The organism is Shewanella sp. K8, from assembly GCF_028823715.1.
Classification (GTDB): Bacteria; Pseudomonadota; Gammaproteobacteria; order Enterobacterales; family Shewanellaceae; genus Shewanella; species Shewanella algae.
On sequence record NZ_JAPEHY010000002.1, the window covers coordinates 115,344 to 173,014 of the forward strand.

The 57,671-nt window shown below is 54.3% G+C and carries 47 protein-coding genes (2 of these 47 cut by a window edge); 13 read left to right on the forward strand and 34 right to left on the reverse strand.

Going from position 1 to position 57,671, the window contains the following annotated elements; genetic code table 11:
• Both ON072_RS01965 and agaR read right to left on the reverse strand, forming a co-directional pair.
• On the reverse strand, nucleotides 1-1,071 hold the 5' portion of the coding sequence (locus tag ON072_RS01965) for a Gfo/Idh/MocA family protein (RefSeq protein ID WP_028780309.1). 300 nt of this gene lie to the left of the window's left edge; only the first 1,071 of its 1,371 coding nucleotides appear in the window; it begins with the start codon at nucleotides 1,069-1,071; the stop codon falls past the left edge of the window.
• A 14-nt stretch (nucleotides 1,072-1,085) separates the two neighbouring features.
• Nucleotides 1,086-1,868 (reverse strand): transcriptional repressor AgaR, encoded by a 783-nt coding sequence (gene agaR, locus ON072_RS01970; protein ID WP_025009833.1) that lies wholly within the window; start codon nucleotides 1,866-1,868, stop codon nucleotides 1,086-1,088.
• Nucleotides 1,869-2,205: 337 nt separating this feature from the next.
• Here agaR and ON072_RS01975 point away from each other — a divergent pair, with 337 nt between their 5' ends.
• The 4 genes from ON072_RS01975 to ON072_RS01990 all read left to right on the forward strand — a co-directional run bounded on the left by ON072_RS01975 (nucleotide 2,206) and on the right by ON072_RS01990 (nucleotide 6,741).
• Nucleotides 2,206-5,049 (forward strand): TonB-dependent receptor, encoded by a 2,844-nt coding sequence (locus ON072_RS01975; protein WP_261752742.1) that lies wholly within the window; start codon nucleotides 2,206-2,208, stop codon nucleotides 5,047-5,049.
• Nucleotides 5,050-5,373: 324 nt separating this feature from the next.
• A complete protein-coding gene (locus ON072_RS01980) occupies nucleotides 5,374-5,679 on the forward strand; it encodes an NIPSNAP family protein (RefSeq protein ID WP_025009831.1) in 306 nt (101 codons plus the stop codon).
• A gap of 11 nt (nucleotides 5,680-5,690) precedes the next feature.
• Nucleotides 5,691-6,236, forward strand: coding sequence for a GNAT family N-acetyltransferase (locus tag ON072_RS01985; RefSeq protein WP_107353350.1), 546 nt, complete (start codon nucleotides 5,691-5,693; stop codon nucleotides 6,234-6,236).
• On the forward strand, nucleotides 6,187-6,741 hold the full coding sequence (locus ON072_RS01990) for a hypothetical protein (protein ID WP_208169506.1): 555 nt from the start codon (nucleotides 6,187-6,189) through the stop codon (nucleotides 6,739-6,741). The genes ON072_RS01985 and ON072_RS01990 overlap by 50 nt, the downstream gene beginning before the upstream one ends.
• Nucleotides 6,742-6,812: 71 nt before the next feature.
• Here ON072_RS01990 and ON072_RS01995 read toward each other — a convergent pair whose 3' ends face one another.
• The 12 genes from ON072_RS01995 to ON072_RS02050 form a co-directional block, all read right to left on the reverse strand.
• Nucleotides 6,813-7,520, reverse strand: coding sequence for a helix-turn-helix transcriptional regulator (locus ON072_RS01995; RefSeq protein ID WP_028780314.1), 708 nt, complete (start codon nucleotides 7,518-7,520; stop codon nucleotides 6,813-6,815).
• Nucleotides 7,521-7,749: 229 nt separating this feature from the next.
• Nucleotides 7,750-8,133: a VOC family protein gene (locus ON072_RS02000; RefSeq protein ID WP_025009828.1), complete on the reverse strand. Its 384-nt coding sequence runs from the start codon at nucleotides 8,131-8,133 to the stop codon at nucleotides 7,750-7,752.
• A 493-nt stretch (nucleotides 8,134-8,626) separates the two neighbouring features.
• Nucleotides 8,627-10,348, reverse strand: a complete 1,722-nt coding sequence (locus ON072_RS02005) for a phospho-sugar mutase (RefSeq protein WP_274625935.1) — start codon at nucleotides 10,346-10,348, stop codon at nucleotides 8,627-8,629.
• Between the two features lie 257 nt (nucleotides 10,349-10,605).
• A complete protein-coding gene (locus ON072_RS02010; RefSeq protein WP_025009827.1) occupies nucleotides 10,606-10,911 on the reverse strand; it encodes a hypothetical protein in 306 nt (101 codons plus the stop codon).
• Nucleotides 10,912-11,190: 279 nt separating this feature from the next.
• Complete coding sequence (locus tag ON072_RS02015) at nucleotides 11,191-14,748, reverse strand: ABC transporter permease/M1 family aminopeptidase (RefSeq protein WP_208186017.1); 3,558 nt, start codon at nucleotides 14,746-14,748, stop codon at nucleotides 11,191-11,193.
• Between the two features lie 10 nt (nucleotides 14,749-14,758).
• Nucleotides 14,759-15,649, reverse strand: a complete 891-nt coding sequence (locus ON072_RS02020; protein ID WP_107004578.1) for an ABC transporter ATP-binding protein — start codon at nucleotides 15,647-15,649, stop codon at nucleotides 14,759-14,761.
• Nucleotides 15,650-15,860: 211 nt separating this feature from the next.
• The gene (locus ON072_RS02025) at nucleotides 15,861-16,376 is read right to left on the reverse strand and encodes a rod shape-determining protein (protein ID WP_025886653.1); all 516 of its coding nucleotides are present in this window, start codon (nucleotides 16,374-16,376) and stop codon (nucleotides 15,861-15,863) included.
• A 25-nt stretch (nucleotides 16,377-16,401) separates the two neighbouring features.
• Nucleotides 16,402-17,466 (reverse strand): 2-alkyl-3-oxoalkanoate reductase, encoded by a 1,065-nt coding sequence (gene oleD, locus ON072_RS02030; protein WP_391564778.1) that lies wholly within the window; start codon nucleotides 17,464-17,466, stop codon nucleotides 16,402-16,404.
• Between the two features lie 112 nt (nucleotides 17,467-17,578).
• Nucleotides 17,579-19,435, reverse strand: coding sequence for a fatty acid CoA ligase family protein (locus ON072_RS02035; RefSeq protein ID WP_261752744.1), 1,857 nt, complete (start codon nucleotides 19,433-19,435; stop codon nucleotides 17,579-17,581).
• A 1-nt stretch (nucleotide 19,436) separates the two neighbouring features.
• Nucleotides 19,437-20,423, reverse strand: a complete 987-nt coding sequence (locus ON072_RS02040; protein WP_261752745.1) for an alpha/beta fold hydrolase — start codon at nucleotides 20,421-20,423, stop codon at nucleotides 19,437-19,439.
• A 102-nt stretch (nucleotides 20,424-20,525) separates the two neighbouring features.
• On the reverse strand, nucleotides 20,526-21,575 hold the full coding sequence (locus ON072_RS02045; RefSeq protein ID WP_096141333.1) for a 3-oxoacyl-ACP synthase III: 1,050 nt from the start codon (nucleotides 21,573-21,575) through the stop codon (nucleotides 20,526-20,528).
• A gap of 201 nt (nucleotides 21,576-21,776) precedes the next feature.
• The gene (locus ON072_RS02050) at nucleotides 21,777-23,120 is read right to left on the reverse strand and encodes a class I SAM-dependent methyltransferase (protein ID WP_261752746.1); all 1,344 of its coding nucleotides are present in this window, start codon (nucleotides 23,118-23,120) and stop codon (nucleotides 21,777-21,779) included.
• Nucleotides 23,121-23,613: 493 nt separating this feature from the next.
• Between ON072_RS02050 and ON072_RS02055 the strand changes: the two genes are divergently transcribed.
• The gene (locus tag ON072_RS02055) at nucleotides 23,614-23,871 is read left to right on the forward strand and encodes a DUF1289 domain-containing protein (RefSeq protein WP_025009817.1); all 258 of its coding nucleotides are present in this window, start codon (nucleotides 23,614-23,616) and stop codon (nucleotides 23,869-23,871) included.
• Nucleotides 23,872-23,961: 90 nt separating this feature from the next.
• Here ON072_RS02055 and ON072_RS02060 read toward each other — a convergent pair whose 3' ends face one another.
• The 4 genes from ON072_RS02060 to ON072_RS02075 all read right to left on the reverse strand — a co-directional run bounded on the left by ON072_RS02060 (nucleotide 23,962) and on the right by ON072_RS02075 (nucleotide 29,182).
• On the reverse strand, nucleotides 23,962-25,509 hold the full coding sequence (locus ON072_RS02060; protein ID WP_028780324.1) for a peptide MFS transporter: 1,548 nt from the start codon (nucleotides 25,507-25,509) through the stop codon (nucleotides 23,962-23,964).
• 357 nt (nucleotides 25,510-25,866) lie between these two features.
• A complete protein-coding gene (locus tag ON072_RS02065) occupies nucleotides 25,867-26,226 on the reverse strand; it encodes a YajD family HNH nuclease (protein WP_025009816.1) in 360 nt (119 codons plus the stop codon).
• A 24-nt stretch (nucleotides 26,227-26,250) separates the two neighbouring features.
• Nucleotides 26,251-28,236: a BCCT family transporter gene (locus tag ON072_RS02070; RefSeq protein ID WP_208125738.1), complete on the reverse strand. Its 1,986-nt coding sequence runs from the start codon at nucleotides 28,234-28,236 to the stop codon at nucleotides 26,251-26,253.
• A gap of 355 nt (nucleotides 28,237-28,591) precedes the next feature.
• Nucleotides 28,592-29,182 carry a DUF502 domain-containing protein gene (locus ON072_RS02075; RefSeq protein WP_028780326.1) on the reverse strand — a complete coding sequence of 197 codons (591 nt, stop codon included), beginning with the start codon at nucleotides 29,180-29,182 and terminating at the stop codon, nucleotides 28,592-28,594.
• A 189-nt stretch (nucleotides 29,183-29,371) separates the two neighbouring features.
• Here ON072_RS02075 and ON072_RS02080 point away from each other — a divergent pair, with 189 nt between their 5' ends.
• Nucleotides 29,372-29,755 (forward strand): VOC family protein, encoded by a 384-nt coding sequence (locus ON072_RS02080; protein ID WP_208125737.1) that lies wholly within the window; start codon nucleotides 29,372-29,374, stop codon nucleotides 29,753-29,755.
• 201 nt (nucleotides 29,756-29,956) lie between these two features.
• Here ON072_RS02080 and phoU read toward each other — a convergent pair whose 3' ends face one another.
• The 4 genes from phoU to ON072_RS02100 form a co-directional block, all read right to left on the reverse strand.
• Nucleotides 29,957-30,661 carry a phosphate signaling complex protein PhoU gene (phoU, locus tag ON072_RS02085; RefSeq protein WP_025886617.1) on the reverse strand — a complete coding sequence of 235 codons (705 nt, stop codon included), beginning with the start codon at nucleotides 30,659-30,661 and terminating at the stop codon, nucleotides 29,957-29,959.
• Nucleotides 30,662-30,691: 30 nt separating this feature from the next.
• A complete protein-coding gene (pstB, locus tag ON072_RS02090; RefSeq protein ID WP_025009812.1) occupies nucleotides 30,692-31,510 on the reverse strand; it encodes a phosphate ABC transporter ATP-binding protein PstB in 819 nt (272 codons plus the stop codon).
• Between the two features lie 32 nt (nucleotides 31,511-31,542).
• A complete protein-coding gene (pstA, locus tag ON072_RS02095) occupies nucleotides 31,543-33,198 on the reverse strand; it encodes a phosphate ABC transporter permease PstA (protein ID WP_109248653.1) in 1,656 nt (551 codons plus the stop codon).
• Between the two features lie 62 nt (nucleotides 33,199-33,260).
• Entirely contained in the window at nucleotides 33,261-35,519 is a 2,259-nt protein-coding gene (locus ON072_RS02100) for an ABC transporter permease subunit (RefSeq protein ID WP_101096666.1), read from the reverse strand.
• A gap of 175 nt (nucleotides 35,520-35,694) precedes the next feature.
• Here ON072_RS02100 and ON072_RS02105 point away from each other — a divergent pair, with 175 nt between their 5' ends.
• The 3 genes from ON072_RS02105 to ON072_RS02115 all read left to right on the forward strand — a co-directional run bounded on the left by ON072_RS02105 (nucleotide 35,695) and on the right by ON072_RS02115 (nucleotide 37,857).
• Nucleotides 35,695-36,198, forward strand: a complete 504-nt coding sequence (locus ON072_RS02105; protein ID WP_107111016.1) for a glycine cleavage system protein R — start codon at nucleotides 35,695-35,697, stop codon at nucleotides 36,196-36,198.
• A 130-nt stretch (nucleotides 36,199-36,328) separates the two neighbouring features.
• Nucleotides 36,329-37,147, forward strand: coding sequence for a DUF2797 domain-containing protein (locus ON072_RS02110; RefSeq protein WP_261752749.1), 819 nt, complete (start codon nucleotides 36,329-36,331; stop codon nucleotides 37,145-37,147).
• Nucleotides 37,148-37,287: 140 nt separating this feature from the next.
• Complete coding sequence (locus ON072_RS02115) at nucleotides 37,288-37,857, forward strand: DUF1415 domain-containing protein (RefSeq protein ID WP_093982697.1); 570 nt, start codon at nucleotides 37,288-37,290, stop codon at nucleotides 37,855-37,857.
• A 60-nt stretch (nucleotides 37,858-37,917) separates the two neighbouring features.
• On the opposite strand, the gene ON072_RS02120 is transcribed toward ON072_RS02115, so the two are convergent.
• The 9 genes from ON072_RS02120 to ON072_RS02160 all read right to left on the reverse strand — a co-directional run bounded on the left by ON072_RS02120 (nucleotide 37,918) and on the right by ON072_RS02160 (nucleotide 48,160).
• A complete protein-coding gene (locus ON072_RS02120; RefSeq protein WP_261752750.1) occupies nucleotides 37,918-39,495 on the reverse strand; it encodes a methyl-accepting chemotaxis protein in 1,578 nt (525 codons plus the stop codon).
• A 42-nt stretch (nucleotides 39,496-39,537) separates the two neighbouring features.
• The gene (locus tag ON072_RS02125; protein ID WP_208140158.1) at nucleotides 39,538-40,152 is read right to left on the reverse strand and encodes a PDC sensor domain-containing protein; all 615 of its coding nucleotides are present in this window, start codon (nucleotides 40,150-40,152) and stop codon (nucleotides 39,538-39,540) included.
• A gap of 151 nt (nucleotides 40,153-40,303) precedes the next feature.
• Nucleotides 40,304-41,023: a TorF family putative porin gene (locus ON072_RS02130; protein ID WP_371873724.1), complete on the reverse strand. Its 720-nt coding sequence runs from the start codon at nucleotides 41,021-41,023 to the stop codon at nucleotides 40,304-40,306.
• 38 nt (nucleotides 41,024-41,061) lie between these two features.
• Entirely contained in the window at nucleotides 41,062-42,279 is a 1,218-nt protein-coding gene (locus tag ON072_RS02135; protein WP_144166237.1) for a BCCT family transporter, read from the reverse strand.
• Between the two features lie 161 nt (nucleotides 42,280-42,440).
• Entirely contained in the window at nucleotides 42,441-44,126 is a 1,686-nt protein-coding gene (betA, locus tag ON072_RS02140) for a choline dehydrogenase (protein WP_261752751.1), read from the reverse strand.
• 9 nt (nucleotides 44,127-44,135) lie between these two features.
• A complete protein-coding gene (gene betB / locus ON072_RS02145) occupies nucleotides 44,136-45,596 on the reverse strand; it encodes a betaine-aldehyde dehydrogenase (RefSeq protein WP_144190921.1) in 1,461 nt (486 codons plus the stop codon).
• Nucleotides 45,596-46,192, reverse strand: a complete 597-nt coding sequence (gene betI, locus ON072_RS02150) for a transcriptional regulator BetI (RefSeq protein ID WP_025886595.1) — start codon at nucleotides 46,190-46,192, stop codon at nucleotides 45,596-45,598. The genes betB and betI overlap by 1 nt, the downstream gene beginning before the upstream one ends.
• A gap of 647 nt (nucleotides 46,193-46,839) precedes the next feature.
• Nucleotides 46,840-47,814: a nucleoside hydrolase gene (locus tag ON072_RS02155; RefSeq protein ID WP_261752752.1), complete on the reverse strand. Its 975-nt coding sequence runs from the start codon at nucleotides 47,812-47,814 to the stop codon at nucleotides 46,840-46,842.
• A gap of 160 nt (nucleotides 47,815-47,974) precedes the next feature.
• Complete coding sequence (locus tag ON072_RS02160) at nucleotides 47,975-48,160, reverse strand: hypothetical protein (protein WP_025009801.1); 186 nt, start codon at nucleotides 48,158-48,160, stop codon at nucleotides 47,975-47,977.
• Nucleotides 48,161-48,211: 51 nt separating this feature from the next.
• Between ON072_RS02160 and ON072_RS02165 the strand changes: the two genes are divergently transcribed.
• From ON072_RS02165 to ON072_RS02180, 4 genes are all read left to right on the forward strand, one after another.
• Nucleotides 48,212-49,891: a carbon starvation CstA family protein gene (locus tag ON072_RS02165; protein ID WP_025009800.1), complete on the forward strand. Its 1,680-nt coding sequence runs from the start codon at nucleotides 48,212-48,214 to the stop codon at nucleotides 49,889-49,891.
• Complete coding sequence (locus ON072_RS02170; protein ID WP_025009799.1) at nucleotides 49,891-50,163, forward strand: cory-CC-star protein; 273 nt, start codon at nucleotides 49,891-49,893, stop codon at nucleotides 50,161-50,163. The genes ON072_RS02165 and ON072_RS02170 overlap by 1 nt, the downstream gene beginning before the upstream one ends.
• Nucleotides 50,164-50,189: 26 nt before the next feature.
• Complete coding sequence (locus ON072_RS02175) at nucleotides 50,190-51,197, forward strand: ArsA family ATPase (RefSeq protein ID WP_045282438.1); 1,008 nt, start codon at nucleotides 50,190-50,192, stop codon at nucleotides 51,195-51,197.
• Between the two features lie 408 nt (nucleotides 51,198-51,605).
• A complete protein-coding gene (locus ON072_RS02180) occupies nucleotides 51,606-54,584 on the forward strand; it encodes a ricin-type beta-trefoil lectin domain protein (protein ID WP_261752754.1) in 2,979 nt (992 codons plus the stop codon).
• A 98-nt stretch (nucleotides 54,585-54,682) separates the two neighbouring features.
• Here ON072_RS02180 and ON072_RS02185 read toward each other — a convergent pair whose 3' ends face one another.
• The 3 genes from ON072_RS02185 to ON072_RS02195 all read right to left on the reverse strand — a co-directional run.
• A complete protein-coding gene (locus tag ON072_RS02185) occupies nucleotides 54,683-56,275 on the reverse strand; it encodes an ABC-F family ATPase (RefSeq protein ID WP_025009796.1) in 1,593 nt (530 codons plus the stop codon).
• Nucleotides 56,276-56,479: 204 nt separating this feature from the next.
• Nucleotides 56,480-56,866, reverse strand: a complete 387-nt coding sequence (locus ON072_RS02190; RefSeq protein WP_144166242.1) for a hypothetical protein — start codon at nucleotides 56,864-56,866, stop codon at nucleotides 56,480-56,482.
• A 280-nt stretch (nucleotides 56,867-57,146) separates the two neighbouring features.
• On the reverse strand, nucleotides 57,147-57,671 hold the 3' end of the coding sequence (locus ON072_RS02195) for a heavy metal translocating P-type ATPase (RefSeq protein WP_342453527.1). The gene runs 1,683 nt beyond the window's last position; the window shows 525 of its 2,208 coding nt (coding positions 1,684-2,208); its start codon lies off the right edge, out of view; the stop codon is at nucleotides 57,147-57,149.

Here is a 57,671-nt window from a genome sequence, read left to right on the forward strand (position 1 = left end):
ATGGTGGAAGCTACCACTGCCGCCCTGCTCCAGCGCTATGCGGTTGGGGAAACCGGCAAACACCCCATTGGTGCCCTGAATCAGGTTATGGCGGCTGTAAGGACGCGGCGTTGTGGTGTCGTGTTGCACCATGATGGTTCGGCCTTTAACCGTCTTGATAAGACTGGTATTGATATCGCCGCAGATATAGTTGAGCTTGTTGCGGGCATGGTCGGCGGGGAATTCACGCTTGGCATAGGCTGCGCGCCCAAGCGACGGAGAGCTCATGGAAGTGAGATAGTCGAACCTGTCCCCGCGGTTGATATTCATGTACTGGGACACAGGCCCCAAACCATGGGTAGGATACAGGTTACCGTCAATCAAGGCGTGATACTTGGTGCGCCAAGAGCCCGTCTTGCGATCTATCTCCTTCATCTGCCAGCGCAGCTCGTGAATATAAGCGGCCTCACCGTGCAGCAGTTCACCGAACAGCCCCTGGCGTACCATGTTGAGCACCATCAGCTCGTCGCGACCGTAGCAGACGTTTTCCATCATCATGCAGTTGCGCTGGGTTTGCTCGGCTGTGTCCACCAGATCCCAGAGCTGCTCCATGGTGATCCCCATAGGCACTTCAACAAAGGCGTGTTTGCCGGCCAGCATAGCCTCTTTGGCCATGGGGTGGTGCCATTCCCAAGGTGTGGCAATGACCACTATGTCCACATCCTGGCGTGCCAACAATTCACGATAGGCGTGTTTGCCCTGGGAATAATAACCGGGCTGGGCCAAGCCTGCGTCACTCATTACCTTCTTGGCACGTTCTATGACCAGGGGATCGGTATCGCAGATAGCTGTTACCCTGGCGCCCTCTATGTTGTTGAAATGGTGAATGAACCCCACACCTCGCTCACCGACGCCGATTAGCCCCACCCGCACTTCAGCCATTTTCGGAACCACCAGCCCCATGACAGATCGGCCACTGGCCTTGGGTGCCAGCGCAGATGAACCGGCATTGGCGGCGCAGCCAGCCAGCGCCGAGGCAGCAGCTGTGGCCACCGAAGCTTTCAGAAAGGAACGACGATCAAAACCAGACATAACTTCTCCCCTTGTTATTTATTTTTATCTATCAGGTGCAGCTGCACCCCTTGCTTGGTGAGTTCTTCCACATAGCGCTCGGGAATGCCGCTGTCGGTCACCAGTTGCTGGATCTGCCGACTGGCACAAATTACATGAAACGCCTGTTGGTCGAATTTGGATGAATCGGTAACCACTATGATCTCGCTGGCAATCTCACACATCATGCGGTTGAGACTGGCTTCCTTCTCAAAATGGGTGGTGAGACCTGCCTTGAGATCAAAACCATCCACCCCGAGGATCAGCTTGTTGAAGTTGTAATCCCTGAGGCTCTTCTCGGCGATGGAACCATAGAAAGACATCGACTTCTTACGCAGCAAGCCGCCGGTAAGCATCACCTCAACGTCGTCGGAACGCGCCAGCTCTGTGGCTATGTTAAGGCCGTTGGTCATCACAATAAGATCTTGATGTTCAAGGAGGTTGGCCGCGACTTGCTGGGTAGTGGTGCCCGAGTCCAGCAACAGGCGGTCGCCATCATTAACCAAAGAGGCCGCCACCTTGCCCAGCTCCTGCTTCAGTGCCGAGTAGCAGTGGCCCTTCTCTTTCAGTGACAGTTCACGAATAAGGTCGGAGTTGACCATGGCGCCGCCACGGGAGCGCACCAACAACTGCTTTTGATCCAATACCGCCAGATCCGAGCGTATGGTGACTTCCGAGACCCCGAAGCGATTTGCCAGCTCGGTGACCGACACCTTTCCCTGTTGTTGGGTCAGCCGGACTATCTCCTGCTGCCTCTCAATAGTGTTGAGATTATTCACTGCACTCTTCCTGTTTTGTTTGTTGCGCTCTGGAGCAGGTGAACCTGCACTGGCTTTCGAAAGCTTTCAATCTACTAGCAACGTCGTCAAATCATAACAACAATTCTTATACCACAACGACTTAAGCCAAAACCAACAACAAGTTTTCACTTTCAACTAGCTAAACTATGCACCAAACCGAAAACAATTAAAAGACATTTTACATTTTTTTATTGATCACCCAGAGTTTTTAACGCTATAAATAAGCGATCGAAAGTATTTCGCTGTTTCTAATGCTTTCGAAAAACAACAAAAGCGAAAGGCATTAAGCCTGATAAAAACAAACAGCGGGGAACCCATGAAGCTCTTAGCCACCCAACCTGCCCTAATTGCCCTGGCAGTTGCCAGTGCGCTGGCGACACAGCCGGTTACGGCCAACGACGAGTCCGACAAGGAAAACAAGGCTCAAACACAACAAAACTCAGCTCAACAGCAGGATGCCGAGCTGGAAAGGATCCAGGTAACGGGTATCCGCTCAGCCATTAAGGAGTCGCTGTTTCTGAAACAGAATGCCACCGCAGTGGTGGATCTTGTGGTGGCCGATGATATAGGCAAGTTTCCGGATGAAAACCTGGCCGAAGCACTGCAACGTATTCCCGGGGTGACCATTACCCGCAACGGCGGCGAGGGACAGAACATACTGATCCGCGGCCTGGGGGACGGCTACAACATCACCACCCTCAATGGCCGCAAACTGGCGTCGGACAACGCCGGGCGGGACTTCAACTTTGACACCATAGCCTCGGAGCTGGTCAATGTGCTGGCGGTTTACAAGTCTCCCGAAGCGCGGCTCACCGAGGGAGGCATAGGGGCAATTGTGGATATTCAGACCCGCAAGCCTTTGGATTTGGACGGTTTTACCCTGCAAGCCTCGGCCAAGGGTATCTATGAGTCGCGCACCGAAGACCTGCACCCGCACGCATCTCTCATCATAGGCGACAAGTCCGATGACGACAGTTTCGGCGCTCTGTTTTCCGCCGTTTACTCCAAGAAAACCCTCAGGGCCGACACCTATTCCGCCGATGGTTTTTTCGATGAAGAGGAAGGCTGGGGTGTCGACAGCGCCGGGGTGCCGGTAGACACCAACGGCAATGGTGTGATTGATGAAGGCGAAATCTACGCCTCCAAAATACCAAGCTACATGTACTATGCCAACGCCCAGGACGTACGCGAACGCATCGGTGGCACCCTGGCGCTGCAATGGCGGCCTCTGGATAATCTGGATGTCAATTTCGACGCCCTCTACTCTCGCTACAATACCGATGGACACAAATACCAGATAGGGTTTGTCAACTATGACGAGGAGTGGACACCGGGTACCCCGCTGTTCAGCGATGCGCAGTTCGATGAGCTGGGGCGAGTGGTTTCCATGCGTCAGCAGGGCGACAACACTATGGTGGAGCTGCTTAACCTGAGCACACCGCGCAAGACAGACACCTACCAACTGGCACTGAATACGGCGCTGTTTATCACCCCCAATTGGTCGGTCACCGCCGATCTTGCCTACTCGGCCGCCAAGAACAAGAACAAGGGCGACAATCGCTTCATCGTCGCCCGCGGCTTTGTCGACAGCATAGATATCGACTACACCAATGGTCAGATGCTGCCGGATGTGGTGATAGGCCCGGGACTCACCAGCGAGCAGACCTATGGTGCCCACTACAGCCTAAACAGTGGCACAGGCGTGGATGACAAGGTAACGGATCTTAAGCTGATGACCCAGTATTTGCCGGAAAGCGGCTTTATCAGCAAGCTGGATGCCGGGATAAACTATGTCAAACAGGTCAAGAGCCAGAATGAGTTCAGATCGAAAAACCCCAGCCAATTCAGTCGCGGCGGCTACTATCTAACCCGCGACGGTTATGCTTTTGACGGCTCGGGAGTCTTCACTCAAGGCGAGTTTGAGCTGTTCCAAATTCCGGGCAATGTGTTTGTGCCCGCCAACTTCGATAACTTCCTCGACGGCGAAAACAGCATCTCACCGGATCCCTGGCCCAGCTTTGACTATGACAAGTTGCTGGAATACTACCGCTCCATCAACAGCGATGCCGCCAATGAGGCCATAGTAGCCAGTGCCAATCAGGCCGGTACTTATGAGGTAAGCGAGGCCGTGACCTCGGCCTATGTGCAGATAACGATTGAAGAGCTGCTGTTCGATCTGCCCTATATGCTCAATCTGGGGGTCAGGGCCAGTCGCACCCAAGTCGATTCCGAAGGCTTTGGCTATGACTTGAGCAAGGTAGTGCTGGATGATGCCGGTCAGCCGCTCAACGATGACTGGCGCACCGTCAGCCCGGTAAACTACAGCGACAGCTATACCAACATATTGCCAAGCCTCAACTTCAAGCTGAACCTGCAGGACGATCTGCTGCTGCGTATCTCGGCCGCCGAAGAATTGAGCCGCCCGTCACTCTACTCGCTCAGAGTCTGGGCCGCGCCCAACTTCACCAGTCAGGAGCAGGGCTTACCAACTCTGGTGCGCGGTAATCCCGGGGTTGAACCCGAGCAGGCCAAACAGGCGGATCTGGCGCTGGAGTGGTATTACGGCGACAGCAGTTCACTGAGCGGCGCCCTGTTTATCAAGGATATCGACTCCTTTATCTCTGATGAAAAGACCCCCATGGAGGTCGATGGCAACCGTTACCTGGTAAGCCAGCCGGTTTCCGGACAGTACGGTGCCAAAGTGCAGGGCTTTGAAATTGCCTGGCAACAGTCCCTCGAACAGTGGTTGCCTGAGCCATTCAACGGCTTTGGTTGGCAGCTTAACTACACCTATGTGGACAGCAGTTATGACGATCCTGAGCTGAAAGCCAAGGATCTGCCCTTCAAGGGGATGTCCGAGAACTCCTACAATGCCGTGCTCTACTATGAGCAGTATGGTTTGCAGGCGCGCCTTGCCTATAACTGGCGCAGCAAGTTCCTGGTGGATCCGGATGCCTGGGGCGGCCCGGCCTGGATAGACGACTACGGCCAGTTGGATGCCAGCATCAGCTACGACATCACAGACAACTTGACCCTGTTCAGTGAAGCCTCCAACCTGACCAACAACCGCTACTCCGGTTACATCAAGCGCGAAGATCAGGTGAATTATCTGGAACGCTTCGGTACCCAGATAGCCGTGGGTATTCGCGGCAGCTTCTAAAAACAGAGTTTGGGTGAAAGGATAACGCCTTCCGCCCAAACTCCATGTCGGCCCGGGAAACCGCCATATAGCCTGGGCTGACATCTTTCAAGTTAATCCTTCAAGCCGATGATTCTTAATTAAAAGCTACTCTGTTGCTCCCAAGTCACCCACTTGCTTAACAAGCAAAGCCTGGGTTAGTCTCTAGCACTCCTTTTAACACCCGGCTGACAAAAGTAGACGCGATTCAGCCGACTCAGCATCCGGCATAGAAGGCCGGCTTCAAGGAATTGGCCGGGCGGTTAATCCCAAGCACTTCCCCCAAAATCAAAGGACTCGAAAACTGTGATCACCTGCTATATCAAATACGTCATCAAACCCAAGCAACTGGCCGAATTTGAACGCTACGCCAAAATGTGGATCCCCTTGGTGGAAAAGTTCGGCGGCACCCATAATGGTTATTTTCTGCCGAGCGAGGGTGCCAGCAATATCGCCCTGGCTCTGTTCACCTTCCCGAGCCTGGCGGAATACGAAAGCTATCGCAATCGAGCCAAAGACGACCCTGAATGTCAGGCGGCGCTGGTATTTGCCGAACAAACCGACTGCATTGAAAGTTATGAGCGCAGCTTCTTTCGGCCAGTGCTCGGTTAAGGAGAACGAAGATGCCTTCAAGCTTGTTTGCCCCGACACTCGAGACTTCGAGACTCAGGCTGCAGCCGCTGCAGGTACAGGATGCCGATGCCCTGCTGGCGATATTTTCCGATCCCGAAGTGATGAAATACTGGAATACCGCTCCCTGGACCCATAGCAGCGACGCGCTGGATTTTATCTCTGCCGCCAAACAAGGCATGACCAGGCAAGAGGGCATCACCCTTGGCATATTCCAGCGGGATACCTGTGAGCTGCTGGGGAAATGCATGTTGTTCAGCTATGACAGCGGCTCCAAACGGGCTGAGATAGGTTTTGGCCTGGGCAAAGCCGCTTGGGGCAAAGGCTATATTCAAGAGGCCGGCGAAGCCCTTATCGACTATGGCTTCAACACGCTTAAACTCAGACGCATCGAGGCCGAGATAGATCCCGGCAACAGTGCATCGGCCAAGGCTCTGGATAAACTCGGCTTCATCCGGGAAGGTTTGCTGCGCCAGCGCTGGCAAATCAATGGTGTTATTTCAGATTCGGCGCTCTATGGGCGACTGGTCAGCGACTGACTACGGCTCTGCATCAGGCGGCGCAGAATGGTATCGGCTGTTTGGCGCCGGTGAAGCTATGGCGCAAATGAGTGAAACAATAAAAGGACTCGATAGTTTGGATAGTTTGCTTGATACGCTGAGGATGCTGAAGAAGTTCCAAGACGATTTATACTGCAATCCACCGGCAACAGAGGCGCAAATCGATCAGTTGCTTAATGTCTGGGAGTCTATTCCACCAGGTTCACTGCCCCGCGACTATCTGGATTTACTCAGGTATGCCAATGGCATCCAAATTAACAATGTCATCCTTAACTCAATCGACGAACTATTGCACTGCAGCCTGGAGCAGGATGACTTTTTACAGCTGGGCCATGAAGGCAACCTGGACAGCATAGTGTTTCACCTCCCCAGTGCCGAATACCGGGTAGTGAATTTTTTCGACTTACGGGAAACCTTTGAAAGCTTTGGGTACCTGAAAGATTTGATAGCTTACCTGTTGCGGGAGCAAGGAATAATGTCTTAGGGGAACTGACATTTTGAATGTTCAAAGTTGGCTTTTCACGCCAGCGCCCTGTCGGTCAAGCGTCAGTAAGATCAGCTTTCGCCCTGGCTTTGCTCCTGTCTTTGATAGTCATCCTCCATACGGCGGACAAAGTCCTCCATCTCCTGGCCCGGGGTAATGGGGAAACGCTCCGGCAACTGTGACAGATTAACGATACGGTCGACCCGAAAGGAGCGAAAGTCGTCTCTCAGTTCACACCAGGCCAACAAGGTCCAGGTGCCGCGCCAAAAGTAGATAGCCAGCGGCCTTATTTTGCGCTGACTGGCGCTGCCTTTTACATCCTGATAGTCGAGCAACACAAAGTGGCGCAGCCTGGCGGCAATACGCAGTGGGTCAAGATAAACAAACTCTTGCTGATCCAGATAAAAGTCCGGTGAGAACATCAAACTCTGCAGCGCCCGCAAACGCTCAGGCACCACGGCTTCGACCTTGATAAGCGCCTGTTTGGCCGCCTTGCCCAGCTCATTGCCGCCCCAGGTCTGCACCATGCGGATCCCCAGTTGAATCGCTTCCAGTTCGGCCTCATTGAACATCAGCGGTGGGACACTCACCTCCTGGCGCAGCAGATAGCCAAGCCCGGCCTCCCCTTCGATGGGGATACCACTGAGACAGAGATCCTGAATATCCCGGTAGATGGTTCTGACAGAAACTTCCAGGCGCTCGGCCAATACGGCTGCAGTGGTCAAACGGCGGTGGCGCAGGATCTGCACTATCTGAAACAAACGGTCGGCGCGGCGCATAACTTAATACCATTCCTTATAGCTGTTTGATTTGAATTCCAAAGTTTGGCTTGAAACACCAGGCTTACAGCGCAGACCAATGTCGATTTATCCCAATACACCATGCATTGCCCTACTTGCCTGCCCCCCTTTTCATTCTTGCTAACTGAGTAAACGCCTATGCGCTATGGTATTCATTCAAGCAAAGACCGACATTGCGTCGGTCCCGATAAAGATAACAGCGCTGAGCTTACAGCTGCATGGCCCACAAGCCAAGTCGGTTGCCTTCGGAATCGGCTATTTGGGCACAATAGCCGCATTCACCTTCCTTGATGGGCATAGGTGGCAAGAGGATTTGCACACCCTGTGCTTCCAGCTGACCTATGGTGGTACCCAGCTTGTCACCCAGGTGGAGGTAAACCACGGATGCCGTCATTGAAGGGGCCATCTGCGGGTGTTTAATCAGCCCAAAGCAAGCGGTATCACCACTGGTGCGGCTGACGCTGACATACTCACACTCAGGCATAGGATCTTCGCTGCAGTGCAGTCCCAGCACCTCTTGATAAAAACGCTTGGCGCGAGCCATATCGGCAACCGGGATCTCACTCCAGACCAAAGGGATTTCTGCTGACATTTTCACATCTCCATGTTGATTCAGTTGTGGCAGGAGGACCATCCTCCGCCGTCCTGACAAGCTTGGCTCTCAGGACGAAAACAAGTATGCACGGGTGCTGCTGACAACCTGTTGTCAGTAGCCTGAGCGAAAACACCAATAAAATTTGCATGGGAATAAGCATGACCTAAGGAAGGTGCGAATAAGTCCTCGTGGCACTCTGGCTTGCACAGCAATTGGCGCTCAAGGCATCTGACTGAAGGCATGCCGGGGCCTGTCAAAGTCGGATAACGCAGAGAGCCTGTTGCTGTGAAAGCCCCAAAGGGCGTGGCTTACAGACCTGCCTGCTGTGTTCTGCTTCTTGCAAAGGACTAGGGCCATTTGCGGCGAACCGCGCCTTGCATCCAGGTCCGTAAGCCGACGCAGAGCACACATGGGACTTGTTCGCACCTTCCCTAAAAGGCCCGCAGTGCGGGCCTTTATCTATCTTCTCAGCGGTTTTCCGGGCAGTAGGTTACTTGGGCAGTGACGCCTGATGGCCGCTGACGAAGGCATCCAGCGCGGCCCTGGCCCGGCTTTCGGCATCTGCCAGGTTGTCGCTTGCCTGCATAGGCTCAACCACCTCGTAATAACACTTGATCTTGGGCTCGGTTCCCGAGGGCCGCACTATCACCCGGGCACCGCCTTCAAGGTGGAAGGTCAGCACATCACTGGCCGGTAATTCGATGATCTCCCGCCGCCCATCGGCGTAACGCCGTTCGGCCGATTTGAGATCCTCGGTCACCAATACCGCCATGCCCGCGATGGACTCGGGAGGATTGGCCCGCAGATGGGCTCCGATATCCGGCGTTCCCGGCTTGAGCGCTATGCTCACCTGAGTATTAAGGTGCAAACCATAGTCGCGATAGAGTTCTTCCAGTCTGTCCCAGATGGTTTTGTCCTGCGCCGCCAGCTCGGCAGTCAGCTGGGCAAAAGCCACCAGCGCCGACAGGCCGTCCTTATCCCACACCATGCTGCCCACTGTATAGCCCAGCGCCTCTTCATAGGCGAACAGGAATTTATTGCTGTCGCTCTGGCGCTGCATACCAACATTGGTGAGCCACTTGAAACCCGTGAGCGTGGTATAAAACTCACCGCCCTTGGCCTTGGCGATTTTGGAGAGCAAGGTTGAAGAGACTATGGTGGTTCCCAGTAGACGCTGATTGGCCGGCGCCTTGGACAATAGATAGTGGCCCAGCAAGGCCCCCACCTGATCGCCGGTGAGCATTTGGTATTCGCCATCATCTCGGCGCACTGCTACCGCCAGCCTGTCGGCATCCGGATCGTTGGCACAGGCCAGCAACGCCTGATGCTGCTTGGCCTCGGCGATCACCAAATCCATGGCGCCCTTCTCTTCCGGGTTGGGGAACTTAACCGTTGGGAAGTCACCGTCCGGTTTTTCCTGGGCAGCGACAGAATAAACCTGAGTAAAACCGGCATCCTTGAGCACTGTCTTGGCCATTTCTGCGCCAACACCATGCATGGCGGTATAGGCCAGGCTCACCCTTTCGGGCGCCGTTTTGTGCTGCAACACATCGGCATGGAACACACCGCGGCGATAGTCCTGATAGAAATCATCCTGCAGCCAAATGAGTTTACCCTGCTTGGTGGCTTCACTCTGCTCCAGCCAAGGCAGCTCTTCGTTGGCAGCCTTATCTATGCAGGCAGCAATACCTGAGTCATGTGGCGGAATGATCTGCGCGCCATTACCCCAATAGACCTTGTAGCCATTGTATTGCGGCGGGTTATGGCTGGCGGTCACAACGATGCCGGCGGCAGCTTCAAAGTGTTTCACCCCAAAGGCTACCAGCGGCGTGGCGGCCACTTTGGCGGTGAGTCGCACCTTAATCCCCATGGCGGTCAACACGCTGGCGGCATAATGGGCGAAGGTACGTGAGTCATGGCGGCCATCGAAACCTATCACCACACCGCGGCTGGCGGCATCTTTAACCTGGGCGAGCAGATACTGCCCCAGGCCCGCTGTGGTTTGGCGGATAACCAAACGGTTCATCCGCATTGGACCGGCGCCGACCACGCCCCTGAGACCGGCGGTGCCGAAGGCCAAACGGCCGGCAAAGCGGGCGGCCAATTCAGTTTCATTGCCTTCGGCTTTAAGACTCAATAGCTCATCCCGGGTTTTAGGGTCGGGATCTTTGTCCAGCCAATGTTTCAGTTGCAGCTCCAGATGAGTATTCATAGGTGGCCTCTTTGATAATCAGTTTCATTCCAAAGTAAGAAAAACTCAGGTCCGCGACAAGTGAATTTGCATTAATTTTATGATTTTGTTCGGACTTTGAAGCAGCCCCTCCTACTTAAGTCAGCCCTTTGCCATCAGTATGGCTAGTTTGCAGCAGCAACGAGAACTCTTGTAGAGCGGCTCCCGGCTTGATTTAGCTTGGCTTAAATTTCTGCTTCATATCGGAGTTGGCTTCTCAGCAGATTGATACCGGCATTTCAGCGGGACATATTGATGGAGATAACGTTATTGAAGATCTCCTTGTCAAATTGCTGCTCCAGTTGTTGCCGCCAGGGCATGGGACAAACACGCACCAGGAAGAACTGTTCCCGGGAGGTATCTGTCACAAATGCCATGCCGTGCTGCATCAATTCATAGTGGATATCATGGACAAACACCATGGAGAAATTCTGCCTGCCGGTAAGCTGGTTGATATCCTCACGGCTCATGCTGACCCCATGCTCTACCTGCTCGAAACGCTTGTAAAGCCAGTCGGCAAACTCTTTGGCACTGACCATAGACATAATCCCATTCCTTATAGAAGTTTGAGTCACTCAAAGCGCTGTCAGCCGTTCGAGTACCAGCCGGATTGGCGATAGCATAGTGATTCTATGGCGAGTCAGGTTAGGCGGTCATCGACTGGCCATATCCATAAACTATAGTCGAGCCCGGAGTGCCGGGGAGATGAATGGCAACCTGCCTGAGACAGTCGCTGAGTTCACTGACAAAGCCCAAATGTAAAAACGCCCCACAAACCTGATTGCGGGGCGTTTTGTCAAATAGCCAAGTAGGCCGTTAAAGGATCAGAGCTTGAAAATATTATCTTCCGAGTCCCGGTCCACCAACTTGATGAAGGGATCAACCCCGACATAGGCAGGTTTTTCGCTCAGTACCAGTTCGAGATGATTCTCTCCGCTCTTGAGCCGATATTTGTGCAGCGACAACACCTGATCATCCTGTTTGAGCTTGTCCGGGTTAACCTTGAAGGCGCCTATATCTATCCACTCGTCCAGCGGTACCTCCTGCTCAGCGCCCTTCTCTGAAGCGACCCGGCGTTGGGCATAGATATCCAGACTGACTTTAAACTGGCCTTCCGGCGTTTCGGTTACCTTGGCCTCGGTCAGACGCAGGTCATAGAGGCTGATTTCAGAGAAGGAGTCCTCAATGAAACGCGCCTCGGCGCCGTCCGTATCCCGCTTCAGATAGCTGAGCAGGTCCAGAGTGGTCGGGAAAGGATCGCCGCGGAACTTGTAGCGCTCAAGGAATGCCTTCAAATTGGCATTGAGCCGTTCTTCACCCAGGCGGTCACGGATCCCCATCATGATCACCGAGCCCTTCTGATAATGGATATAGCCCTGCCCTTCACTGCGCAGTAGCGGTTGCTCGCCCTTGCTTTCCGATGAGCGACCTCGCAGGTAGCGGTCAAGCTCATACTTGAGGAATCGGCGCAGCATCTGCGGGCCATACTTGTGCTCCATCACCATCAGCGCCGAGTATTGTGACAGGCTCTCGGAGATAACCGCACTGCCCTGTACATCGGCAGCGCCAACCTGATGCCCCCACCACTGGTGTGCCACTTCGTGGGCCGTCACATAATAGACGGGGTCAATATTGTCCGAGTTGCGCAGGTCGGTGATAAAGCCGATACGCTCAGAGTAAGGCACAGTGTTGGCAAAACTCTGGGCAAAGGAGCGATAACCGGGAAACTCTACTATACGCAGTTGCTTGTGTTGATAGGGACCAAAAGCCTGGGTGTAATAGTCGATAGAGTCTTTCACCGACTCTATCATTCGCTCCACGTTCCAATAGTGGGCCGAATGGTAGTACACCTCGATCACTATGCCCTTGTACTTCTGCCGGTCCACTTCGAAACGTCCGGAGAGGATCGAATAGAAGTTAACCATGGGGCTATCCATCTTGTAATGGAAGAAGTTGCGACCATTTTCACGCCATTGCCGCTGCAGGTATCCGGGCACCAGTGCCATCTGCTGGCCTGAGGTGGAAACCGTGGCTTCAAAGTCGATAAAGTCGCCGTCTACGCCAAAGAAGTTCTGCCGATAAAAGCGCGTGTCTTCCAGCTTATTGGCTCTTGGTTTGTCTTCAAGACCACGTTTCTCACGCTCGTGGCGATCGCTGAGTTCATAGCCTTCCTGATACCCAAACTGAGGCAGCAGCTCGATATTATTGATAAAGGTGCCGTTTTCGACCACAGACAGATCGAAGTTGGACTCTTCAACCCCTTGGGTTTCCCGAATCAAATGAATGCGGCCGCTGATTTTCTCCCCCGGCGGCAACGGCTTGTCAAACACCAGCCAACTGACATTGAACTTATCGTCAAACTCGCCCAGAGTTGCCCCCGGCAAGGTGATGCTGAGATCTTCCGCGCGGGTGTGGGACGGCAGACTAACCAGCAATTTGCTTATCGGCTTGTCCTGTTTGTTAACCCAATCAAGCTTGATATCTGCCTCGATTCGCCGTGACTCGGGATAGATATCAATGTCGGCCTTGACCGCAGTGGTCGTCAGCACGGGCAAAGACGCATACTGCTTGAATTTCTTCTCATAGTCGGCGCGCAGGTCGGTTTCCTCATCATTGGTATAGTAATGATTGACCACCTTGGTCTGGTAGAAGAGATAGCTGCCGCTGGCAACAAACAGCAGTACCCCAAAGGCCGCCAGCAAGCGTCCCTTGGTCCCCAGCTGACCGCCCAGCAGGGCAAACCTGTGTTTCAGAGACTGTTTCGGCCCCCTGTGATAGAGGCCATAACCCAGCACAAACAGCAGCAGTGAGAAACCGCCCCAATAGAGCATATACAGGCTGTGGCTCAAGAGTCCCCAGCCGTAACCGTTCATATCCGAATAGGCCAGATAAGGAGAAGCGCCGAAGTTGTACAGCGAATGGCCGAATCCCCAACTGGCCATCACAAAGGTCGTCAGGTAGTAGGCGACAAACAGTCCCATACCGGCATACTTGTTCGGGCTGAGCACCTGAAAGAAGAACGCCAGAACCGCCGACATCAGCAGTGGCAACAGATAGTAGAAGCCCAACCTGATGGCGTATTGAGCCAGTTCGAGATTGTACTGCCCCTTGATCAGTTGGAAAGTAATTGTGGTCAGGGTCGCCAACAGGTACAGAAGCGCCATCACCAACACCACAGCCACCAGTTTGGAGGTCCAGAACACCAGATTCGGCACCGGCAGACTGTCGACTATGTCCCCCATTCCGGAGTTGCGCTCACGCCAGACAATCTCGGCGCTGTAGTAGATGAGTACTATCACCATCAGCAAGCCGGTGGCCCCGGCAATATTATCGACCATGTCTTGGGTCAGCGGCCAATTGGAGGTACCGTACCAACCAAAATCACCGAACATGGGTCCGACCAGGTTAAAGACGGTGAGCAGTCCCAAAATCACAAATGGTGCTGTGTAGAGCACCTGGCGGATTTCAAAGCCGACTCGGGCCTTGAACTGTGCCGAAGTAGATGGCGAGCTTGCGCGGCTCAGTTGCTGCAAGGGCTGCAATGCCGGGGTTGCAGACTGCTTGCCGGAGCGTTTGTCCTTCTTGCGAGTAAGTGTTGGTTGGCGCCAGACCTTGGCGACAAGCAGCAAGATGACCGCCAGAGAAAGCCACATGGCGCGGTTGCTGAGCATAACACCGGTCAGCTCCACCAACTGGGTGTTTTTCTCGGCTATGGTCCAGTAACGGGTAACGTCGGCAAAGGTGCGCAGTGCAAAGGGATCCAACATGGCCGCCAGCGTGCGAAACTGGGGCTGACTGGCCAGCTCGCCGGTGAGGTTGTAGATAATAAGCAGTGCTACGGCTGTCAGATACAAACCCATCATGGAGCGAAAACGGCTGGCCATGGCATAAAACAGCGCCGATATCAGCAGCAGGCTCGGCGCGGCCAACAGCAACAAGGGCAGCAGATAATAGCTGAGCCGATTTTCACCGAAACGGCTGGCATCGACCCAAGGCATAAAAGAGCCGAGCCACATCGCCAGCGGCACCATGGAAAACACCGCCATGACCACCAGATAACTGCCGAAAAAACGCCCCAACTGATAGGCCAGCGGAGTCAGCGGTTTGGAATAGATCAGTTCCTCCATCCCGTGCTGCTGGTTGCGCACCGCTGTACTACCGACAAAGTTGACCACGGCAAACATGGAGATAAAGCTCATGATCAGCAGGGTCTGGGCAATGCTGAAGGGGCTGTTCTTCAGCACCTCACCGCCACCACCTATCTGCACATTGTTGGATACAACGGATAGAAAGCTGATTAAAAACAACAGCAAAGAAACAACATAAAAAGATGGCTGCCGCAGATAGTAGCGCCATTCAAAGCGTAACATGGAAACAAACATGGGCAGTTCCTCAGGCAGCCTGAACCGGCTTGCTGTTGCGGTGGCGATACAGGGTGCTGAAATAAAGATCTTCCAACCCCGGCGTTGCCTGAGTAAAACCTTCCGGCGCCGAATCGGCCCAGACATGCAGCACAGTGCGGCCGGCAAACAGGCGTTTGGCAATCACATTGAGCTGTTGTTCAAGCTCGCTGGCCTCGGCCTGGCTGACGGTGCGAGTCCAAATTTTTTGCTCCAAAGAGACCACCAACTCCATGGGATTGCCCTGCAGCAGGATCTGACCACCGGCGAGCACCGCCATATTGGCGCAAAGCTCCGAGACATCTTCCACTATATGGGTCGAGAGGATAATCACCTTCTCTTCCCCCAGGCTCACCAACAAGTTGTGGAAACGGTTGCGCTCCTCAGGATCCAAGCCGGCGGTGGGTTCGTCGACAATCAACAGCTTAGGGTCGCCAAGCAGCGCCTGCGCAATCCCGAAACGTTGACGCATACCGCCGGAAAAACCGCTGACCGCCTTGTTCTTGTGTTGATAAAGGTTGGTGTGTGCCAGTAAGCCATCCACCATCTCACGCCGCTCACCCTTGTTGTTGATCCCTTTGAGAATAGCCAGGTGATCGAGCAAGTCCCAAGCACTGATCCTGGGGTAAACGTTAAAATCCTGCGGCAGATACCCCAGGGTCTGACGCAATTTTTGCGGCTGTTTGAGAATGTCTATGCCGTCGAAACTAATGCTGCCGCTATCGGCACTTTGCAATGCGGCTATGGTGCGCATCAAAGAGGATTTGCCTGCACCGTTGGGGCCGAGCAGACCAAACATCCCTTTGTCTACCTGTAGATTTACATTATCCAGTGCCTTAACACCGTTGTCATAGGTCTTGCTTAGGGCTTCGATACTGAGCATAGTTTCCTCATGCCGGAGAGATAAATGAATACCAAGCTAGCATGATTTAAACATTACAACTTGCAAAATTTGTAACAAAGATTCAAACATTTAACATACTTTGTTCGCTAACGCCGATAACCTTTTGCTGTACAGTTTCTCAGCGGCGCAGAGATGCCGCCAGTGATGGATTGCAATATGTGCGGTACTTTGGTGCAGTACTTTGGCTCGCCTAAAAGGCCTTCACTTGCTGCAGTTTCAACCCATTGAAATCCTGCTGCCCTGTGAGTCTCGGCCCCTGGTAAACCAGGCTGTCTTTTGCGCCGGCAGCAAAGGCAAGTTCCTGCAAGGCGCGCTCTTCTATCATGGTCAGACCGCCGGCATATTCGTCGCTTGGCTGGATGATAAGCAAAGGCGCCTTGGCAAAAAGTTTTCGCGGTAGTACCCGCTTAACCAGCTGTTTGAGCAGGATTTCGGCCAGGTAAAAGTCCGCCAACGGGGTACGGACATGGTCGAATGGATTGAGGCATTTCACTCCCTTGGTCGCGGCCAGTTGCCGCGCTTCATCGCCCACTGCCAACAGCTTGAAACTGCCCTTGTTATCCTGCTGCACTGCCACCTCAGGAATGGTCTCAAGACTGACTTGCCCCAGACTATGGCGACTGTCGGCAAGGGTGAGCCTGATACGTTTGGCGTTGAACTCGATATAAATAAGCGCCGGCTTTGTGCCGGGCAACAGCGACAACATGTTATTTCCTTATGATTTTCCTGAGCTAGTGGCCAAGAGAGCGCCTTAGCTTATTCATCCCCTGCTCCATACTGACGATAACCCTGTAATCCAAGTCGCGCTTGGCGGCTGAGGTGTCGTAGTAGTGGCTGCAGGAAAGCTGTTTGGCGACAAAGCGGGTCATCAGCGGCTCCTGCTTGATAGCCAGCAGTCGGTAAATTCCTTCGAGCATGGCGCCAATGACGTAGGCCAGAGTGGCCGGTACCCGCTTTTCCACCGCGGGTAAGTTGTCACAGGCAAGAATGCTGTCGAGCATGGCCGCCATAGTAAGGGGCTGATCGTTACTGACAAAATAGGCCTTGCCATTGCAGCGGCAAGGTTGAGCCAGCAGGCTCCTGGCCGCGCTCAGGTGGGCAAAGGCGGCATTGTCGATATAAATGGTGTCCACCAACTTATCGTCACGGCCCACCAACTTGAGCCGGCCCTGGCGGCCTCGCTCCAGCACGCGGGGCACCAGATGAGGATCGCCAGGCCCCCAAATCAGGTGCGGCCGAATGGCCACTGTCTTCAAGCCCTCTTTGGCACTGGCCAACACCAACTCTTCCGCTTCCGACTTGGAGGCGCCGTAATGGTTGAGATAACGCCTGGCGTAGGGAACCGACTCATCGATACCGGCCTCATCCTTGCCATCGAAAGTGACACTCGGCGTGCTGGTATAGACCAGATAACCAATCCCCAATTCACGGGCGCAGGCGATGATGTTTTCGGTCCCCAACACATTGGGGCGAAAATAGCTTGCTCTGCTGCCCCAGACTCCGGCCTTGGAGGCAACGTGAAAGATAAGCTCACAGCCACCGAGGGCTTGTTTCAGTGCCTGCTTGTCGCATATATCGGCGCGCACCATGGTGGCGCCCATGGCCTCGAGCGCCGGATAATGGCCCCTGGCCACCCCCACTACCTGAATACCGGCGGCCAGCAGCGGCCGACATATGGCCTGCCCCAAAAAGCCTCCGGCGCCTGTCACCAACACCCGCTTGACTCGGGTCGCGAGTTCCCGGGCCAGCGCCAACAGCTCGGGATGAAGTTCATCATGCCCGGTTTCTTGTGACAAAACCGCTGTCTCTTGTGACAAAGCCGCGGGCAAATCCTGCGACGAGGCTATTGACTCAGGTGATTGAGATTGTGGTGCAAATGTGGCCATAGTGTGTTTCTGTCTCTGTTATCTATTTTGGCTTCCAGCCGTTTCCATCCAACTGTTTTTGCGCCCAAACGGCAAGTTGCTCGCGGAATATCTTGGCATTGTGGCGCACATCCATGGGAAATCCCGGATGCAACATAAAATGCCTGATGCCTCGGGTCAGTGGCTGCTTGTCGGCAAGTGCCTGCAACTCGGTAAACAGATGTTGCTGTTCGGCTGGCGACAGGGATTGCTCAAGCTCGATGCAGATAAGCGGCGCTTTTTCGGGCACTGTGCTATCAAGAGAAGTGCTATCAAGGAAAGTGCTATCAGGGCCAGCAGTAAAAGAGAAAGCGCTCTCTTGGACTGTCCCCCCGCCGCCACGCTTATTCTGCATCAGTTCAACGCCAACCAGGGCCGAACGTTTAACCTGAGGATGGGTATTGAAAATCCGCTCACAGGGAATGGACAGATAGCGCTTTTGCAGCTCACCGTCCTTAATGACATCCACTCTGTGGGCCTTGCGGCCACACATCCATAAACGGCCCTCGGCATCTAGATAACCGAGATCGCCCATCCGGTGCAGTTGCCGGCCTTCATAGGCAATCTTGGCCTGTTTGTTGGCGCCTTCACGGCGATAGTAGCTCTGGTTGACCACAGCGCCGTCAACGACGATTTCGCCTATCTCCCCCGTCGCCAACTCGAGAGTTGGCGACCAGCTGTCGATGGCCTCTTCACTGATCCCTATGATACTGACCCTTATTCCGGATACCGGCTTACCGACACAGATGCCGCCGCCCTTGTCGGTCATGGCGGCGGTAGCGCCAAGCGCCTTGCTGCCAATCATGGAAACAGGCAGGGATTCGGTGGCGCCATAGGAGTTGAGCACTTCGACATCCTCGGCCAACATGGCGGAGAAACGCGCTATCGCCTTGGGGTCGGCCGGTGCGCCGGCGGATATCACCCGCTTCAGGCTGTGCAGCCGGCGCCCGTTTCCGCCGCGTCCCAAACGGTCGAGCAAGGCGGGATTCACAAACATATTGCTGCAGGCATAGTGCTCTATGGCGGCAAACAGGTTTTCCGGTCTGGCGGTTATCGGTTTGCTGGCATCCATTTCAGGCACTATCGATGCCATCCCCAGCGCCGGTCCAAAGAGAGCAAATAGCGGGAAGGTCGACAGATCCCGCTCGCCGGGACGAATGCCATAGTCATTTCGCAGCGCAGTTATCTGCGCCTCAAACATGCCGTGGCTGTAGACCACGCCTTTGGGAGTGCCGGTGCTGCCACTGGTAAACAAGATGGCCGCCATCTGCTGCGCGCCGAGCTGCGCCATGGGAAATGTGACTGACTCAGGTGCCCTGGCCAACAAACGGCTGACACTGCTGCCCCCCCAAGGAGGGTTACGGCCAAGAAAGCCTTCACCTGCCGTCAGCAACAAGCGGATACTGGGTTTGCCCCAACCGAACAGCAATCTGGCCACATGGGCCTTGGGGATCCCGATAAAGGCGTCGGGCTCGGCTTCCGCCAGACATTGCTTGAGCTTGGCGATCCCCATACCTGGGTCCACCATCACAGGGATAATCCCTGCCTTGAACAGGGCAAAGGTAAGCACAAAAAACTCTATCCCCGGAGTCACCATAAGCACGGCTTTCATCCCGGGCTTGAAGCCATAGTCGAGCAAGACCCCGGCAAGCCGATCGCTGTCGCTGTCCAGGGTCTTGAAATCAAGCTCCTGGTAACTGAACTTGCCAGCGCGGCGGCGCTGCACGGCAACCGCCAGGTCCTCGCTCTGACTAATGGCCGCCTGCTTCAGGTGGCGACACAGGTTGTGCCCCTTGGCGGAGTTTGCCTCTGGGGCCGGTTCATTGGCAGCCGCTTGCGAGTCTTCGGCGGGTGGGAGCATCTCAGTCAGTGCTCCCGGCTGGGGTGATTTCCGCCGATGCCTTTTCTCTAGGGTTAGATGTTTGTTCGCCGGCGCTTTGAGCCACGGCCGTTTCAGCGATAAAGCGGCGAATATGGGCTATCACCTCATCACTGGCGTCTTCAAGAATATAATGGCCGCAGTCGGCAAAGGCGTGCAACTCGGCTTTGGGCAGGCGCTGCTGCCAACCTTCAAGGAAGTGCCGGTCAAAGACAAAGTCCTTGAGGCCCCAAAGAATAATGGTCGGCACTTGGGTAAACTGCTGCAAACTGGCATCAATCGACTGCACCAAGTCCCAGTTTCTGTCACCGGGCTTGAGCGGAATATCCTGTACAAACCTCAAAGTCGAGATTCGATTTTGCCAGGAGTTGAATGGTGCCACATAGGCACGGCGCACATCCGCGGCCATGGGCGCACGTTTGACCCCCACATAGGAAGCAGCGGACGAGAAGGCATTGAAGCCCCGCACCAGCAGGGTGCCAAGCGCGGTATCGCGGCAGATTTTCAGCGCCAGCGGCAAGGGCTTGCTCTTTGGCAAACCGAAGGCGGCGGTATTGAGCAGCACCAGGCGTTTAATCCGCTCGGGATAGCGGGCGGCATAGCCCATGCCTATCATGCCGCCCCAGTCATGCAGCACCAGTGTGATATTGCTGCGAATATCCAGACTGTCCAGCAGTGCTTCCAGATCGTCGATACGCTGCGCCAGCGTATAGTCATAGGCATCATCGCCCGGTTTGTCGGACAAGCCGCAACCGATATGATCCGGCACCACACATTCATATTGGTCGCTTAACGCCTGCACCAGGTTTCGGTAGTAAAAAGACCAGCTGGGGTTACCGTGCACCATCACCACGGCATCGGGGCGTTGGCCGTTAATCCCGGCAGGCTTTTCATGCACATAATGCAGTTTGTGGCCGCCGAGCGTGATGAAATGACGCTTGAACGGGAAGAGTGTATCTAGGGTGGCCATTGGCTATCCTGTTGTTAATTTTGGTTATTTAGGCACTATTCGAATGGGCCCTGTCGAATGGACACTGTCAAGTGGGCATTGTCTAAAGCCTGTATCAAGGGCTTACCAGCGCAGCCCCAGCATCATGCAGTTGAGTCCCGAGCCTATGCCAAGAAAGCTCACCCGGTCGCCTGCCTGCAAAAAGCCTTCACCGTGGGCCAGCGCCGCCGACACAGGCAAAGAGACAGTGCCCATATTGCCAAGGCGGGCAAAGGTGGGAAACTCTTTGTGCTCGGCAATGCCCAGGGCGCCCAGTACTTGCTTACGGTTGGCAGCCCCCACCTGATGACAGATGACCTTATCCACCTGTCCGGCAAGCCACTGGCGCTGCTGCAAAAACTGCTCCCAGGTCTGGCGTGCCAGCTCGACCCCCTCCTTCAGAAGGGCAACGGCATCTGTGCGCATCACCTCGCGGTAGAGGCGGTTACCGACCTCGACAAAGCCCCACTGACACATCTGATGATGCTCCGGCGCCGCCAACTGACTGGCACCGAGCAGCTGATGCTTGCGGGAGGTGGTAAGCGGCAAGCTGCCATCGGTGAGGATAACGGCCACGGCACCTGAGCCGCCGGTCAGGGTGGCCAGAGACGCCGCAAAGTTTGCCATGCTGGGTTCGGCCAGCATCTGCTCTATGGACGCCTCGACTATCTCCCGGGATGATTCACAGGACACCACCATACCGGCGCGGATCTGCCCCAGTTCAATACGGTTAGCCACATCCAGAATACCGGACAGGACTCCCAGGCAGGCGTTGCTGATATCAAAAACGGCGCAGTCGCGCCCGATACCTATGGCAGAAGCCACAGCGCAGGCCGTGGCCGGCTCATGCTGGTCACGGCACACGCCGGTGTAAACCAAGGCGCCAAGCGCTTTGGGATCCAGCCCAGTCTCGGCCAGCGCCTTTTGGGCGGCGCACACTGCGCCTTGGGAAACCTTGAAGCCCTTGGGCCACCAACGACGCTCCTCAATGCCTGTCAGGGCAGCGAGTTGCCCAATGGGGATACGAAACTTTTGATAAAGCGGCGCAAGCCGGGATTCCAACTCGCGGCTGGACACCATTTCCGGCGCCAACTCATAAGCCAGACTATTGATATACACACGGGAATAATTCATGAAAAGCCAATCGCTCTCTCGGGCGCTCTGTGCCCTTGTTATCTTTTGGGGTCGTGATAATTAAGTCTTATGCCCCAGGCTGGCGTCATTTGACCAAGAAACGCCGGGGTATTCAATAAAAAACGCATTAAGCCGGTACTTGGCGCCGACTAATTCCCCGCTTGAGAGACATCTCTGTCCAAGCGGGCCTTGTTGTTTCATTTATCGGCTACCAGGCAACCAGGCATGGATTAAGGCGTTGCGCGGCGTGGTGGCCTGCTCACAAAAGGCGCCTAGCTGCACCCGGTAACCGGCCTCCAACAGAAAACATACCCTATCGAGCAGCAGATACCGTTCAATAACCGGCCGAAACAGATGTGCCGCCAAGTCAATACGGGCGGTTAATCTGCGCCTTTGCTCCCCCAAGCGCTGATAGGCGGCAAAATCCACCGCCTCAGGCAATAGCACTCCCTTTTGCACCACGGCCCAAAGACAGAAGTCCTTGAAGCTGCCGGACAGCTGACTCTGCCGTACCGCAGGCAGTGGCAGATAAGTGTCCTGAGCACGCACTTCACGCTGCAGACTATCGAATCCGAGCCGCCAACTGACCTCTTTGATCCTGTCGGCGCGCGCCTTTTGATTGGCAATAACACTGTGATTAAGCGGCAGTTGCAGCGCCGTCTTATCCAGTCGCAGCGCCTGCTCTTGGGCACTTTGACTCAAGGGAGTGATATTGCCGGAGGGCAAGAGGTGATAACAACAAGGGGAAACCGAGACCACAGCGGTACCACTTGCAACCGCGCGGCGCAGCAGCGTCAGGTGCAGCTCGCCGCAGGCATGCAGCGCAATGGCATGCTGCTTGGGCTTGAGATAACAAGGCTCGGCGGCAAAGGCATCGGCACAGACAAATTGCTGCGGCAAGTTACGTTTTTTTGCCGCTAGCTCGCCGGCTTCGCACAAAGATGCTTGCCACTCCAGGCTCAATACCGCCTTGCCGCTCAAGGCGCTGAGCAGGCGCCCGAGATGCCCTTTTCCGGCGCACCACTCCAATAAAGGAAAGGGGTTGTTATGGGTGGCGATGGTATTGGCAAAGCGGCTTATCTGCTGCCATTTTCGGCCCTTTATACCGGCACTGAGCCGGGCCTCGGTTGACGCGCAGAGCTTAGGTTGGCCATTATCCTTTTCAGGTGCCGGATAATCAAAGAGGTGCCAGGCAAAGTGTCTCTTGTCCCACAGGGCCAATTCCTGCTCGCTCAAGTCTGCAACCAAGGCCGGCCAGAGGGTTGCCAACAACAATGACTGACTGGCATCCACAGTCTCGAGCGCATCGTCATCAATAGCCCAGAGCGCTGCGGCCAGCTTGGCAAAGCGCTGCTGCCAGGGAAGCTTGTGGTGCTCGAAACTCCTGACACTCCAAAGCGCGCGGCTTGAGAGCAACAACTGACTGAGCTGTCGAAGCTCTGCTTTCACCTCGGGCAAGCTGCAATCAACTGCCGTCAGCCGGGTTTCAACCCTGCCGGCCACTGGCTCGGCTTGCCGGGGGGAATTCTGTTGGCAGTCACACATTTTACTGGCCCGATTAACTTAAAGGGGTCGCATTATAGCCCCTGGTTGCCTTTGAGGAAAATAGCGCCACCCAAGCAGGAAACAGGGGGCAAAGCCTGCGAAAAAGCTGGGGTTGAGTCTCCCGCTTGCTGATAGCTTTACAGCTAAGGGGAAAAGCCAGCAGTAGGGACTAATTCACATAACAAATTGATTAGGAGTGGATTATTGTTTCAATAAACTATGCCTAAAGCCCGAGTCATCATCTTTCCTGGCGGCTTGGCAACGAAAGCTGCCGCCGCAATTTTCAGGTATAAATCCGCTCAAAGCTGTTACCTTTGCACCTGCCGTAATAGACTGGTGTACCCAAGCTGACAAAACAATCGAACGAACTCAATCTAACGAACTCAATCTAACGAAATGGTCGAGTGAAATTGGTCGAGCGAAATCAATCGCGCCAATTCATGGCGCTACACTCCGCCGCTGAACAGAATATTGATAAGAAGGATGTTGAATGATCCAATCTCCCTGCGTGGCGCGCTGCGGCCTCAATGAAGACGACTTTTGTATGGGCTGCCTGCGCCATATAGATGAAATCGTCAATTGGAGCCGTTGCCCGGATGAAGAGAAACGCGCCATTATTGCCAAACTCCCGGAGCGAAAACGCGCCTTTTCGGGCATGGAAAACAGCGGCATTATCAGCAGAGCCAAATACCTCGAGGCAGAGGCCAGGCTTGGGCGCAGCGACAAGAGCAAAGCAAGTAAAAAAGAGTGATACAGCTTTAAGCGTTCAAGGCAACCAATCCTTCAATAAAGAAAAAGACCGCAATCGCGGTCTTTTTGGAATTTATGGATCACTCAGTCATTACTGCTCTGAGCTGACATTCCCAAGGGAACTGGCGGCACCGCCATTACCGTTGTGGGAATGGTGAGTTTCTGTGAGGCGACGCATCAGCGGCAATACTGCCAGCGCGATAAAGGTACAAACCAGCGCCGCTATCCCCAACTTGTTGAACAAGCTGGTGTAGATGGGCAGAGTCTCAAGCGGATCGGTTATGTTCTTCGGCACACTGGCGAAGTTGGCCACCACACCACCCAGATACTGAGAGATGCCCGAGGCGACAAAGTAAGCCCCCATCATAAAGCCCCCCATGCGCTCAGGTACGTAACGGGCAATCATAGCCAAGCCCAAACCACTGACCAGCAGCTCACCGAGTGAGTATGCGCCATAACCCCAGATCATCACCCAGGAAGAGGTCTTGCCATCGACGGCGAACATACCGGCAAAGCTGTAGATGAAGAAACCCAGCGCCACTACGGCAAAGCCCAGTGCGAACTTGGCGGCGATGGAAATATCCTTGTTGTTACGTCCGGCAGAGGCATAAACCCAGGCCAGCACAGGACTGAGCAACATGATCCAGATAGGGTTCAAGGCCTGGAACTGCGCCGGTGACCAGGTCCACAGATCGATACCAAAGGCCTGGAAGTTCCAGTCGACGTTACGCAGGGCAAACAGCGCCAGCGAGGTAGACATCTGTTGGTAAAATACAAAGAAGAATACAGTTTGTACCGTCAGAACCAAGGCGGCTATCAAACCGGCCCGTTCACTGGTTTCACTGTTTTTAATCAAGTAGATAAAGATACCGAGTACGGCAGCACCAGCGGTGTAAACAAAGGCGCGGGCCACATCTTCATATTCGAGGATAAAGGCTGAAGCCACTACAGACAGAGCCGCCAGGCCGAGTACCGCAAACAGCTTATTCATTTCCACCGGACGGGTATCCGGCTCTGAGCCATAGTTGGCCAGAGTCTTACGCATCATGGCGTAGTTACCCAAGCCTACCAGTAGACCCACGCAGCAGACGGCAAAAGCCGCATGCCAGCCAAATTCATTGCCATAGTTGGCGTTGACGTAATCTTTAATCCAGGGAGTCAACAACATGGAGAAGGTGGAACCTACGTTCACCGCCATGTAGTAAATGGTAAAGGCGCTGTCTATCTTGGAGTCGTCCCCTTCATAGATTTTGCGCACCAGGTTACCGGCATTGGGTTTGAACAAACCGTTACCGACAACGATTACCCCAAGGGCCGAAAACAGGAACCAGGTGTTTTCGGTCGGCACTGTCATCAAGGCATAACCCAATGACAGAATGCCGGCACCTAGCAACATGGTGCGCTTGGTACCGAGAATTTTATCCCCGACCCAGCCACCAATCGCCGGCGACACATAAATCAATGCGGCACAGGCACTCCATACCAGGTTGGCGCGACTGTCCTCAAACCCTAGACGCTGTACCATGAAGTACACGATAAGCGCCTGCATACCGTAATAACCGAAACGTTCCCATAGCTCGATAAGTGACACAGTCATAAAAGAATGCGTCTTGCTTACCTTAGGAGACCCTAATGTCATTTTGCTTGCTTCCATCTTGATTTGAAATAATTGTCAGACGAGTATAAGACTGCTGGCCGCACAATCCAACGCAAACTCTGGGGCAAAACACACTTTGTCGCAATTCTCCTACTCAGCTCAAATTCCATTGGCGAATTTTTCAACAAAACACTTACCTTCAGTGGGGAAAACGGAGCAAACCCTGCTGCCACAGGGGTTTCCACTAATTAATGAGAATTTTTATCAGTTCCAAAATCACCACCAAGGCGACTTGAAAACAGCATTTATCAGCGCCTATGACATAAAAAAACCGTCCTTGAATGGACGGTTTTTGCATTGAATGGCTTAAGCCTTATCAGGCCTTCCCAAAAGAAGCGGTCAATCTTTGGCCGCCATTCTCGCCTTGAGATCGGCAAAAGGATTAAAGGTGGCCGGCGCCTGTTTGGCTTCACTGGTGTCGCCGTACTGCACCAGTTCTTCAAACCTGGAGTGCTCGTTGTCATGGCAGTAGAGACACAACAGCTCCCAGTTGGAACCATCTGAAGGGTTGTTGTCGTGATTGTGATCTCTGTGATGCACAGTCAACTCACGCAAGTTCTTGTGGGTAAACTCCCTGGCACAGCGGCCACAGACCCAGGGATAAAGCTTGAGTGCCTGCTCCCGATAGCCTTTTTCACGACTCGCCTGATATTCACGGGCCTGCGCCAGCACCCGATCCAATTTACTCTGTTCTGCCATCTTTCTTTTCCGGTGAACGAGCCCTTAAGGGCCCTCTACATATTCTGCGCTGGACAGATGCAGATAATGCAGGTGCTTCTCATACTGAGTCACCACATCTGCCTGGATCTGCTCTTCCGTATAACCCATAACATCATAATACTGTCCGCCGTGTTCGAGGAAGACTTCAACCCGGAAGTAGTTATTTTGTGACTCATCCTCAGCTTCTGCCTGAGTCTGATGAGTCACAGGCAGCGTAAAGGCGCGGATCCGCAAGCCATAGACAAAGGTCTGCACCTCTTCATTTTCGATGACCAACCTCACCCTGTCTTCATCGTACTGGAGATCGGCATTGATACCGCGGGACAAGAAGCCCTGAGAGACCTTGGACAGCGCCGGTGTCGCCACGTTGTCGACAAAGCGCCGCGCCTGCTCGTAGGAGGGATGCGACACCAACACATCTATCCTGTCTTCCCAGGACACGCTGGTTCTGGCGTACTGCACACTGGTGGTATGCAGCTGCACGCTGTTGATTTTGAGCCAGTCATCCTGCAACGCCTTGAACAGGCCAAAGCAGATAAGCAGCATCACCAACAAGAACGGCATGGCACTGGCAATCGCTGCCGTTTGCAGCGCCTGCAAGCCACCTGCGAGCAGCAGCACAGAGGCAACCACACCTTGCATCAGGGCCCAGAAGATCCGCTGCCATACAGGCGCATCGGCATCGCCGCCTGAGGTCAGGTTATCGATCACCAAAGAGCCTGAGTCAGACGAGGTCACAAAGAAGGTCACCACCAGACACACAGCGATGACTGACAGCAGATTGGAAAGCGGCAAGTGCTCGAAGAAGGTAAACAGGGCGACTGACACATCGGTAGAAACCGCGGTAGCCAGATATTCGGCGCCATGGTTCATGATGGCATCTATCGCCGAGTTACCGAAAACCGTCATCCACAGGAAGGTGAAACCACTGGGAACAAATAAGATCCCCACCAGGAACTCACGAATGGTGCGGCCGCGGGAGACCCGGGCGATAAAGGTACCGACAAAAGGTGACCAGGAGATCCACCAGCCCCAGTAGAGTAGAGTCCAGCCACCGAGCCAGTCATTCTTCTGCTCGTAGGCATAGAGGTTAAAGGTCTTGCTCACCAGCTCACTCAAATAGCTGCCGGTGTTTTGCACGAAAGACTGCAGCAGAGCAACCGTTGGACCAAACAGCAGTACTATCATCATCAGCACAAAAGCCAGCCCGAGGTTAAGCTCACTTAAACGCTTCACCCCTTTATCCAGGCCGGAAAACACAGAGCCGGTGGCGATAAGAGTGATACCTATGATCAGTGCCACCTGCACAGTGCTGCTGATAGGGAAAGAATCACCCAACAGATAGTTGAGTCCCGAGTTAACCTGCAATACCCCGAAGCCCAATGAGGTAGCCACACCAAACATAGTGCCCAGCACGGCAAAGGTGTCGACGCAGTGGCCTATGGGACCATAAATACGTTCACCAATCAGAGGATAAAGGGCACTTCTTGGCAGCAGCGGCAGCTTATGCCGATAGCTGAAATAGGCCAGACTCAAGGCCACTACCGCATAGATGGCCCAGGCGTGAATACCCCAGTGGAAGAAGGTGATCTTCATCGCCTCTTTGGCGGCTTCAACTGTCTGGGGATCCGCATCCGGCGGTGCCAGATAGTGCATCACAGGTTCACCAACCCCAAAGAACATCAAGCCTATGCCCATACCGGCAGAGAATAGCATGGCAATCCAGCTCTTGTAGCTGTAATCCGGCTCGGCATGATCCGGCCCAAGCTTGATATCACCGAAGCGACTCACCATCACAAAGATGATGAATACCAGAAAAATGGCCACGCCCATGATATAGAGCCAGCCGGCCTTCAACTCCAGCCAGGATTGAGCTGACTTAAATAGCTCCTGCGCTTCATTCGGCCAGACGGCACACACCAACACCATGAAGGCGATACAGATCACTGACGAAAAAAACACCGGAGGATTAATACTCGACTTAATCAAATTTTGCGCTCCTTTTTACGGATAAAACTGCGCTGCCTGCGATCAAGTTCCTAAGTTACCGCTGAACTCGGCCGGGGACAACGCTTATCCAAAGCCACACCAAAAGCTTATCGGGTGTTTATGTGCAGTATGTGACACCCTTCCGCGGACAAGCTCTCGGCTTGATAAAAATGGAAGAGATAGGACCCACCGGGATCAAAGTGTTGGCGGGACAGACAAGATTACCGTGGCATATTGAATGGCAATCGACTCGGACACAAACTGCTACTTTTGGCAACAATCGGCGCTGATTATACACAAAAACGGACAAAATGGGGAGTCTCTGGCGACTCCCGCTCACAGAATCAGCCTTTTCCTACTCGCCGCTCTTGGGGGTTTGTGAAATACCCGCGGTCAGATTAAAGCGCATCGCCTCCTCGAATGACCAATCCACCATGATCAAGTCCTCTCGTTTGACCAGGCTGGTGACCCCGGCCATCTGATAGGAAAGTTGAAACAGCACAGGCACCCAGTCCCCTTCGGGCAAGGCATCGAGCAGCGGTTGAGGCGGCTTGTCCGTCATAATAAAGCCGACCACAAAACCGCCGTTTGCCTGGCGCACCAATACTGTTTGCTGCGACTTGGGCTTACTGCCATCTCGGTTCATCAAAGAAGCAATATCGCGAATACTGCCATAGACAGACTTGAACAGGGGAAAGCGCATCAACTGCCGTTCAATCCAGCTCCAGAGCCAAACGATGGGGCTGACGGAAAACAGTAAACCGGCAACAAATACCAAGGCTGTGACCAATATAAAACCGGCTCCGGTAAATACAGTGTCCATGCCCACCAGAGAGAAGAGTAACTTGCCCAGGCTGTCGAGAGATTCAAACAGGGACCAGAACAGCCAGAGACTAAGCGCCATGGGCAGCAGATTAAGCAAGCCGCGGATCAGGGTTTGTTTCATTGAATTCCTCTTGATATTTAAGACTGTATAGGGCGCAGGACAGAGGCTCAAAGGAAGGTTTCTCGGCTGCCCCTTCCCCAACAGGCGCTCAACTCTGTATCCTGACAGAGACGCAAATCGATAGCAAAATGTTGTGCATTACCCCGGGAGGCCGCAGGGTCTCCCGGGTGCGACAAGGAGAATAACAGCATGCGCGTAACCCGACTGGATCACCTGGTGTTAACCGTCCGCGACATAGAGCAGAGTGTCGCCTTCTACCAAAAACTGGGCATGAAACGCCAAACCTTTGCCGATAACAGAACGGCGCTGCAATTTGGCGATCAGAAAATCAACCTGCACCAGCTTGGCCGCGAATATTACCCCAATGCCGCCAAAGCCCAAAGTGGTTCGGCGGACTTGTGCTTTATCACCTGTGGTTCACTCGAGGATGTTATGGCGCATCTCAATGCCATGGGTATCGACATCGAAGAGGGCCCCATCGCCCGTACCGGCGCCACCGGCCCGATAGACTCAGTCTATATTCGCGATCCTGACGGCAACCTGATCGAGCTGGCAGAATACCGCGTTGACTAGGCTGGGCTTTGACGAGACTGCTTTGACTAAGTCCCCGTTGACTAAGTCCTATGTTGACCAAGTTCTCTGTTGACCAAGTATTCCGTTGACCAAGAGCTCCGTTGACCGGGCGGTGCAGCTAACCGAGCTGCACCAGCCTGCACTGGCACAAAAAAGCCGCTTGAATGCAAGCGGCTTTCTCTAAGGCTCGCGGATAAGAGCTTAAAGCTCTTTTTCCATCTCCTCGTAGGAGACATGGCGTACGTCTTTGCCCTTGACGTAGTAAATCACGTACTCACAGATGTTTTTGCAGCGGTCCCCTACCCGCTCAACCGCGCGGGCAGCCCAGAGCACATCCAGCACACCTGGGATAGAGCGGGGATCTTCCATCATGTAAGTCATCAACTGGCGAATGATGCCTTCATATTCCTTGTCCAGCTTGGCATCTTCCTTGTGCAGCTCCAGCGCCGAGTCGGCGTCCATCCGCGCCAATGCATCCAGGGTCGAGTGCAACATACGGGTGGCATGGCGCCCCATGGACTCAATACTGACCAGCAGCGGCTGCTGATTATTGCTGCGCTTCTCCTGTGCCGCCTTGGCGATACGCACACAGGCATCACCGATGCGCTCAAGATCGGCAATCGTCTTGGAGATGGCTATCACCAGACGCAAGTCGCTGGCCGCCGGCTGACGCTTGGCAATGATACGGGTACACTCTTCATCTATCATCACCTCCATGCCGTTGACCTTGTGATCGCCCTCGATCACCTTCTGCGCTAACTCGGTATCCAGGCTGCCCAGGGCATCCAGCGCCTGTTCCAACTGCCGCTCCACCATGCCGCCCATGGCCAGCACCCGGTTGCGGATATCTTCCAGCTCGGCATTGAACTGGCCTGAGATATGTTTATTCAGGTTCTTGTTTTCCATTTGCTTCCCCTTGCTCGGACGCAGCGTTTATCAACCGTAGCGGCCGGTAATATAATCTTCGGTCTTACTCTGTTTTGGCGTAGTAAAGATAGTGTTGGTATCCGAGTACTCAATCAGCTCGCCCATATACATAAAGGCAGTCTGATCCGACACCCTGGCCGCCTGCTGCATGTTGTGGGTCACTATCACCACAGTGTACTTGGACTTGAGCTCTGTGATCAGCTCTTCGATAGTCAGGGTCGAGATAGGATCCAGTGCCGAAGTCGGCTCATCGAGCAGCAAGACTTCAGGCTCAATGGCTATCGCCCGGGCAATCACCAGACGCTGCTGCTGACCACCGGACAACCCGAAGGCGTTGTCATGCAGCCTGTCTTTCACCTCGTCCCAGATGGCGGCGCCGCGCAGTGAACGCTCACAGGCTTCATCCAGCTCACGGCGGTTACTCACGCCCTGCAGGCGCAGGCCATAGACGACATTTTCATAAATGGACTTGGGGAAAGGATTAGGGCGCTGGAACACCATGCCCACATTGCGTCTCAGCGCCGCGACATCCACTTTCTTGTCGTAGATGTTTTGACCATGGAGCAAGATTTCCCCGTCGATATGGCAGTTATCCACCAGATCGTTCATCCGGTTGATACAGCGCAGCAAGGTGGACTTACCGCAACCACTGGGGCCGATGAAGGCGGTGACCTTCTTCTTGGGGATCTTCATGGAAACATCAAACAGCGCCTGCTTGTCACCATAGCGCAAATCCAGGTTACGGATCTCCAGCGCCGTCTCTTCGGCAGGCAGGTTCGCCAGATCCAGCGTCTCAGTATTCATTACCGATGAGTCTATCGAAATCATATTCTGTCCTATCACTTCAGGATAATCGTCAATTAGTGTTCAAGCGAGCGGTACTTTTCACGCAGATGGTTGCGCACGCTGATAGCCGTCAGGTTGAGTGCCACGATCACAGATACCAGCAGGAACGAGGTGGCATAGACCAAAGGCCTGGCAGCTTCTACGTTGGGGCTCTGGAAACCGACATCATAAATATGGAACCCGAGGTGCATGAACTTACGCTCAAGATGCACGAAGGGGAAATTCATATCCACAGGCAAGGTAGGCGCCAACTTGACCACCCCCACCAGCATCAAGGGTGCCACTTCGCCGGCGGCGCGGGCAACAGCCAGAATAAGCCCTGTCATAATCGCCGGGCTGGCCATGGGGATAATAATCCGCCACAGGGTTTCGGCCTTGGTGGCCCCCAGTGCCAGGCTGCCCTGACGCACTGAGCTTGGAATACGTGACAAGCCTTCCTCGGTGGAAACTATCACCACAGGCAGGGTCAGAATCGCCAAAGTCAGTGCCGACCAGATAACCCCGGGAGAGCCAAAGGTGGGCGACGGCAACGCCTCTGGATAGAACAGCTGATCCAGCGAGCCCCCCAACATATAGACAAAGAAGCCCAGACCAAACACCCCGTACACAATCGAAGGCACACCGGCGAGGTTGATCACCGCGATACGTATCATCTTGGTGATTGGCCCTTTCTTGGCGTATTCGTGCAGATAGATGGCGGCCACCACACCGAATGGTGTCACTATCACGGCCATAAGCAACACCATGAATACTGTGCCGAAAATCGCCGGAAACACCCCGCCCTCTGTGTTGGCTTCGCGGGGATCGTCACTGATAAAGCGTCCCAGACCAACAAACCAGTGGCCAACCTTGTCGATAAAGCCCATGCGGTTGACATAGCTGACATCGAGCACCGAATCCAGGCTGAGGGTCACTTCTTCGCCGCGCATGTCGCGTACTATCACAGAGTCACGCCCGGCTTGCTCACGCAGAGAGAACAGCTGCTTTTCCAACCCTTGATAATGCTGGTTCAGTTGCTGACGCTTGGACTCAAGCTCGGCCTTGCGCTCAGGCGTCAAGGCATCATCAAGCTCATAGCCACGTTCTTTGAGGCGCAGACGTTCCAGCTCATAGTTAACCGCGCCTATGTCCTGCTTCTGCAGTGCCATCGCCTGATCGGCCAGGTCCACTGCGCGCTCGATATGCTCCTCGAGTGAGTTCTGCACATCGCCACCGAGTTCCAGCCGCTGGCCCTTCTCAATCACGGCCACAGGGTAGCCGTAGAAGTTACCGTTCTTGGTACGCTCTATCATGGCCAAGCCTTCCGGGGTGGAGCGCGACACAATATCTGTCTCCAAAATCCAGCGGAAATCCAGGCCGACAAACTCACGGTTACCCGTCTTGACCAGATAACGGGTCACAAACTCACCCGGCTCTGAGTTGAAGTGGTAACCGGCGGATTTCAACCGCTCGGTCGGCACTTCTTCTCTGTCGTACAGCTCTCCTATCAGGGTGTAGCGCTGGCCTTTGTCATCCTGCATCTCCCACTGATAGATATCCGCGGGCCAGAAATAGCTCAGGCCACGCCAGGCGATGAGTAACAATAGCCCCAACACCGCAATCAAACTCAGGCTAACGGCGCCCCCTGTCATCCAGATCCAGGGAGAGCCTGATTTAAACCACTTACCCATTGCACAAACCCCTTAAGGTGATTGGCGAAACATCTAGTGTTCTATTCATAATTTCTCTCCCGTTACAGTGAGCTGTAGCGGTCGCGCAGACGCTGACGCACCACTTCGGCCACAGTGTTGAACAGGAAGGTAAAGATAAAGAGCACAAAGGCTGCGAGGAACAATACCCGGTAATGAGAGCTGCCGATGGCCGACTCCGGCATTTCCACCGCGATATTGGCCGCCAGGGTCCGCATCCCTTCAAACACGCTCCACTCCATGATGGCGGTGTTCCCCGTGGCCATGAGTACAATCATGGTTTCACCCACGGCGCGGCCAAGGCCCATCATGACTGCCGAGAATATCCCCGGGCTTGCGGTCAGCAACACTACCCGGGTCAGGGTCTGCCAGGGGGTCGCTCCCAAGGCCAGGCTGCCGTTCGACAGGTGACGCGGCACAGAGAAGATGGCGTCTTCGGCAATGGAGAAGATGGTTGGAATGACGGCAAAGCCCATGGCAATTCCCACCACCAGCGCGTTACGCTGATCGAAGGTGATCCCCAGCTCATTGGTGATGAACTGGCGGGTGTCGCCGTGGAAGAAGGCCACTTCGATTGCCGGGCTGATGGTAAAAGAGAACCAACCGACAAAACAGATAACCGGGATCAGCATCAGTTCCTGATAGGTTTCCGGCAGTATCGCCTTGATGCGACCCGGCAGCTTGGACCAGGCATAGGCACTGGTCACTATGCTTATCGGCAACAGCAGCAGCAAGGCCAGAATGCCGGGCAGATGCTCTTCAATCAGCGGTGCCAGCCAGAGACCGGCCAGGAAACCGAGGATCACTGTCGGCAGGGCTTCCATGATTTCAATGGTAGGCTTGACTATGCTGCGCACCTTGGGCGACATGAAATAGGCGGTATAGATGGCGCCGGCAATCGCCAGAGGAACGGCAAACAGCATGGCATAGAACGCCGCCTTGAGCGTACCGAATGCCAGCGGCATCAGGCTGAGCTTGGCTTCAAAATCATCCGAGCCGGAAGTGGACTGCCAGACAAACTGCGGCTCAGGGTAACCTTCGTACCAAACCTTGTTCCATAGGGCACTCCAGGAAACTTCCGGGTGGTCGTTGTCAACCGCGTACAGGTGCAGCTTGCTACCATCTTCAATGATTAAGGCATTGGAGCGGGGGCTGAAGCCCATAACACCCGGCGCCTTGAGATCGAACTTCTTGTCGAACAGCTCGCGCTCACTCGTGGTGTAAAGCAAAGACAGTTCACCCTCGGGGCTCACTGTGGCAAAGCTCTTACGGTAGAACTCAGAGGCTATGGTGTCCACCTTACCCAAACCGCTAAACTCGCGGATCTCCTGATAGACACGTCCGCGGTCGCTGGCCACCTGAAAATACTGGGCCACCACACCGCTGTCGTAGCCTACCAGCAGTGAACTGGCGCCCGCCAGCAGGCTCAAACTGGTGACCTTGGCCTTGGCTTTCTCGACATCTATCACCTGTTGCAGCGAGATTTCATCCACATATTGAATGTTGTAGACAAAAATTTTGCTGCCGGACTGCAGCAGCAGTTGGCGCTGATCCGGGGTCATGAGTTGATGTTCAGTACGGGAAGGCGCATCCGGCAGTGGCATGGTTTGTGTGTTCCACTCCACTTCCTCTGTCATCATGTTCTCTTCGCCGACCATCTTGGTCAGTTGCCAGCGATTCTGGCTGTCCTGGTAGGCAAAGCTCATGCTCTCCGAGCTATAGCCGAAGGCGAGATTCTTGAGTGGCGAGCCATCCTCGGCAACCGTCAGTGCCGACTCCCCCAGTGGATACTTGACCTTGGGAGTGATCAGGCGCTGGTTATTGGGATAGCTGACACCAAACTCGACCCCGGCCAATAAGAGTTGACCGTTATCCAGTCCGAGGGCAAACAACTGCTGGCTTGGGGCGCTGACGGCGCTGCTGACCACTTTGCTCGAATCTGGCACAGGCAGTTTCACCTGTTGGTGCTGCTGTTCGCCTTTGACCCTGAAGAAATCCACCACGCCTTGGTCACCGACCCGATAGAGCAGTTCATTTTGCTCGTCACTGCCCACCATCAGCGTCTTGTCTGAACTGGCCGGCAGGCTAACTTCGGTGACGGGTTCAACACTGGCGCCGTCAAACACCGGCTTAATCACGTAAAGCAGATAGAAAAAGATCAACAAAAGGGCGACGAACACCATGGTTCCGCCCACTGTTACCCCTATCTGCGCGGCCTTATCCTTGAAGGCTCTGCGGCCGGAGCCTTTGCTCACCAACAGATCTTTCGACGCAGAAGCAGGCTGAATGACCTGACTTTCCATTAAGAACCTCTATTATTAATAGCTGTTAGGCTTTTTTACCGAATTAACCGTACGTTATTGCGTTTCGGCCAACCCAGGTAAGACCATCCCTTATCGAGTGGCTGGGATTATATGACGCAAAAATGACAATAGTGTTACATAGCTTTTTTTAACATTATTCAGGAGTCTGTCTACCATGCTTCGTTACCTTATCACACTGCAAGTCCCTGACAGAAAAGGATTGGTTGAGCAGATTGCCCATGCGGTCAGCCGCCACGGTGGCAACTGGCTCGACTCGGAATTACGTCATATAGACGGGATTTTTGCCGCTATTTTGCTACTTGAGGTTCCCAGCGAACACTGGGATGACCTGCTCGATGCCCTGGAGTGCGTCGATGGTATGGCGCTCACCAGTGCCAGGGCCGGCCAGCAGCAGAAATATATCAAACGCCTGAGTTTCAACCTGGTGGCCTACGACAGGCCCGGGCTGGTGCTGGACATTTCCAACAGGATCAATGCCCTGGGCATCAATATCGAGCAATTCAGCAGCAAGTTTGAAACCGCGGGCCATACCGGCATCGCCCTGTTTCGGGCCACCATCAGCCTGGGATTGACCGACCCTATGCAGGAGGAGCGCCTGACCGAATCTCTCTACAGCATAGGTGATGATCTGGTACTGGATAAGCTGAATCTGACCTGAGCCCGATACTGCAGCTGCCCGACCTCTGACTCTTGAGTGCCTGCAAAAGCAGCAACCGATGTGCAATCGATAATTCCTGTTAGGAAAACTGATACACTGGCGAAAATCAAAAGAACAGAGTTTTGTCGTTATGCTTGGAACACTGGATAAGATGGCCGTCGCCCTGGACGAGAACCATCTGGCACAATACACCCTCAGAGTGGCTGAACAGCGCCTGGCGTTGAACCCTTTGATAGGCAAGAGTTTAACCCTGAGTCACACGGGTAACATCTTCTGCTGCAACTGCGGTAAGAAGACCAAGAAGAGTTACTCCCAGGGCCACTGTTATGTCTGTATGCAGAAACTCGCCAGCTGCGATCTCTGCGTGATGAAACCGGAAACCTGCCACTATGATCAGGGAACCTGCCGCGAACCCGAATGGGGCGACACGCATTGCATGGTGCCCCACTATGTTTACCTGTCCAATACCTCGGGAATAAAGGTCGGCATTACCCGCCACACCCAGTTGCCCACCCGCTGGCTGGATCAGGGAGCCACTCAGGGGCTGCCGATATTCAAGGTCAGCAGCAGGCAGCTTTCCGGCCTTATCGAAGTCGAACTGGCCAAACTGATTGCCGACAAGACCAACTGGCAGGCGATGCTCAAGGGCAACAACGACGAGATAGATCTCAAGGCCAAGGCCGAAACGCTATTGCCGAGTATCGAAACCCGCTTGCACGAGCTGGCAATGAGCCGCGGTGATTACAAGATAGAGAGATTGACCGAGGCAGAGACTCAAATTCACTACCCGGTCAGTGAGTTTCCAAAGAAGATCAAGTCCCATAACTTTGACAAAGAAGCCATTGTCAGCGGCACTCTGATGGGCATCAAGGGTCAGTACCTGCTTTTCGATACCGGAGTAATCAATATCCGCAAGTTCACCTCTTATGAAGTGGAAGTCAGCTACTGATTTTTTAATTCGAGCAAACAAGCGGCGCCACTTGGATGGGCGCCGTATTTCATCCCTCAGTACCTTTGGTGCTTGCCAGTACCCCAGAGGCTGCCTATGATGGCCGCCAATAACGCCCTTACACAGATACAGAGCAGAATATGGCCACAGACTCCATGATGGGATCCCAGACTATCGCCGCCCAAACCCAGGCTTGGGTCAAGGAGGTGATCATGAAGTACAACATCTGCCCCTTCGCCAGACGGGAAGTCGAGCGCGACTCGATTCGTTACACAGTTTGCGAAGAAAGCCGCATGGATACGGCCTTGCAGGCGTTGCTGGACGAGTGCCAATATCTGGATGAGCACCCACAAGCGGAAACCAGCCTGTTCATTCTGCCGAGGGGCTTTGAAGGCTTTCATCTTTATCTGGATCTGTTGGCCTTTGCCGAGCAGCTGTTGTTCGAAGAGGGTTATGAAGGGGTTTACCAGTTGGCCAGCTTTCACCCCGACTATTGTTTCGAAGGGGAGGCCCAGGATGATGCCGCCAACTACACCAACAGAGCGCCCTATCCGACCCTGCATATCATACGTGAAGCCAGTATGGAACAGGCCCTGGCCGAATATGATGATCCTGAGTCGATTCCCGAGCGCAACATCGCCTTTGCCCGCCGCAAGGGCAGCGAGTTCTTCGCCAAACTGCTGCAAAACTGCCTGAGCCGAAAACCATAAAAAAACAGATAAGCCTTGATGTGATTCAGGCTTATCTGCCCCTTCCCAGACCTTGAAACCCTAGACTTTGAAACGCCCGAGGGTTACCTGGGTCTTATTGATTAGGTCGAAGAGCTCACTGCCATGGTGCGCCGCTTCCTCGGCGCTGCTGGCGGAGATTTCACTCAGATGATGCAACTGTTCCAGATCATGGGACAGACTCTCGGCCGAGCGTGCCTGAGATTGGGTCGCCGAGGCTATCAGGCTGTTGACGCTGGAAATGGCGTCTACCTTGGCGGCAATCAGCTGCAGTGCTTCACGGCTCTGCTGTGCCTGCTCAACCCCCTCCCGAGCCTTGTTACAACTGGCATTCATCACATCTGCGGCATCTTTACTGCCGGCTTGCAAACGTTCTATCATCGCCTTGATCTCTTCGGTCGACTGCTGAGTCTTGCTGGCCAGAGAGCGTACTTCGTCGGCCACAACGGCAAAGCCCCGCCCCTGCTCACCGGCGCGGGCTGCCTCTATGGCCGCATTCAGTGCCAGCAGATTGGTCTGCTCGGCAATCGCCTGGATCACTTCGAGGATCCGCCCTATCTGCTGACTGTCATCATAAAGCCGCTGAATCACTCCCGAGGCCCGCTCCACCTCGGCGGCAAGTGAGTCTATCGACTCACGATTGCGCTCTATGATGGCCTGCACTTCCTGGGAGACCGCCCTGGCATCCTTGGTGGAATCTTCTGCCTCGGCCGCGTTTTGTGCCACCTCGTGGATCACGCTGGACATATCACGTATCGAGTGGGACATCTGTTCCAGGCTGCCGCGCTGCTCTTGAGTGGCGGCATTGGCACTCTGGGATGTATGGCGGCTTTGGGTGGCTATCTCGGTCAAGGAACTCGACTGAGCGGTAACATCGGCCAGGGCTTCCTGCACCTTGATAATGAAGTGATTGATGTTGTCACACAGGCCGCGCAACTCATCGTCGCTCGAATATTCGATACGCCGACGCAGATCCCCTTCTCCGCGAGCCAACTCCTGCGCCAGTTGGGTGATCCTGTCCACCGGGCGCATCACCAGGCGCTTCATCACCAGCAGCAGGCAGATGATGATCGCCACGGCGACTGGAATAGCAACGGCTATGCCTCCCAGCAACATAGCATTTGTCTGCCGCTGGATCTCCTGAAGACCCCAGCTCATGCCCAGTACCCCAATCAGCGCCTGATCACGACTGTTGATAATGGGATGAAGTATTTGAATATCCTTGTCGGTGACCAAGGTCTGAGGCTCACCGGCTTTCAGTTGCGGCAGATGCTGCCCCAGCGAGGTCTGCATCTGGGCGCCGGTCTTGCCTGGCTCGCCAAACTGAGCAAAAACGGCCTGCGAAGCATCAAACACCACGGCATACCCAAGGTTCCCCCGGGTCTGTTTGGCCAGATTGACAAACTCCTCCTCGACCTTGTCCGCCTTGCCAAATTTCACCGCATTGAGCAGTTGTTGCGACACAAATCCGGTGATCACCTGACTGCTGATCCGCTCCATATCGACCAGAGTGCTGGTGAGCCTATGCTGGCTTATAAAGTTGGTCAGCGTAAAACCGGCCAAAACCACCACAGAGGCGATCAAGGCCATCTTGCTGCTGATCCTGTTGAAGATTCCCATACAGACCTCCCTGACTGAGGGGAAATAACAAGCAAAAGACGCTTACAGTAGCTCTACGTTGATCCCCAGTGTAATGGCGCCTATCACTGCACCGGACGAGGGGTCGACAACAGGCAGACTCAGCTGACTCTGATAACTCTGGGTAGACTCATCCTCTTCCACCTCGCTGATATGGATACTGTCCGGCCCCTTGGCGAAGGTTTGCTGCCATTTGGCTTCGTCCCCCTGCCAATAATCTGAAGTCATGGCACTCTGTCCCACATTCAATCCCTTGTCATCCATAACGAATATTTCGGTATAAAGGCCATTGCTTTGCTGCAGTTTCTGCCGCAAAAAATCGGAAAGCGGATTGTTGAGAAGCTTATCCACCAATGGCTTGTCGGCAGCAGCAACCTGAGCACGCCATTGCTTGTCCAAGTCGAGAATTTGCTCCTTGGAAAGTTCGGCATTGGCACTGTTTTGTTGCTTGATGCTATCGACGATCAAAGGGTCGCCAAGCCAACTCTTGACCTGGGTATTGGCAAGTTCGCTGATGGCGGCTTCATAGTCGTTGGCATTGGCTGCTGCGGCAACAAACATAGAAGTCACGCCTAGCAGCGTCACACTAAACAATGCGGCGCAAGATTTGCTGCGACAAAATTTGCTGATAGAAGTCATCTGGGTTGCTCCCTGCTGTGATAGAAATCATCCTGAGATAAGACTAGTCAACAAATCACAAGAGCGCTTGAAAGATAAAAGAATATTCTTAAGTAAGCCGCAAGGCCCGGCTGAAGCCGCCCACTCCAGCCTGGGCCAATAGGGCAGCTCTTCAGAAGGTGAATCTGTGCGACAGGCTTAGCACCAATCTGGCATCGGCATTGTCCGAGTCCAGGCTGGTATCTTCACCTGCCAGCTCAATATCTATGCCGTGATATTGGGTCTGGTAGGCGATGCGGTAGTGTTGATAGCCTCTGCTCCCCTGCCACTGCCACTTGTCTGTATCATCCGATGTGGAACGGTCAAAACTCAACCTCAGCCGGTGACCGGGCGCCAATTCAAAACTGTGGGCCAGCATCACTATGCTGTGGCCGGCACCGGTACCAAAGTAATCCCAGCTGTACCAGAGATTCAGCTCCGACTGACCGAATGGCGACTGATAACCCCACTTGGCATAAGCTTCCGGATAGTTGTAGTCATCGGAAAAGGATTCGCCGTGATAGCTGTAATAGGCAAGCCCGGCATCCAGGCTCAGGTATTCATTGAACTGGTAAAAATAACCTGCGTAACCGTCAAGTTCCAACCAGGTATCATCGCCGCCACCGAAGTCGACATTGGAAGCGAAGCTGCCAAGATACCAGCCACTTTCACTACTGTAATCCAAGCTGGCCTGTAACGCCGGGCCTTCATCTGTCTGACTGACCCCGTTGAAACTGTAATCCGATGCCAGGGTCACGGTCGATGACCACTCGGCCTCGGCCGTGAAAGTCAGTGTCAGCAGTGCCGCCACACCGCCGCTCTTGAGATAATTTGCCATGGCGTTCAAGCGCATCTGTGTTCCTCTTTTGGTTTTATGGATTGAAGCCGGCATCAGTCAGCCAACTCTATTTTATTAAAATCTATGGTGTTTTCTTTGGGAGAGCCTTGGATCCGGCCCAAGGTTTTCAGTTTGGTCAGCAGCATGTAACCGGCACAGGCGAAGATAAGCCCAATGGCCAGGGCCCCAACCCATTGAATCTCCAAGAAATCCAGTTGGAACAGCAAGGTCAGCAGCACCATCACGGCGATATTGCCAAGCAGATAGTTGCGTTTGCCGAGCCTGACAACCGTCAGTCCCAGGTTATCCGTGTAGAGACGGATCAATGAGTCCAGCGAATTAACCACAAAGGTAATGCCCACCATGACCATGGCCAGGTTATAAAAGCCGGATGTGGATATGGCCTGGGTATCGTAGAAATAGAGGACACTGAACCAAATCGCGATGGGAATGGAGGGAAACACCATCATGGCCAGCAGCAGCTGCCAGGTTTTGATCCCGCCGACAAATCGCGAGGTAAACTGGCCTATCATAATGCTCCAGGCAAACCACCAGAACAGGTAAAAGGCGTGATAGTCATTGAGCGGCAACACAAAATGCTTGATATCGACAAAGTACTCACCCAATAACGAAAAGGTGGTAATGAAGTCGCCGACAGTGCCGCTCTCCCCTAAAAATGCGCCACTCCACATCAGGGCTATCAGCGCCACAAACAGCCAGGTACTGGCCAGGCTGAGCACCTTGACGTATTTAATGCTGGTACTGGAATAAACCGCGATGGCGATAACGGCAAACACTATCAAATAGAAGGCGCCTATGACGGACTCTCCATCGCCCATCTCCGGCAGATACCAGGGCAAGTTACTGAGCAGCAGATAAGCAGTGAAGGCACAGGTGCCGATAATCACCATGTTGTTGATGAACTTTACCGCCTTGAGTTCAAAGAACTTCACTCTGGGTTCAATGACGCAAAAATAGAAACAGGTGACAAAGTAAAAACCCCAGATGAGAAAGGCCCAAAATCCAAACTCTATCGCCAAGGGATTGGAAAAGGCGTATTCGGGGCTGCTGTTGGTATCTGTGTAAGTGCCGAATTCGGTGAGCGGGAACATGATCAAGCCTACATCCAGGCCTGAGGTGAACAAAATAGCGATAAAGGTGTTGATCCGCACCGGGGTGACACCTACGCAGGGGATGTTGCCCCACCGATACAGGATCACCCCTATCATGGCAAAGGTAAATAAGATCCCTGCTGAAAGCCAAAGCTCCATAATTTTTCCCTTTATTGTTGATTTAAATTATATTTTTCTAATTCCAGCCCCAGACTAATGGCGAATTTTGGCCAGCAAAAAGCCCTCGGCTTGGCTGCGCCGATTTCAGCATTGACAGGGGTTAAGGGGCCGACTACAGACTGGCCCCTTGGATTTTAAGATCAGCTAGGCCGCTCGGGTGCGTGGCAGCGCTGCTGCGCTCGCCACTTGTCAGCCAGAACAACTGTGGCATCAGAGGCCGGTAAGGCTTCACGGCCGCGGATAATATCGGCGGCCTTCTCTGCCAACATTATGGTCGGTGCATTGAGGTTGCCATTGGGAATGGTGGGGAATACGGAAGAGTCCACGACTCTCAGTCCTTCAATGCCATGCACCCGGTTTTGCGGGTCCACCACGGCCATGGGATCTGTGCCCATCTTGCAGGAACAGGATGGATGATAAGCACTCTCTACCGAGCGACGAACAAAGGCATCGATCTGCTCATCGGTTTCCACCTTGGCACCAGGCTGGATCTCTTCTCCGCGATAACCATCGAATGCCGGCTGATGAATAATCTCCCGGGTCAGGCGCACACAGGCGCGAAAGCCTTCGATATCATCCTGGTGCTGCAAATAGTTAAAACGTATCTGCGGATGCTGGTGCGGATCGCTGCTCTGTACCCTGACCCATCCCCGGCTCTTGGGCTTATTGTGGCCGATATGCACCTGAAAACCATCGCCATCAAAGGCTTCCCGGCCGTCATAACGCATGGCGGCGGGCAGGAAGTGATACTGGAGATCCGGTGCGGCCAGGCCCGCCTTGGAGCGGATAAAACCGCAGGATTCAAAATGGTTGGTCGCCCCGAGTCCCGTCTTGGTAAAGAACCAGCGGCTGCCGATCAGGAACTTGTTCCACCAATCCAGTTTGCGGTTGAGGGAAACTGGCTGGGTGCAACGGAACTGAAAATAGAACTCCAGATGATCCTGAAGATTCTCCCCCACCCCGGGCAAGGCATGCTCCAGCTCAATACCGGCTTCTTTAAGGACTTCGGGCGCACCTATACCGGAAAGCTGCAGCAGATGGGGCGAGCCCACAGGACCTGCTGAAAGGATCACTTCACCGCCCATGCAAACCATGGCCTGCTGCAACTTGCCGCCGCATTCATAGCGCACCCCGGTTGCCACCTTGTCCTGCAGCAATACCTTGTGCACCAAGGCGCCGGTCACCACTTTTAAATTATCCCGTGTCATGGCCGGACGCAGATAGGCATTGGCCGTAGACCAGCGCACACCATTTTTCACCGTCATATGCATGGCGCCAAAGCCTTCCTGCTGGGCACCGTTGTAATCATCCGTGGCCAGGTAACCGGCTTGCACACCGGCATCAACAAAGGCCTTATACAGAGGATTAGCCATGCGGTTGCCGTTGTTGACCCCCAAGGGCCCTCTATCGCCTCGATACTTGTCACCGCCAAAGGCCCAAGTCTCGGCCTTTTTGAAATAGGGCAAGCAATCGGCGTAGCTCCAGCCCTCGGCGCCACTGGCTTGCCACTCATCAAAGTCATGGGCGTGACCGCGGACGTAGACCATGCCGTTGATGGATGAAGAACCGCCGAGCACCTTGCCCCTGGGACAATGCATGCGCCGGTTGTCCAGCCCCGGTTCAGGCTCGGTTTCAAACTGCCAGGCATACTTTTGGGTATTCATGGGAATGGACAACGCCGTTGGCATCTGAATAAAGATGCTGCGATCGCTGCCGCCGGTTTCCAGCAACAAGACCCGTTTGTTTTTATCTTCGCTCAGGCGGTTGGCCAGCACGCACCCTGCGCTACCGGCACCGACAATGATGTAATCGAAATTCTGATTCATAACGGCTCCTTAAAATGGACTTTCCAGGGGCTGCATGCCGACATAAACCGATTTGGTCTGGGTATAGGCCTTGAGGGTTTCACTGCCGTTCTCCCGGCCGACTCCCGAAAGCTTGTAGCCACCGACGGGCATCTCCGAGGGTGAGGCGCCATAGGCATTGATCCAGCAAATCCCGGCCTGAAGCCGATGAATCACCCTGTGGGCGCGGCGAATATCGCGGCTAAATACCGCAGCAGCCAGACCAAGGGCCGTATCGTTGGCGCGGCGGATCACTTCCTCTTCATCGTCGAAAATCAACACAGACATCACAGGGCCGAAGATCTCTTCCCGGCAAATACGCATCTTGTCATCACAGTCGACAAATACGGTCGGCTCAACAAAGAAACCCTCTGGGGCCGAGTCCGGCGTCAAAGGCTTGCCACCGCAAAGGAGCCTCGCCCCCTCGGCCTGCCCAAGGGCGATATACCCGAGCACCTTGTCTCTGTGCGCGCTGGATATCAGGGCGCCGAAATTGGTGTCCGGCGCCATGGGGTCGCCGGCCTTGATATTGGCCATCCTTTGCTGCAAACGTTCGATAAAGGCCGGGTAAAGATTGCGGGCGACATAGACCCGGGTACCATTGGTACAAATTTCACCTTGGGTATAAAAGTTGCCCAGCATGGCGGCGCTGACGGCATCTTCCAGCTCGGCGTCTTCAAAGATGATCAGCGGGGACTTGCCCCCCAGTTCCATGGTGACATCCTTGAGACTGGAGGCCGCTGCCGCCATCACCTTCTTGCCTGTGCCCACTTCGCCGGTAAAGGACACCTTGGCGATATCCTCACTGTGAGTCAGCCATTGACCTACTTCGGCCGCGCCCTGCACCACATTGAACACCCCGGCGGGCACACCGGCTTCGATAAAGATTTCCGCCAGCTTCAGCGCGCCGAGCGGGGTCTCCTCTGACGGCTTGAAGATCATCGCGTTACCGGCGGCCAACGCCGGCGCCGACTTCCAACAGGCTATCTGCAAAGGATAATTCCAGGCGCCGATACCGGCGCAAATCCCCAGCGGTTCACGGCGGGTATAGAAGAAATCATCGCCAACACTTTGCTGGCAGCCTTCCAGGCCCACCACTATGCCGGCGAAGTATTCTATGGCATCGGCCCCTGTGACCACGTCCACCACAGACGCCTCCTGCCAGGGTTTACCCGTATCCAGCACTTCAATTTTGGCCAGCTCATCGTTGCGCTGCCGCAGCAGGGCCACCGCCTTCAACAGCACCCGGCTGCGCGCCATGGCGCTCATGGCTGACCAAGCGGCAAATCCGCGTTTGGCACTGGCAATGGCCGCCTGTTTGATGGCCTCATCGGCCACTTCAACGCGGTATTGCACCTGGCCCGTGCCAGGGTTAATCACCTCAAAGGATTCACCCGAGGCGTTGGCCATATAACGACCGTCAATAAAATTCTGATAAACAGGCTGTGTCATCAATGTACTCCGTGATAAGCCAGACTTTGGTCAATGAAATCGATACACCAGGATTCTGCGGCAGCAAACGCCTGCTCAGGCTCAGGACTGAGAGCACTGCGCAGCCAAAAACCGTCAATCATGGCGGCCACCTGCTCGGCACTCTTGAGCGCCTGCTCCCTGGGCAATAACTGTTTGAAAGAGAAGGCCAGGTTACTCTGCAGTCTGGCACTGTTGACCTGCTGCAACCTGGCAAGCCCGGGCTCATGCATGGACTGAGCCCAGAAATTAAGCCAGGTACGGGTAGCCGCCCCCGAGCGTTGAAACTCGGTGAAGTTGGCCGCCACTATGGCGTGCAGCCGTGCCTTGGGGGAAAGCTGCCGCTCTGCCGTTTGCGCCAGCAAAGCCAGCTTCAGTTGCTCCAGCAAATGCCGCAATGTCGCTTCAATCAGCTCCTGCTTGCCACCGAAATAATGGCTGATGATCCCCGACGACAACCCGGCCAAGCGGCTGATGCTGTTGATGGTGGTATTGTGCAAACCATTGGCGGCCACCGAGGCCATAGTGGCATCGATCAGTTGCTGGCGGCGCACGGGTTTCATTCCAATCTTGGGCATATTTTTTATTAATTGACCATTCAATTAAAAACAAGCCTAATGATTTGAACTGTAATTATCAACCTGACCGGAGCCGAGTTTTCAGATCACACAAGTAACAAAACAGTGATTTACCTCACAGCAACAAATGCTTACGTTGCTTGAAATTTATCTGAAAAAGTTTCTATTTACCGATAAAACTTCGCTATTTCAGAGGTGTTAACCGAAAAATTACCGCAGAACGACCCAAGCGTTCACCGTCTAAATAATTACAGCAGATATCATTTGAACTAAAACTTTGTGACTCACTCTGTAACCCGATAGCGCAGATAAATACGCCTGTCGCTCCGGACCTAACCTGCTGCTTGGAAGCCGGACACTGAGATTGAGACTGGGGCTGAGGATAAGGCGATGAGTAGGGGGAAGCAGAGAATAAGGTGACAATGAGAAAGAGTGATTAGAATGAGGAGTTATGACCAAAAAAGAGGAGTCATGATTAACAAGAGGAATACTGAACCTGTAAGCCGACTAACGCTGAACCATGTTGAGACAAGTAACAGATGAATAAAGTGAAAAGGCGGATAAAGCGCAAGACAAGAGTCCCTGCGAGGGACTCTTGCATCAGATGAAGTCGGCTGAGATCAGAAAAATAACTGCCGCAGCAAGACCTATGACCGACGACCGAAATCTATCAGGGTGTTGCGATACAGTTCGAGCAGCGCCTCGTTGCGCACCCCCACCCCAACACTTTGCGCCGGCATATCGCTCCAGTCATCATGGGGATGGCGCCGCTCGTAGGTTTTCTGCATTGTGTGGCCAATGGCCGGGCCGGAGCAAACCACCCGCACAGGCCCTTTTCTCAGGGTAAACAGGCTGGGATCTATCACATAGGCAATCGCCGAGGGGTCGTGCACATGGCAGCCGGAAATTCCCAGGCTACGCTGGTAAAAGTCGAGATAGAAACGGCTTATCTGGTGAATAAAGCGTCCCGGCTCACCGGCTTCATCGCGCAGCTTATCCAGATACTCGGGCGTAAAGAAACTCTCATGGGTCACATCCAGACCGATAATCACCACGGGCCAGTCGGCAGTAAATACGATATCGGCCGCCTCGGGATCGTCATGGATATTGGCTTCGGCAAACGGGCTGACATTGCCCTGATGGCCGTTAACCCCGAAGGCCCCGCCCATGATCACCACTTCTTTAGCCAGTTTGGTGATCCCGGGTTCATGCTGCAGCGCCAGTGCCAGATTGGTCAGAGGCCCAACAGCCACCAGAGTGATCTCCCCCGGCTGCGCCTTGAGCTGCTCGACGATATACTGCCATGCCGGACGGGGATCGGCGCTTAGGCTGACATCGGCGGCGGTGACTTGCAGATCGCCAAAACCGGTATCACCATGAACTATGGTGGTAGGGCCGACAGGAGGGCGCGACAGCGGCTTATCCGCCCCCATGGATACGTCTGCCTTCATGCCGTATTTCTGTTTCAAATACAGGGCATTGCGAGTGCTGTTTTCAATGGTGGCGTTGCCAAATACTGTGGTGATACCGATAAGATCCACAGCGGCATGCCCTTCGGCAAACAGAATTGCCATTGCATCATCAATACCGGGATCTGTATCCAGGATAATTTTCTTCGTCACAATCCAGCTTCCTTTGTGATGTTATTAATATTATCTGTGCCGCTGCAAGCCGGCGGCACTGGCCCATTCTAGCGCTAAATCTCACGCTGTGCGCCCCATAATACTGCGCCGAATTGAGGAAATGAGACACAGGGGTCAGTATCTGTTCACCTGAGGGCTATCACTGCAATATTCGGCTCTCATCCGGATAAGTTTTATAGCCCATAAAAGCGGCGAAACGCGCAATCAAGCGGCATGAACCACCGCGGTATTGCAGGCAATTATTGCTTTTCTGACAAATGCCTACAGCAAAGATGCTGTTCTTGATAGCTGCGAGCGAATAGGACTTTAGTCTGATATCAGCCACAACCACCTTCCATTAACATCGATACATCAAAACAACAACAAGAGGTGTCCCATGAATGCTGTGCTGTTGATGTTAATGGGCCTGGGCGCGATGGCGGCCGGCTATTTTGTCTATTCAAAATTCATCTGCGAAAAAATCTTCAAAGTCGATCCCAACTTCGTGACTCCTGCACACGAGATGCAGGATGGTATCGACTATGTGCCCACCAATAAATATGTGCTTTGGGGCCACCACTTTACCTCTGTGGCCGGAGCTGCACCGATTATCGGCCCGGCTATTGCGGTTATCTGGGGCTGGGTGCCGGCCTTCCTCTGGGTGGTGTTCGGCACCATCTTCTTTGCCGGGGTGCACGATGCCGGCGCCATCTGGGCCAGTAACCGCAACAAGGCCAAATCCATAGGTGCGGTCACGGGTGATGTTATCGGCGAGCGGGCCCGCAGCATCTTTATGGTGGTGATATTCTTGGTGTTGCTCATGGTTAACGCCGTGTTTGCCGTCGTCATTGCCAAGCAGTTGATCAACTTCCCCAGCGCCACCCTGCCGGTTTGGGGCGCCATAGTGGTGGCACTCATCATAGGCCAGCTTATCTACCGCCGTCTTATCAACCTCTTGGTGGTGTCCATTGTCGGCGTGGCAGCATTGTACGCGCTCATCTATATCGGCCCGTCTTTGCCGCTGGCATTGCCGGAAACCCTGGGGCCGCTGTCGGATAACCAAAGCTGGATCATCCTGCTGTTTGTTTATGCCGCCATCGCCTCGCTGCTGCCGGTATGGATGCTGCTGCAACCACGGGACTATATCAATGGTATTCAGCTGTTTATCGGCTTAGGCTTGCTTTACGGCGCCGTGCTTCTGGGCGCGCCTGATATAGTGGCACCGGCCTTTAATACCGATGTGCCCGAAGGCACTCCATCCATAGTGCCACTGCTGTTTGTCACCATTGCCTGCGGTGCGATTTCCGGCTTCCACGGCCTGGTTTCCAGCGGAACCACCTCGAAACAACTGGATAAAGAACCGGATGTGCGTTTTGTCGGTTACTTTGGCGCCATAGGCGAAGGCTCTCTGGCACTGGCGGCCATCATAGCCGCCACCGCAGGTTTTGCGACCCTGGCCGACTGGCAGGCTGTCTACCACGCCTTTGGGCAGGGGGGCGTCAGCGCCTTTATCAAGGGCGGCGCCAATATCCTCGAATCCGGGATAGGCATGGATGAAACCATGGCGCAAACCCTGCTGACAGTAATGGTGGTGCTGTTTGCCGGTACCACCATGGACACAGGCTTGCGGCTGCAGCGTTACATATTCCAGGAATGGGGCAGCATCTATAACCTCAACTGGATGCAAAATGGCGCCGTCGCCACTCTGCTGGCCGTGGGCACCTGCTTGCTGCTGGCCTTCGGCGCCGGCGGTGACGGCTCGGGTGGCATGCTGATCTGGCCGCTGTTTGGCACCACCAACCAGTTACTGGCTGGCCTGACATTGTTGGTAATCACAGTGATGCTGGTGAAACTGGGTCGCCCCATGTGGTATACCCTGGCTCCGCTTATCTTCCTGCTGGTGATGACCACCATGGGCCTGCTTATTCAACTCAAAGGCTTCTACGACAAGCAGGATTGGTTCCTGTTTACTCTGGACTTGGTGGTACTGATCGCCGCCATAGTGATTTCACTGGAGTGCAGTGCCACGCTGAGCCGTTCGCTCAAGGCGCGTAAAACTGCGGCGGAGAACGACTGATGAAACTGGCGAAGATCAAGGCATTGGTCAAAGACCTTAGCCACCTGGCGGAAGAGGCGTATAACGCCCCTTTTCGCTCGGCAGTCGCCCGCGCCCGCAGGGAGCAGGACGATCTTTTTATGCTGCTGATCTTCTCCGAAATGATGGGGGTACCCAACCCGGCCAGTTACTACACTCTGGAGCTGCAGCCCTTGATGCTGGAAAAGTTCCATGACTGGCACCTGCGTATGGGTATGCCCCACTCACCACTGGATCAGTTCAGATGCTGTTGAAACAAGATGTTAATTAAGGACGGGCTATGGCGCAGCTGACCGACAAACGTATTCTGTGGGTGGGTGGCAAAGGCGGTGTCGGCAAGACCACTGTCTCCTCCTCACTGGCCCTGTTGGCAGCCGGGCGCGGCAAGAAAGTCCTGCTGGTGTCCACAGATCCGGCCCACAGCCTGAGCGATGCCTTTGCCAAGCAGATAGGCGATCACTGCACCCGGCTGGCACCGAATCTGGATGCACTGGAAATCGACCCGGATGAGGAAGTGCGCCAACATCTCGACCGGGTCAGCCAACAGTTGAAGAGTTTTACCCGCCCGGAGATGTTCGCTGAAATCGAGCGGCAGATGCGCCTCACCCGTCAGTCTCCCGGTGCCCAGGAAGCCGCCTTGCTGGAGCGAATAGCCAAGACCCTGGAAAGCGGCCTCGGTGAATACGATCTGATTATTTTCGATACCGCGCCCACCGGCCATACCCTTAGGCTGCTGAGCCTGCCTGAGGCGATGGCCGCCTGGACCCAAGGTATGCTGAGCGCCAATCAGAAATCAGAGAAGCTCGGCGCCATGCTGTCGCACCTGACACCCGGCCGGGGCCGTGATGTCGATAACCCCTTCGACGATCCGGCCGAGCACGCCACCGCCGGAATGGCGCCGCGCAACAAGGCCATAGCCGAAACCCTGCTGGCGCGACAACGGCTGCTGCAACGCACCCGTGAGCTGATTAAAGATCCGCAGCAAACAGGGCTGCTGTTTGTTCTGACCGCAGAGAAGCTGCCTATTCTGGAAACCCGCCGCGCCGTGGCCAGCCTGCAGGCCGAGCAGTTACCGCTGGCCGGTTTGGTGGTCAATCGACTGCTGCCACCCGAGGCCGACGGCAGTTTTCTTGCCAAACGCCGCCAGCAGGAAGCCGTGCACCTCGAAGAGATAGACGTAAACTTTAGCAAGCTGTCCCGCTTTCGACTGCCCCTCAAGGAAACCGATATCCAGGGCCTGAGCGGTCTTGAACAGATGGCGACAGAACTGGCCAAAGCCGGGCTGTAAATTCAGCCAATTTCCCTTCAATCGTTTGGCCTATTTCACCAAACGCAGACAACACCTGCACCCAATCGCGAGCTCCGGCAAGGAGCTACTTATATCAGAAGGTATACCTTTGACACAGCTAAATCCGCAGCATAAGAGACGCCATAGCCTATAAAACCAATCACCAGAAAACTTCACAAAACTTTGAATTTAAACAGATAAAAACCAATCAACTCAAATCAAGAAGGCGCAGTGGCGCAGCAGTCTCTACATCTCAACGTTGCCTGTTACCAAGATCACCAACCTCAAATTTAACAAAATTTAAACAATCGCTTGATTAAAACCAGTGTTAGCCATATACATGAGGGTGCAGAAGTTTAGCAGTTGCGAAATAAACCAACATTAACCAGCAACTTCGTGGACTAACCTATGAAAAAGCTAATCGGACATGGAGATTGGCCCAGTGCCAAAAGTCTGTTCTCTGCCCTGATCCCCGGCCTGTTTGCGCTGGGAACCCTACCCCTAGCTGCAGCTGAAACGCAAACCACCCAGGCGGTCGACAGCCTGGCGCAGCAATGTTTTATTATTCAATCGCCAACCAATGGCCAGTATCTGCATCGCTTCCATCAGGGAGGCACTGTGGATGATGGATTGAGTTATCGTTTCGATAATATCAGCCAAGCCGAGGCCAGTGCGTTTTACTTCAAACCCAGTCGCCGCGGTCATTTTATGATGACAGACGCAGATGGCCGCTTCTTTGCCAGCCATCTGCCGGCCGAAGTCAGCGCCGGTCGTTACCCGGGGGAATTTGCCGAGTGGCGGGTTGACGCCGAAACAGCGCCATCCGGTGAATTCAGTTATCGCTTTCACGCCGTGGGTCTCAATCTGGGACTCAGGCACAACTACAGCGGTGGTGGCTTGTATTTCTTCGATCTGCTCAACCCTGGAAACAACACTTCAGAGGCAAGCTTCAAGCTGGTTGCCAGTGATGCCTGTAGCGCGTTTCCCGAGGTTGAAGTCAATGCCAGTGGTGATTTCTCCGCCCTGAAAGGCGATGCTTCACTGCCGGTGCGTGGTCTGGTCGATGCCCACACCCATATCACCTCGTATGAGTTTATGGGCGGCAAGATGATGCATGGCAAGCCGTTCCACCGCTGGGGGGTGACCCAGGCGTTGAACGACAGTGCGGTGATCCATGGGCCGAATGGCTCACTGGATCTCATCGGCAATCTCTACTCCTTCAACGACGCCAACTTCCGCTATGACACCCGAGGCTGGCCGGACTTCCCCTGGTGGCCCAATCACGAGCAGATGACCCACTCAGGTTACTACTACAAGTGGATTGAGCGCGCCTGGCTAGGCGGTTTGCGCCTGATGGTCACCCATCTGGTGGAAAACGAGGTGTTGTGCAACGCCCAGAAAACCATCAATCCCGCCAGTTGGGTCAACCCCAACGACTGTAACACCATGAACAGCATTCAGTTGCAGATTAACCGTCTCAAGCAAATGCAGGAGTATATTGATGTGCAGTCCGGCGGCCCCGGCAAAGGCTTCTTCCGCCTGGTGTCCTCGCCTCAAGAAGCTCGCGAGGTCATTGCCGACGGCAAGCTGGCGGTGCTGATGGGCATAGAGGCCTCAGAGCTGTTCAACTGCGGTATCAAGGATGATTGCAACCGCCGCCAGATTGAAGAGCAACTGCAGCAAGTTTATGCCAAGGGGGTGAGAATCCTGTTCCCGACCCACAAGTTCGATAACCAGTTGGGCGGCTCAGTAGTGGAAGACGGCTTTATCAATATCGGTGAAGTCTTGGCGACGGGCCATTTCTTTGAAACCCAGGCCTGCGACGCCGACACCCAGGGCAGACCATTCAAGTCCGGTTTCCCCATTTTGGGCGAAATCCCAGTACTCAAGGATATTCTCAATGCCGTGGGTCTCAATCCCCAGTACGACGAGAACATGCTGCACTGCAACAAGCATGGCTTGTCCGAAAAAGGCGTCTACCTGGTTAACCGCATGATAGATATGGGAATGTTGATAGAACTGGATCATATGTCAGCACAAACCGCCACCAGTGTGATGGATATTGTCGAGCAGCGTCAATATGGCGGGGTGATCACCAGCCACAGCTGGATGACTGATGGCACCCAAGGCAGACTGCACCCCAACACCCTGCGCCTGGCCAAGGTCGGCGGTTTTATGGCGCCCTACAACAGTAACGCCAACCATCTTGGAGGCAGTATTGATAGATACCTGCAGTTGATAGCCGATACTCCTTTTCTGCCGGGTGTCGGCCTGGGAACCGATATGAGTGGCCTGGGCGCTCAGGCCGGTCCCAGAGACGATGCGGCCACTAATCCACTGCAATATCCCTTCGTCAGTGAGTTCGGTATCCAGTTTGAGCGTCAGGTATCGGGGAATCGTGTATTTGACTTCAATCAGGATGGCATGGCCCATTACGGTATGCTGGCCGACCACCTGCAGGATGTGCGCGAGCAACTTGGCGGCAGTACCTATGAAGCCTTGATGAACTCGGCCGAAGCTTATCTGCAGATGTGGGAGCGCGCTGAAGCCCACAGGGATGAAGCCTATATCAATCCACTGCCAAACTATGTGCGGATAGTCAACCGCGCTTCGGACAAGTGTATGGATATTCCGGGTAATGGCAGCGATATGGTCAATGGCACAGATGTGATCCTCTATGACTGTGAACGCGACGCCTGGGATCAACGCTGGAGTTTTGATGCCGACAAACGCATGTTCAGCAACAAGGCCAATCCATCCTTGTGTTTGGACAATCGCGGCCAGGCCTACAATGAAGGCGAAATCCTGGTATGGGAGTGTGTCGACAGCGACAATCTGCGTTGGGATTATGACGGCCGCTTTATTCGCAGTGCCCATGACGCCAATATAGTGGCCGACGCCTACGGCCGTGGCAACGATGCCCAAGTGGGTCAATGGCAGTTTCATGGCGGCGCCAACCAGCAATGGTTGCTCAGGCCTGAGATGACTATTCACCGCTGGGTCAGTTTGCGGGATAAACGTGCCGGGCTATGTATCAGCGCTCCCGAACAGGCCCAAAGCGGCAGCCTGGTGAACCTGGACAACTGCAGCAACCGTCAGGGGCAAAAATGGTACTTCGATCCGATAAAAGGCAGTATCAAACTGGCTGGTGACGCGGGACTGTGCCTGCACATTCCAGGTGGCAATACCCAGGATCATAGCCAGTTGGCACTGGCGCCCTGCGATGCTTCCAATCCGGCTCAGGCATTCGATAAAGACGGCAGCGTGTTCTCAAGCCGAATGGCACCCAATCAGGTGCTTGATGCCTCGGGAGAACAAGCCGGCGCGGCTCTTATCCTCTACCACCACCATGGCGACAGTAATCAGAAGTGGAAGTCCAGCCTCTGATCCAAGCCCTTAAAAAACAGCAAGGCCGGTTCAATGAACCGGCCTTGTTTATTGTGATTTTTTTTACTTGGTGTTAAACCAAGCTCGCCATAAAAGACTTAGGCTTCAATGCCTTTGCTGGCCAGGAACTCATCATAAGTGCCCTTGAAGTCGCTCACGCCATCAGCGCTTATCTCTATGATACGGTTGGCCAGTGATGAAACGAAGGCGCGGTCATGGCTGACAAACAGCAAGGTGCCTTCATAGAGTTCGAGGGCGTTGTTCAACGACTCAATCGATTCCATATCCAGGTGGTTGGTCGGTTCGTCCATCACCAGAATATTGGGCTTTTGCAGCATCAGCTTGCCAAACAGCATACGACCCTGCTCACCACCGGACAGTACCTTGACAGATTTCTTGATGTCGTCGGCGCTGAACAGCATACGGCCCAGCACTGAACGCACCGCCTGATCGTCATCGCCTTCCAGACGCCACTGACCCATCCAGTCGAACAGGTTCATATCATTTTCAAAGTCGCTGGCATGATCCTGGGCGTAGTAGCCGATACGATGGTTTTCAGACCACTGAATGGTACCGCTCTTTTGTGGCAACTCGTGGATCAGAGTACGCAACAAGGTGGTCTTACCCACGCCGTTTTCACCCAGAATCGCGATACGCTCGCCCACTTCAGCGATAAAGTTCACATCCTTGAACAGCAGCTCATCGTAACCATTGCTCATATTCTCAACAATCAAAGCGTTACGGAACAGTTTCTTCTCCTGCTCGAAACGAATGTAGGGGTTAACCCGGCTGGAAGCCTTGATCTCATCCAGCTTGATCTTGTCGATTTGACGGGCACGGGATGTGGCCTGCTTGGCCTTGGAAGCGTTGGCAGAGAAGCGCGCCACGAAGGTTTGCAGCTCGGCAATCTGTGCCTTCTTCTTGGCGTTTTCAGCCACCAGGCGCTCGCGGGCCTGAGAGGCGGCTGTCATATATTCATCATAGTTGCCCGGATAGACCCGCAGCTCACCATAGTCCAGATCCGCCATATGGGTACAGACAGAGTTGAGGAAGTATCTGTCGTGGGAAATGATGATCATGGTGCTGTTACGCTGGTTAAGCATCTCCTGCAGCCAGCGAATGGTATCGATATCCAGGTTGTTGGTCGGTTCGTCGAGCAGCAACACATCAGGATCAGAGAACAAGGCCTGTGCCAGCAGCACCCTGAGTTTCCAACCCGGTGCCACTTCACTCATGGGGCCAAAATGTTGTTCCAGCGGAATACCCACCCCGAGCAGCAGCTCACCGGCGCGGCTTTCTGCGGTATAACCGTCCATTTCGGCAAACTGCATCTCAAGATCGGCCACTTTAATGCCATCTTCTTCACTCATTTCCGGTAAGGAGTAGATGCGATCGCGCTCCTGCTTCACCGCCCACAGCTCTTTGTGGCCCATGATCACTGTGTCGATAACGCTGTGCTCTTCATAGGCGAACTGATCCTGGTTCAACTTACCCAGACGCTCGTTGGGATCCAGCGACACATTACCCGAGGTTGGCTCCAACTCACCGGAAAGGATCTTCATAAAAGTAGACTTACCGCAGCCATTGGCGCCGATAAGGCCGTATCTGTTGCCTTCGCCGAATTTAACCGAGATGTTTTCAAACAGCGGCTTGGCGCCAAACTGCATGGTGATGTTAGCTGTCGTTATCACTGTATGATTCCAAAATATCCAGATGCGGGACCTGGCTATGTAAAGCCGCGTCCAAGAGCCCAAGGCCTATGATTGGCCGGGTAAATAAAGCCGGGCACTATAACATTCCTGCGTGAATTATCAACCAAACTCGCGGGCAGCCAGTGAGATAAAGCAGTGCAACCAGCTGTTTATAAAAGACTTTAAAAATCTTCTGCAAGCAGATTAAAAATCCAGATCGCGGCCACACACCAAGGTAGTTTCCGCCTTGTTTGTTGCAAAAGTGCTGTAACAGCCAAGTTCAGTGCGCAAAATATCTGCCGGCAAGGCATATCCCGGCTCACCATTGATAGTGATGCTCTCGCTGTCCTCGGTGTAATCCGTGCTCAGCGTGGTGCCATCGGCCAACTGCCAGCGACTGAGAAATGAGTGCACATTGGCACAAACCGTGATTTCACACTCCAGGGTCTTTTGGCTGTCACCCTTGATCACTATGCACTCAGTGGTTTTCTCGCCGCAGCCCGCCTGAGCAGGCACAGAGATGGCGCTGAGCAGCAAGACACCGCCTAGCAGACTCAGCTTAGCTGCCGCGGTTAATTTTCTGGATTGCATTTTCCTACTCCTTTCCCATTCCTTTTCTTATTCCCCGTTGCCCTTGCTGTGACTCGCTCGGCCAGCGATATCCAGCCCCAAACTTATATTGACCAAAGGCTCTTTTAGACTAAAGGCTTTGACAGGCTAAGGGCTCAGGCCGTGACCGCAGGCTGCCTTTTTCGGCAGGCATTGGTGCTGAGTAAAGGCAAACCCCTTATTTAAACAGGAAAAACAAGGCGATAAAACAAGAAGACAAAACAAGCCGGGGAAATTTCCCCGGCTCAAACGCTAAAAAACCCTAATCCAAAGACTGACGCCGCAAGCGGTTGGCGTTGGTCACCACAGTCAGTGAAGACAGCGCCATTGCCGCGCCGGCCACCACAGGGCTCAGCAAGATCCCTGTCAGCGGGTACAGCACCCCGGCCGCAATCGGGATCCCCAGAGTGTTGTATATAAAGGCACCGAACAGGTTCTGCTTGATGTTGCCAAGCGTCGCCCGCGACAGGGCAAATGCCCCGGCCAAACTGCCCAGTCTAGGGTTAAGCAAGGTCAGGTCGGCACTCTCTATGGCAATCTCTGTGCCCGAGCCCATGGCAATGCCGACATCGGCGGCCATCAGCGCCGGGGCGTCATTGATCCCATCACCGACCATGGCCACCACTTCACCCTGCGCTTGAAACTTATTGACCCAGGATTGCTTTTCATCCGGCAACACCCCGGCGATGACTTCCTCAATCCCCACCTGACGCGCCACCGCTTCGGCTGTGGCCTGGTTATCACCACTGAGCAATACCAAGCGTTTGCCCTGGGCCTTGAGCGCGGC

What these genes read in the sequence shown, in the direction of transcription:
- ON072_RS01975 (WP_261752742.1), top strand. Translation starts at nt 2,206, where the DNA reads ATGAAGCTCTTAGCCACCCAACCTGCCCTAATTGCCCTGGCAGTTGCC.
- ON072_RS01985 (WP_107353350.1), top strand. Translation starts at nt 5,691, where the DNA reads ATGCCTTCAAGCTTGTTTGCCCCGACACTCGAGACTTCGAGACTCAGG.
- ON072_RS01990 (WP_208169506.1), top strand. Translation starts at nt 6,187, where the DNA reads ATGGTGTTATTTCAGATTCGGCGCTCTATGGGCGACTGGTCAGCGACT.
- ON072_RS01995 (WP_028780314.1), bottom strand. Translation starts at nt 7,520, where the DNA reads ATGCGCCGCGCCGACCGTTTGTTTCAGATAGTGCAGATCCTGCGCCAC.
- ON072_RS02000 (WP_025009828.1), bottom strand. Translation starts at nt 8,133, where the DNA reads ATGTCAGCAGAAATCCCTTTGGTCTGGAGTGAGATCCCGGTTGCCGAT.
- ON072_RS02005 (WP_274625935.1), bottom strand. Translation starts at nt 10,348, where the DNA reads ATGAATACTCATCTGGAGCTGCAACTGAAACATTGGCTGGACAAAGAT.
- ON072_RS02010 (WP_025009827.1), bottom strand. Translation starts at nt 10,911, where the DNA reads ATGTCTATGGTCAGTGCCAAAGAGTTTGCCGACTGGCTTTACAAGCGT.
- ON072_RS02015 (WP_208186017.1), bottom strand. Translation starts at nt 14,748, where the DNA reads ATGTTTGTTTCCATGTTACGCTTTGAATGGCGCTACTATCTGCGGCAG.
- ON072_RS02020 (WP_107004578.1), bottom strand. Translation starts at nt 15,649, where the DNA reads ATGCTCAGTATCGAAGCCCTAAGCAAGACCTATGACAACGGTGTTAAG.
- ON072_RS02025 (WP_025886653.1), bottom strand. Translation starts at nt 16,376, where the DNA reads ATGTTGTCGCTGTTGCCCGGCACAAAGCCGGCGCTTATTTATATCGAG.
- ON072_RS02035 (WP_261752744.1), bottom strand. Translation starts at nt 19,435, where the DNA reads ATGCTCCCACCCGCCGAAGACTCGCAAGCGGCTGCCAATGAACCGGCC.
- ON072_RS02040 (WP_261752745.1), bottom strand. Translation starts at nt 20,423, where the DNA reads ATGGCCACCCTAGATACACTCTTCCCGTTCAAGCGTCATTTCATCACG.
- ON072_RS02045 (WP_096141333.1), bottom strand. Translation starts at nt 21,575, where the DNA reads ATGAATTATTCCCGTGTGTATATCAATAGTCTGGCTTATGAGTTGGCG.
- ON072_RS02050 (WP_261752746.1), bottom strand. Translation starts at nt 23,120, where the DNA reads ATGTGTGACTGCCAACAGAATTCCCCCCGGCAAGCCGAGCCAGTGGCC.
- ON072_RS02060 (WP_028780324.1), bottom strand. Translation starts at nt 25,509, where the DNA reads ATGACATTAGGGTCTCCTAAGGTAAGCAAGACGCATTCTTTTATGACT.
- ON072_RS02065 (WP_025009816.1), bottom strand. Translation starts at nt 26,226, where the DNA reads ATGGCAGAACAGAGTAAATTGGATCGGGTGCTGGCGCAGGCCCGTGAA.
- ON072_RS02075 (WP_028780326.1), bottom strand. Translation starts at nt 29,182, where the DNA reads ATGAAACAAACCCTGATCCGCGGCTTGCTTAATCTGCTGCCCATGGCG.
- ON072_RS02080 (WP_208125737.1), top strand. Translation starts at nt 29,372, where the DNA reads ATGCGCGTAACCCGACTGGATCACCTGGTGTTAACCGTCCGCGACATA.
- phoU (WP_025886617.1), bottom strand. Translation starts at nt 30,661, where the DNA reads ATGGAAAACAAGAACCTGAATAAACATATCTCAGGCCAGTTCAATGCC.
- pstB (WP_025009812.1), bottom strand. Translation starts at nt 31,510, where the DNA reads ATGATTTCGATAGACTCATCGGTAATGAATACTGAGACGCTGGATCTG.
- pstA (WP_109248653.1), bottom strand. Translation starts at nt 33,198, where the DNA reads ATGGGTAAGTGGTTTAAATCAGGCTCTCCCTGGATCTGGATGACAGGG.
- ON072_RS02100 (WP_101096666.1), bottom strand. Translation starts at nt 35,519, where the DNA reads ATGGAAAGTCAGGTCATTCAGCCTGCTTCTGCGTCGAAAGATCTGTTG.
- ON072_RS02105 (WP_107111016.1), top strand. Translation starts at nt 35,695, where the DNA reads ATGCTTCGTTACCTTATCACACTGCAAGTCCCTGACAGAAAAGGATTG.
- ON072_RS02110 (WP_261752749.1), top strand. Translation starts at nt 36,329, where the DNA reads ATGCTTGGAACACTGGATAAGATGGCCGTCGCCCTGGACGAGAACCAT.
- ON072_RS02115 (WP_093982697.1), top strand. Translation starts at nt 37,288, where the DNA reads ATGGCCACAGACTCCATGATGGGATCCCAGACTATCGCCGCCCAAACC.
- ON072_RS02120 (WP_261752750.1), bottom strand. Translation starts at nt 39,495, where the DNA reads ATGGGAATCTTCAACAGGATCAGCAGCAAGATGGCCTTGATCGCCTCT.
- ON072_RS02125 (WP_208140158.1), bottom strand. Translation starts at nt 40,152, where the DNA reads ATGACTTCTATCAGCAAATTTTGTCGCAGCAAATCTTGCGCCGCATTG.
- ON072_RS02130 (WP_371873724.1), bottom strand. Translation starts at nt 41,023, where the DNA reads ATGCGCTTGAACGCCATGGCAAATTATCTCAAGAGCGGCGGTGTGGCG.
- ON072_RS02135 (WP_144166237.1), bottom strand. Translation starts at nt 42,279, where the DNA reads ATGGAGCTTTGGCTTTCAGCAGGGATCTTATTTACCTTTGCCATGATA.
- betA (WP_261752751.1), bottom strand. Translation starts at nt 44,126, where the DNA reads ATGAATCAGAATTTCGATTACATCATTGTCGGTGCCGGTAGCGCAGGG.
- betB (WP_144190921.1), bottom strand. Translation starts at nt 45,596, where the DNA reads ATGACACAGCCTGTTTATCAGAATTTTATTGACGGTCGTTATATGGCC.
- betI (WP_025886595.1), bottom strand. Translation starts at nt 46,192, where the DNA reads ATGCCCAAGATTGGAATGAAACCCGTGCGCCGCCAGCAACTGATCGAT.
- ON072_RS02165 (WP_025009800.1), top strand. Translation starts at nt 48,212, where the DNA reads ATGAATGCTGTGCTGTTGATGTTAATGGGCCTGGGCGCGATGGCGGCC.
- ON072_RS02170 (WP_025009799.1), top strand. Translation starts at nt 49,891, where the DNA reads ATGAAACTGGCGAAGATCAAGGCATTGGTCAAAGACCTTAGCCACCTG.
- ON072_RS02175 (WP_045282438.1), top strand. Translation starts at nt 50,190, where the DNA reads ATGGCGCAGCTGACCGACAAACGTATTCTGTGGGTGGGTGGCAAAGGC.
- ON072_RS02180 (WP_261752754.1), top strand. Translation starts at nt 51,606, where the DNA reads ATGAAAAAGCTAATCGGACATGGAGATTGGCCCAGTGCCAAAAGTCTG.
- ON072_RS02190 (WP_144166242.1), bottom strand. Translation starts at nt 56,866, where the DNA reads ATGCAATCCAGAAAATTAACCGCGGCAGCTAAGCTGAGTCTGCTAGGC.